Source organism: Geothrix mesophila (genome assembly GCF_022808835.1).
Lineage (GTDB): Bacteria > Acidobacteriota > Holophagae > Holophagales > Holophagaceae > Geothrix > Geothrix paludis.
Map to the genome: position 1 here is coordinate 238,296 of NZ_JAKZLD010000002.1, position 54,775 is coordinate 293,070.

Consider the following 54,775-nt stretch of genomic DNA (forward strand, 5'->3'; position numbering starts at 1 on the left):
TACCCCCACCCCCCCGTGGGTTCCCCGGGGCCGCGTCCCCCCCGGCCGCCCGGCCCCCCCGGGGGGGCCGCGGCGCTGGTGGGGTGCTGGCTCCTGCTGGTGCTGGGGGGTGTGCTGCTGGAACGGCGGGGCGCCCCCTCCGTCGAAACCTGTCTGTTTCACCGGCTGTCCGGCCACCCCTGTCCTACCTGCGGCAGCACCCGGGTGGTGCTGGCTTTCACGCACGGGGACTGGGCCGGGGCCCTGTGCCTGAATCCCCTGGTGGGCCTCGGCCTGGGCCTGGCGGCCCTGTGGCTGCTGACCCGGCTGGCCACGGGGCGGACGCTGCGCCTGACGGCATCCCTGCGGGAACGGGGCGCCCTTCTGGCGGTGGGAGTCACCCTGCTGCTGGCCAACTGGATCTGGGTGCTCCAGACCCAGTCCTGACTACTCCTTCACGAAGTCCTTCCACAGCATCGACGGCTGGATGCCGGAGTTGCGCTGGTACTTGCCGGATTCGTAGCTGTCGTACTCGCCGCTGACCGTGTGGTAGAAGATCTGGCAGATGCCCACGCCGGCGTAGATGCGCACGGGCTGGATGCAACTGATCTCCAGGGTCCAGAAGCCGCAGAAGCCGATGTCGCCGAAGCCGGCGGTGACATGCACGAAGAGGCCCAGGCGCCCCACGCTGCTGCGCCCCTCCAGCATGGGCACCATGCCGTGGGTCTCCGTGTATTCCAGCGTACGCCCCAGGTAGAGCGTGCCGGGCTGGAGCAGCAGGCCCTCCGCGGGGATCTTCAGGAACTCGATGCCGTTGGGCTTGGCCATGTCGAGCTCGCGCTCGGTATAGACGGCGAGGTCATCCCCCAGGCGCAGGTTGTAGCTGTTGGGGTTCAACTGGCGGTCGGACCAGGGATCGATACGGATCTTCCCCTGGTTCCGGGCCTCGAGGATCTGCTTGCCGGTGAGGATCACCGTCAGCGGTCCACTTTCAGCACTTCGGTCTTGGCCAGCATGTCGCTGAGGCTGATGCGCTCGTCGCCCTTCACGGCCAGGACGATCAGGTTGAGCGCGAGGATGTTGCCGATCTGGCGGAGGATGGCGGGACCGAACTCGATGCGGCCCTGGGGCTGACCCTCCGGCACCACCCGCAGCTTCATCATCTTCTTGCCGATGCTGGCGCCGTATTTCGAGACGCACCAGGGGATGAAGAGCCAGTAGTAGGCCAACCAAGCTAGAGTGCTGACGGGCACCAGGAGGCACCCGACGAAGGGCAGGTGGGACAGGAGCATGAAGACGAAGAAGATGAGCACCGCCGGCACGGCGTCGATGAGGACGGCCAGGAGCCGGTTCACCAGGTCGCCGCGCTCGCCCACGGTCACAGCGTCGTCGGGGATGGAGGGCAGGAGGGAGCCGAGGAAGGACTGCTCGGGAGGCCGGGTGGGAGCCGCGGGCCGGGGCGCGGGCGGCGGGGCCACGGGCGGAACGGGGGGCGCCATCTTGGCGGGGGTGGGCACGGGCCCGGTGGAGGGCTGGATGGGCACCGCGGGGTCCTCGGCCGGCGCCTTCCCGGCATGGATGGCGGCCAGCTCATCCGCGGACATCCGCACGGTGCCGAGGGGGGGCTTGACCGCGCTTTCGCGGTTCACCGCCACCGTGGCGCCGACCTCGGACTGGGGATCCTGGAAGGTGAGCTGCACCTGGCCCAGGGTGATGCGGTCGCCGTTCCGCAGGGGCGAGGACTGCACCCGGTTGCCGTTCACGAGCACGCCGTTGCTGCTCTGGAGGTCCTGGATCTCATAGCCCCCGCCCACCTTGCGCAGGACGCAGTGATGGCGGCTGATGCTGGGATCCGGGAGCCGCAGGGTGTTGTCCAGCTCGCGCCCCATGTGGACTTCTTCATCCACGATCTCGAATTCGCGGGTACCCGCGCTTTCGTGCACCAGAAGCTTGGCCATGGAAACCCTCGGGGAAGGTGGGATGGCGGGAAGTTTAGCGCATCCCTCCGCCATCGTGGCTGCTCATTGGGGGTGGAAGCCCCATATCGGTTCTTTCTTGACGGGTTTCGGTGGACCGGCCAATCTTCCCAGAAGATCACGCGAATGAATCGCGAGGGTGCAGCATGGTGCTTTTCAACGCGGCCACGAAGGAGTTGACGGCGAAGATCGTCTACTACGGGCCCGGCCTCTGCGGGAAGACGACCAACCTCCAGCACATCTACGACACGCTGCCCGGCGAGGGGCGCGGCAAGATGCTGTCGCTGGCCACCCAGACGGACCGCACCCTCTTCTTCGACTTCCTGCCCATCGACCTCGGGACCATCCGGGGGATGAAGACCCGCGTCCAGCTCTACACCGTGCCCGGCCAGGTCTTCTACGATGCCACCCGCAAGCTGGTGCTGCGCGGCGCCGACGCGGTGGTGTTCGTGGCGGATTCCCAGGCCCCGGCCCTGGAAAGCAACAAGGAGAGCTTCCAGAACCTCATCGCCAACCTCAAGGAACAGGGCACCGACCTGTCGAAGATTCCCCACGTCATCCAGTGGAACAAGCGGGACACGCCGAACGCACTGCCCATCGGCACCCTGGACAAGGAGATCAACCTCTTCGGTGTGCCCACCTTCGAGGCCTGCGCCATGCGGGGCGAAGGGGTCAAGGAGACCCTCTCGGGAGTGGCCCGCCTCGTGCTGAAGAGCCTCGCCGAGAAATATGGCGGCGGCGTCGTCGAGGAGCCCCAGACCGTGCTCACGGGAGGAGCGCCACCTCCCCCCCCGCCGCCCCCGACTCCCGCCATGGATTCCAAGCCCCTGGAAGTGGAGGAGCTGTCCGCGGGCGAGCTGCTGGAAGAGATCGACGAATTCCCCGTGGACTCCACCTTCTCGCAGGCCCATGCCCCCGCCCCCACGCACATGCCTCACCGCAGCGTCGTGGAGGTGCCCATCGTGCTGGACCGCAGCCTCTTCAGCGGCGATTCCCCGGTGGAGATCAAGCTGAAGTTGTATATTAAATAAGCTGTCGGCCATCAGCTCTCAGCTTTCAGTCGGGCGCCGATGGCGCCCGCTGTTTTGTCTGATAGCTGATCGCTAATCGCCGATAGCTGATAGCCCGGAGTCCTTCACCATGTCTCGCCAGGTCGTCACCCGCTTCGCCCCGTCCCCCACCGGCATGCTCCACATCGGGGGGGTCCGCACGGCGCTGTTCTGCTGGCTCTATGCCCGCCGGCACGGGGGCCGCTTCATCCTGCGCATCGAGGACACGGACCTCTCTCGCAGCACGGACGACAACATCCGGATCATCGAAGAAGGCATGGCCTGGTGCGGCCTGGACTGGGACGAGGGCCCGGTGGTGGGCGATCCCGGCCAGTGGAAGGGACCCCACGGCCCCTACCGGCAGATGCAGCGCATGGACCTGTACAAGACCAAGATCCAGGAGCTGCTGGACAAGGGCCTGGCCTACCGCTGCCGCTGCTCGAAGGAGGCCCTGGACGAGCGCCGCAAGGCCGTGGAGGCTGCCGGCAAGGTCTTCCAGTACAACCGCGGGATGGACGCGGGGAAGGGTTGCGCCGGCGCGAACCACGACGCCAGCCAGCCCGCCGCCATCCGCTTCCGCATGCCCGTGGACGGTGACATCCTCGTGCCCGATCTCATCAAGGGCGACACCCGCTTCCCCGCCGAGAGCCTGGATGACTGGATCATCGCCCGCACGGGCGAGGCCCCCGGCGAGATCGGCGTGCCCACCTACAACTTCTGCGTGGTGGTGGACGACACCCACATGGAGGTCACCCACGTCATCCGGGGCGACGACCACCTGAACAACACGCCCAAGCAGATCCCGCTGTTCGCCGCCTTCGGCTACGACCTGCCCGCCTTCGCCCACGTGCCCATGATCCTGGGGGCCGACGGCGCCAAGCTCAGCAAGCGGCACGGCGCCACCAGCATCACTGAGTACCAGGCCATGGGCCTGCTGCCCTCGGCCGTGCGCCTGGCCCTGGCCCGCCTCTCCTGGACCCCCAAGATCGACGGCAGGGCCGTGGAGAGCGCCGAAGAGGAGCTGCTCACGGACGAGCAGATGATCCAGCTCTTCGACCTGGCGGACTGCCAGAAGAGCGCGGCCCGCTTCGACATGGACAAGCTGCAGTGGCTGAACCAGAAGCTCATCCAGCGGGCGACCTGGCAGGAACTGGAGCCGCACCTCAGGCCCTTCGTGCCTGAGGTGTGGGATCAGAAGCCGGAAGCCTGGAGAGCCCAGGCCATCCAGGCCACGCAGAAGGGGAAATCGCTCACCGACATGGCCGAGGCCCTGCGCTTCGCCTTCGAGCGGCCTGCCGCCTTCGATGAGAAGGCCGCGGAGAAGTTCATGACCGCGGGCGTCAAGCCCGCCCTGAGGGAAGTCGCGGAGCTCGCGGACTACAGCCACGAGGGCCTGGAGGCCGGCTTCGCCGCCATCCTGGAGCGCCATGGCCTCAAGACCAAGGACCTGGCCCAGGCCCTGCGCGTGGCCCTCTGCGGGAAGCCCGTGAGCCCGGGCATCTTCGACACCCTCATGCTGGTGGGCCGGGAGGAAGTGGCCGCGCGGCTGGCGAAGTGGCTCTGATGGACCTCCAGGAGTTCACCCACATCACCCTGGCCGTGCTGGAGGACCAGGGCGCCGAGGCCTACGCCCCCACCATCATCGCCGGCGACGCGGTCCAGGTGATCCAGGGCATTCCCGAGGGCATGGACCAGCGGGAGGCCCTCCAGGAGACGATCCTGCGCCTGGGCCTGGAGCAGGCCGACTTCTACTTCGGCGTCCGCTCGGGGCCCGGCGAGATCACCACGGGCTTCCACACGCCGGTCGGCACGCAGTTCCAGCTCATCTCCGAGATGCGGCAGGGATTCGTGGTCTCGGACCTGGGCGCCTGCCCCTGGTGGACCCTGGATCATGGGCGGGACCAGTAGCGGTTTCCGCCCGCCAGCAAGGCCCGGAAGGTTTATAGTGATCCACATGATCCTCATCCCGGCCATCCACCCGCGCCCTAGCACCTTGCGTGCGGGGGGGAGTCGCATGATCGGCTGACCTGGATCCAGGTCCCGCCATCCACCCCCGCCCCCACCGGCGGGGGTTTTTCGTTCCAAGGAGCGCGCATGAGCCGCCATCCCAAGCTTGCCATCCTCGGCTTCGGCACCATGGGCCAGGCGATCAGCGCCGGCCTGGTGGAGGCCTCGGGCTACCCGGCAGGCCGCATCCATGCGGCCACGCGGCACCCGGGCGCGGGCCGGGCCCGGGCCGAGGCCCTGGGCATCGCGCTCTCGAACGACGCGGACGAGGCCGTCCGCCACGCGGAGCTGGTGCTGCTCTGCGTGAAGCCGAAGGAACTGAAGGGCCTGCTGGCGGGCCTGTCCACGTCGGGGGCGCTGGACCACCACCCTCTGGTGGTCTCCATCGCCGCGGGGACGACCCTGGACTTCCTGGCGGCCCACACGCCCGCGGGCACGCCCCTGGTGCGGGCCATGCCCAACACGCCCTGCTCCATCCGCCGGGGCATGACCGTGCTGGCGGCGGGGCAGGGGGTCAGCGATGCCCAGCTGGCCCAGGCCCGGGGTCTCTTCGAGCCTCTGGGTCGGGTCATGGACCTGGACGAGCGCCACATGGATGCGGTCACGGGCCTCAGCGCCAGCGGCCCGGCCTTCATGTTCGTCATCCTCGAGGCCCTGGCCGAGGGGGGCGTCCAGTGCGGCCTGCCCCGCGCTGTGGCCGTGGAGCTGGCGGCCCAGATGACCCTGGGCGCTGCCGCCATGGTGCTGGAGACGGGCCGCCACCCCGCGGCCCTCAAGGACGACGTGACCACCCCCGCCGGCTGCACCATCGCCGGCCTCCTGGCCCTGGAGGACGGCCGCATCCGCTCCGTCGTGGCCCGCGGCATCGAGCGGGCGACGCAGGTGGCCGCCGGATTGGGATGACCTGGGAGCTGAAACCGCGAAAGACGCGAAAGGACGCCAAAAGAGGAGCGCAGGGTTTCAAGGGCTCCCTTCATTCTTTCGCATGCCCGAAGGGCTTTCGCGCCTTTCGCGGTTCCCAAAGCCTTTTCAACAAGGCCTTGGTATCTTTGAGGTTTGCATCTTGCGAGCCCCGATGTCCTCTGACACCCCCAGCCCTGAAACCCGCAGCCTCCACTTCATCGAGGAGATCGTGGAGGCGGATCGCGCCTCGGGCAAGCACGGGGGGCGGGTGCTCACGCGCTTCCCGCCGGAGCCCAACGGCTACCTGCACATCGGCCATGCCAAGAGCATCTGCCTGAACTTCGGCCTGGCGAAGGCCTACGACGGCGCCACGAACCTGCGCTTCGACGACACCAATCCGGTGAAGGAGGACGTGGAATACGTCGATTCCATCCGGGACGACGTACGCTGGCTCGGCTTCGAGTGGAAGGGCGAGCACTACGCCTCGGACTACTTCCCCTTCCTCTACGAGTACGCGGAATACCTCATCGGGCAGGGCAAGGCCTACGTCTGTGACCTCTCGGAGATGGAGATCCGCGAGTACCGGGGCAACTTCCACGTGCCCGGCCGCCCCAGCCCGTACCGGGACCGCAGTCCCGAGGAGAACCTGGACCTCTTCCGCCGCATGAAGGCGGGCGAGTTCCCGGACGGCTCGAAGGTCCTCCGCGCCAAGATCGACATGGCGAGCGGCAACATGAACTTGCGCGACCCGCTCATGTACCGCATCCGCCGGGCCCACCACCACCGCACGGGCGACGCCTGGTGCCTCTACCCCATGTACGACTACGCCCACGGCGTGTCGGACGCCATCGAGACCATCACCCACTCCATCTGCACCCTGGAGTTCGAGGACCACCGCCCCCTCTACGAGTGGTTCCTCGAGCAGGACGTGGAGGGCAGGTTCTTCCAGCGCCCCCTGCCGCGCCAGATCGAGTTCGCCCGCCTGAACCTCACCTACACGGTGATGAGCAAGCGGCGCCTCCTCCAGCTGGTGCAGGAGGGCATTGTGCGGGGCTGGGACGATCCGCGCATGCCCACCATCTGCGGCCTCCGCCGCCGTGGCTACACGCCCGAGGCCGTGCGGACCTTCGCCGAGAAGGTGGGCGTGGCCAAGCGGGACATGGTGGCCGACGTGGGCCTGCTGGAGTTCTGCATCCGCGAGGACCTGGAGAAGCGGGCCCCCCGCCGCATGGCGGTGCTGCGCCCCCTCAAGGTGGTCCTCACCAACATGACCGAGGCCGAGGCCTTCGAGGTGGAGGTGCCGAACCACCCGGACGACCCCGCCATGGGCACCCGCAGGCTGCCCTTCACCCGGGAGCTCTACATCGACCAGGACGACTTCCGCGAGGAGGCCCCCAAGAAGTGGTTCCGCCTGGCGCCGGGCGCCGAGGTGCGCCTCCGCGGGGCCTGCCTGGTGACCTGCCGCGAGGTGGTGAAGGATACGGCCGGGAACGTGGTGGAGCTGCGCTGCGAGTGGGATCCCGCCAGCAAGGGCGGCAACGCGCCGGACGGCCGCAAGGTGAAGGGCACCCTCCACTGGGTGAGCGCGGCCCATGCCGTGAAGGCGGAGGTGCGGCTCTACGAGGCCCTCTTCACGCAGGAGGACCCCATGGACGTGCCCGAGGGCCGGGACTGGAAAACCCTCCTCAACCCTGGAAGCCTCGAGGTGCTCGCGGAAGCCCGCCTGGAGCCGAGCCTCCGCGAGGCGCAGCCCGGGGAGCGCTTCCAGTTCGAGCGCACGGGCTACTTTGCCGTGGATCCCGATTCCAGGCACGGCAGTCCGGTTTTCAACCGGACGGTGGGGCTGAAGGATTCGTGGGCCAAGATCGAAGCCAAACAGTAGGCGATTCCCTCCTCGCGGGATCCTGGTTCCGCAAAGCCCCCGGACTCTGCTCCGCCATCCGGCGGTCGGGGGGACCAGGATCGAGGCCCAGGCTGTGACCCAGGTCGCATCGCCGCCCCCGGAGTTCTTTCCCTCCATGTCGGGAAGGCCCTCGCTCTGATAGGCTCGATGGGTTGGGCCTCCCCGCGGGTGGCCCTGCCGGGAAGCCGCCCATGGACAAGCTCGCAAGCCTGCTGCACACCTCGCCTGCCACCGCTTGGATGGTGGCGAAACTCGTCATCGTCTTCGGCGGCGTCTTTTCGCTGGCGGCCCTCTGGACCTGGGTGGAGCGCCGCGGCGCGGCCATGATCCAGGACCGCATCGGGCCCAACCGCGCAGCCCTCTTCGGCAAGATCAAGATCATCGGCCTGGCGCAACCCCTGGCGGACGGCATCAAGTTCTTCTTCAAGGAGGACCTGGTTCCCAATGACGCCAACAAGGGCCTGTTCTGGCTGGCGCCCTTCCTGGCCCTGGTGCCGGCCCTCATGGGCTTCGCCGTCATCCCCTTCGGGCGCAGCTTCGTGAGCGGCGGCCACGAGTACCACATGGCGCTGCTGGATCCCGGCAACGGCATGGGCCTGCTCTACCCGCTGGCCATCGGCGGCATGGCGGTCTATGGCGTGCTGGTGGCGGCCTGGTCCAGCAACAACAAGTGGGCGATCCTCGGCGGCATGCGCTCGTCGGCCACCATGGTGAGCTACGAGATCGGCATGAGCCTGGCCGTGGTCACCATCTTCATGACGGCGGGCGGCTACGATCCCTCCGAGGTGATCAAGGCGCAGGGACACCTCCCATGGGCCTGGAACATTGTCCGCCAGCCCCTCGGCTTCATCGTGTTCTTCACGTGCATGTTCGCCGAGACGAACCGCCTCCCCTTCGACTTCGCCGAGGGCGAGAGCGAGATCGTGGCGGGCTTCAACACCGAATACGGCAGCATGAAGTTCAGCCTGCTGGCCCTCTCCGAATACTGCCACCTGATGACGGCCTCGGCGCTCATCGCCACGCTGTATTTCGGCGGCTGGCAGGTGCCCTTCATGCAGAACCCCCCGGTGATGCTCTCGGTGGCCAGCTTCCTGGTGAAGATGCTCTTCTTCGCCTGGGTCTTCGTGTGGATCCGATGGACTCTGCCGCGGTTCCGTTATGACCAGCTCATGCATCTCGGATGGAAGGCGATGCTGCCGATGTCCATGGTCAACCTGGTCTTCCACGCCTGGCGCATGAGCCAGGGCCACTGAGGAGTAGGCGATGGGTGTCGTCGTCAAGAAGGTCGAGCTGAGCTGGCTGGACCGCACCTATGTCTGGCCGGTGATGAAGGGCATGGGCATCACGCTCAGGCACTTCTTCAGGCAGCTCTTCACGCCCACCGCCAAGCGCTACACGATCCAGTACCCTGACATGAAGAAGGAGATGCCCGAGGGCTACCGTGGCCTCCACGAGCTGAAGCGCTTCGAGGACGGGGCCATCAAGTGCGTGGCCTGCTTCATGTGCCAGGAGGCCTGCCCGGCCCGCTGCATCAGCATCGAGGCCGAGGAGTTCAGCGACCTCAACATCACTCAGGGCTTCGAGGAGAAGCGCCCGGCCAAGTTCAGCATCGACATGCTGCGGTGCATCTACTGCGGCATGTGCGAAGAGGCCTGCCCCAAGGACGCCATCTGGCTCCGCAAGGACTACGAAGTGGCCGCCTACGACCGGCTCGCCATGCAGTACGGCAAGTGGGACCTGATGAACACCTACGCCAAGGCCGACGGCAAGGAGAACATCTCCGAGGATCCCACCCCCACCGTGCCGCGCCGCACGATCGCGTTGTAAGGGAGCGGCCATGTTCATCACCTTTGCCCTCATCACCCTTCTGGGCGCCCTGGGGATGCTGCTGCAGAAGAACGTCGTCGTGGCGGGCCTCTGCATGGTGGCCACCTTCTTCGGCGTGGCCGGACTCTTCGTGCTGCTGGCCAACCCGGTCGCCGCGGCGCTCCAGATCATCGTCTACACCGGCGCGATCATGGTGCTGGTGCTCTTCGTGATCATGATGCTGAGCAGCCACCAGGAAGAGGCGGCCGCCGTCTCCCATCCCGTCCAGCGCTGGCTGTCCGTGGCCCTGCTGGCGGTGCTGGCCTTCGGCGCCGTGAAGCTGGTGTTCGCCTCTTCCGGGGTGAAGACCCTGGCGGTGAAGGGGGCGGCGATGCCCCAGGCCATGACCCTGCAGACGGTGGGCACCAATCTCTTCGCCGACCACCTGCTGGGCTTCGAGGTGGCCGGCCTCGTGCTGTTGGCCGCGATGATCGGCGCCGTGGCGCTGACCAAACGGAACCTGTGAGGAGCCAGTGATGACCGGCATGGATGCGATCCATCAGATCCTCAACGGCGGCCTCCAGGGGTACCTGGTGGTGGCCCTTCTGCTCTTCTTCCTGGGGCTGGCGACGGTGCTGTTGCGCCGGACGCTCCTCCTCCAGTTCATGGGCGTGGAGCTGATGCTCAACGCCGCCAACGTGGTCCTGCTGGCCTTCGCCCGCTTCCGCGGGGGGGACGCCCAGGCCATGGTCTTCTACCTCTTCATCATCGCCGTCGCCGCCTGCGAGGCGGCCATCGGCCTGGCGCTGATCATCGGCCTCTACCGCCACCGGGACACCACGGACTCGGACCGGGCCGCCAGCCTGAAGCAGTGAGGATGCGATGAACAAGTACTACTGGCTCATTCCGATCCTCCCCCTGCTGGGCGCGGCCTTCAACGGCCTGCTGGGCAAGCGCGCGGGCAAGGGCGCCGTCACCGTCGTGGGCGTGGGCGTAGTCCTGGCCTCGCTGCTGGTCGCCACCTCGGCCTTCTTCGCCATGAAGGGGATGCCCGACCACCGTCTGGTGCTGAACTACGGCGAGTGGATGCTCACCGGTTCCATGGCCGTCCCCTTCGGCCTGGTGATCGATCCCCTCAGCGGCACCATGATGCTGATCGTTGCCGGAGTCGGTTTCCTCATCCACCTATACTCCGTGGGCTACATGCACGCGGAGGAGGGCTACGCCCGGTTCTTCAGCTACCTGAACCTCTTCGTGTTCTTCATGCTGACCCTGATCCTGGGCTCGAGCCTGCCCCTGATGTTCGTGGGCTGGGAGGGCGTGGGCCTCTGCTCCTACCTGCTTATCGGCTACTACTTCGAGACGGACTTCGCGCCTCAGGCGGGCCTCAAGGCCTTCCTCTTCAACCGCGTGGGCGACCTGGGCGTGTCCATCGGCATGCTGGTGCTCTTCGCCGCCTTCGGCACCCTGACCATCTCCGACATCCTCACCCAGGCCGGTCATCTGGCCCCCGAGGCGGGCTTCGGCATCCTCACCTTCGCCACCCTGATGCTCTTCGTGGGCGCCACGGGCAAGAGCGCCCAGATCCCCCTCTACCTCTGGCTGCCGGACGCCATGGCGGGCCCGACGCCCGTCAGCGCCCTCATCCACGCGGCCACCATGGTGACCAGCGGCATCTACATGATCTGCCGCCTGGCCCCCCTCTACACGCTGACGCCCATCAGCCTCGACGTGGTGGCCTGGGTGGGCGCGGCCACGGCCCTCTTCGCCGCCACCATCGGCCTCTTCCAGCGCGACATCAAGAAGGTGCTGGCCTATTCCACCGTCTCCCAGCTGGGCTACATGTTCCTGGGCCTGGGCGCGGCGGGCTTCGCGGCGGGCTTCTTCCATGTCTTCACCCACGCCTGGTTCAAGGCCCTCCTCTTCCTCGGCGCTGGCAGCGCGATCACCGCGATGCACCACGAGCAGGACCTCTTCAAGATGGGCGGCCTGAAGAACAAGACGAAGATCACCTTCATCACCATGGTGGCCGGCACCGTCGCCATCATGGGCTTCCCCGGCACTTCGGGCTTCTTCAGCAAGGACGAGATCCTCTACCTGGCCTACCTGAAGTCCCCGGCCCTGTGGGCGGTGGGCGTCGTGGCGGCCTGCTGCACCAGCTTCTACATGTGGCGCCTCATGGCCCTGGCCTTCTGGGGCGAGCCCCGCGACCACCATGCCTACGAGCACGCCCACGAGAGCCCGCTGTCCATGACGGTTCCCCTCATGGTGCTGGCGGTGGGGTCGCTGTTCTGGGGCTTCTGGGGCGTGCCCGAGGCCTTCGGCGGCCACTTCGCCATCGGCGAGTGGCTGAAGCCGGCCCTGACCTTCGGGCAGACCCACGCCGCGCACGGCCATCACGAGGGCCCGGCGGTGCTGCTGGCCGCGATCTCCACGACCCTGGGCCTGGTCTTCGGCTTCCTCGGCTGGTCGAAGTACAAGAACGGGCCGGCCTGGGAGCTGGCCTTCGCGGAGAAGTTCCCTACGGTCCACCGGGTGCTGGTGAACAAGTACTACGTGGATGAGGGCGTGGAGCTCTACCTGCTCCGGCCCATCCGCTGGTTCGGCAACCTCATGTGGAAGCTCTTCGACGTCATCATCATCGACGGCGTGGGCGTGAACCTGCCGGGCGCGCTGGCCCGGGTCTCCGGGGATTTCACGGCGCTCTTCCAGACGGGCCGGGTGCGGAACTACGCGCTCAGCATGGCGCTGGGGGCCGCGATCCTCCTCTATGTCTTCCTGAAGTAGGTGGGGCGATGACCTGGCTGAACCTCCATCCCCTCACCTTCCTGGTCTTCGCGCCGACAGTCCTGGGCTTCCTCCTCATGGCCCTGCCGCACGCGCTGGGCAAGCTGGCGCGCCTGCTGGGCTTCCTGGGCGCCCTGGCCATCTTCGTCCTGAGCCTCGCCTGGCTGCTGGGCCACGCGCCTGCCGCGGGCGGCACGGTCATGGCCGAGCGCACCCCCTGGTTCACGCTGGTGGGCCTGCCCGTGGACTACGCCCTGGCGGTGGATGGCCTGAACCTCTGGCTGGTCCTCCTCACGACCTTCCTCGTGCCCCTCACCATGCTGGGCACCTGGAACAGCCTCAAGGACCGCATGGGCACCTTCGCGGCCCTGTTCCTCCTTCTGGAGACCGGCATGCTGGGCGCCCTGGTGGCCCAGGACCTGTTCGTGTTCTACCTCTTCTGGGAGGCCATGCTGATCCCGATGTACTTCATGATCGGGGTCTGGGGCGGCGATGAGCGCCGCTACGCCGCCAACAAGTTCTTCCTCTACACCCTGAGTGGCTCGCTCCTGTGGCTGGTGGCGCTGCTCTACCTGGCCAACAAGGCCGGCGGCTTCAACCCCGCCGTGATGGCCCAGGCGGCCTCGGCGCTGCCCTTCGGCGTCCAGGGCTGGCTGTTCATCGCCTTCGCCGTGGCCTTCGCCATCAAGGTGCCGCTGTTCCCGCTGCACACCTGGCTGCCCGACGCCCACGTGCAGGCGCCCACGGCGGGTTCCGTCATCCTCGCCGGCGTGCTGCTGAAGCTGGGCGGATACGGCTTCATCCGCTTCGCCATCCCCATCTTCCCCCAGGCGGCGATGCACTACGCCAAGCCCATCGCCCTGCTGAGCGTCATCGCCATCGTCTACGGGGCCCTGGTGGCCATGGTTCAGCGCGACATCAAGAAGCTGGTGGCGTACTCCTCCGTGAGCCACATGGGCTTCGTGATGCTCGGCCTGGCCTCCATGACCGTCATCGGCACCCAGGGCGCCATGCTCCAGATGCTGAACCACGGCATCAGCACCGGTGCGCTCTTCCTCCTGGTGGGCATGCTCTACGACCGGGCCCACACCCGCATGATCGCCGACTTCGGCGGCGTGGCCGTGAAGATGCCCATCTTCACCACCTTCTTCATGATCGTGACGCTCAGCTCCATCGGCCTGCCCCTCACCAACGGGTTCGTGGGCGAGTTCTGGATCCTCAACGGCACCTTCCTCTCCGGCTTCCCGTGGGGCCGCCTCTACGCGTGCCTGGCCACGTCCGGCGTGGTGCTCGGCGCGGTCTACATGCTGTGGATGTTCATGCGGGTCTTCTGGGGCCCCGAGAACAAGGACGAGGACAGCGGCACCCACCACCTGCACAGCGACCTCAACGCCCGGGAGATCGCGGTGATGCTGCCCATCGTCGTGCTCATCGTCTGGATGGGCGTCCATCCGAAGACCTTCGTGGCCGCCAGCGAGACGCCCGTGGCCGCCCTCCTCCTGGAGGTGAAGGCCCCGGCACCCCGGACCTTCGTCCTGACCCCTGCCGTGCACGAGGCTTCCGAGGCCCATGAGGCTGCCGGCGCCGCCGGCGCCCATGCCCCCGAAGCTCCCGCCGCCCACGAGGTGCACCCATGAGCCTCACCCCCAGCCAGTGGGCGGCCCTGCTGCCGCTGCTCATCCCCGCCTTTGGCGCCTGCCTGGTCACCCTGATGTCCATCGACAAGGACCAGGCCACCACCAAGTGGATCCGGGGCGCCATGTACGGCACGGCCCTCCTGGCCGTGGGTGCCAGCTTCTGGTACCTGACCGATCTCTGGAGGACCGGCAGCCAGCCGGCCTTCTTCCAGCTCCACATGGACCGCCTGGCCCAGTTCACGGGCATCTTCGTGGCCGTGGCCGCGGCCCTCACGATCCTCCAGAGCTGGGACCACTTCCACCAGGAAGGCTGGGTGAAGGGCGAGACCCTCGCCCTGCTGCTCTTCGCCGTGGTGGGCATGATGCTCTTCGCCTCCACCACCCACTTCGTGGTGCTCTTCCTGGGGCTGGAGCTGTTCAGCCTCCCCCTCTACGCCCTGGTGGGCACCGTGCGGGCCCGCTCCGAGAGCGCCGAAGGCGGCATGAAGTACTTCCTGACCGGCGCCGTGGCCTCCAGCTGCTTCCTCATGGGCGGGGTGCTCATCTACGGCCTGAGCGGGACCTTCGACCTGGCCGCCGCGGCCTCCATCCTCACGGTCCAGGGACTCACCCTCGATCCCCTGGTGATGGTGGGCGCCGCCCTGATGCTGCTGGGCTTCCTCTTCAAGGTCTCCGCCGTGCCCTTCCACCAGTGGACGCCGGACGCCTACGAGGCCTCGCCCCATCCCATCGCCGGCTTCATGTCCGTGGCCACCAAGGGCGTGGCCTTCATCGCCCTCCTGCGCGTCTTCCCCGGGAGCTTCGGCTCCCTGGGCCCCGTGGGCGTCAAGATGCAGGCCGTGCTGGCGGTGCTGGCCGTCGCCACGCTGGTGCTCGGCAACCTCACGGCCCTGGTGCAGTCCAACGTGAAGCGCATGCTGGCCTATTCCAGCATCAGCCACGCGGGCTACCTCATGCTGGGCTTCGTGGCCGGCACCCCGGCCGCCTACACGGGCGTGCTGTTCTACCTGGTCATCTACCTGGCCATGAACATGGGCGCCTTCGGCCTCCTCACCGCCTTCGGCCTGGTGGGCGAGCAGACCACCTTCGAGGACCTGCGGGGTCTGGGCTGGAAGCGCCCGGCCATGGGCTTCTCGGCCGCCGTCTTCATGTTGAGCCTGGCGGGCATTCCGCCCCTGGGCGGCTTCTACGGCAAGTACATGATCTTCCGCGAGCTGGTGGGCACGGGCCATGTGGGCCTGGCCATCCTCGGCGTCATCGCGAGCCTGGTGTCCGCCTACTACTACCTGCGGTTCCTGGTGGCCCTCTTCCTCCAGGCCCCCAGCGCCGAGGCCGAACGCCTCGCCTCGGATCGCCCGGCGGTCCGCGCTCCCCTGGCGGGCGCCGCCGTGCTGGTGTCCGCGGCCATCGTCCTGGCCGGTGGCTTCATCCAGTACGCCCTGGCGGACGGGTTCGCGAAGCGGGCCATCACAGAAGGCCTGGGCCTGCTCCGATAGTTTTTCGGTTTTCCGGCTTCAACCGGGAACCTTCCCTGGTGGTCCATACATCGTTATGCGAAGGTACAGGGCTGGGCCCCTGTTCGGACCCTTGAGAAGCGGAGCGCGGCGTCATGAAACGGAACACCTGGATCGGCCTCGGCATCGGCGTCGTGGTGGTGGCAGGGGGGGCGACCTACCTGCTCACCCGGCCCAAGGAAGAGATCAAGTGGCGCTCTGCCAAGGTGGACCGCGGCAACATCACCCAACGCATCAATGCCACCGGCGCCGTGAGCCCCGTGGTGCAGGTGGCCGTGGGCACCCAGGTGTCAGGCGTGATCTCGGCCCTCTACGTGGACTACAACAGCATCGTGAAGAAGGGGCAGCTCATCGCCCAGATCGATCCGACCGTCTGGGATACCCAGCTCCAGGATGCCCAGGCCAGCCTGCTCCGCGCCCAGGCTGCCTACGATTTCGCCAAGGCCGACCATGACCGCAGCAAGCGACTGGCCGCGGACAAGCTCCTGGCCGACCAGGATCTCGACACCAAGGAGACGGCTCTCAAGAACGCCCGCGGCAACCTGGAGTCCGCCCAGGCCTCCCTGGCCCGGGCCAAGGCCAACCGTGGCTACTGCGACATCACGGCCCCGGTGGACGGCGTGGTGATCTCCCGGCTGGCCGACGTGGGCCAGACCGTGGCGGCCAGCTTCAGCACGCCGAACCTGTTCCAGATCGCCCAGGACCTGTCGAAGATGAAGGTCCAGGTGTCCATCGGCGAATCGGATATCGACGAGGTGCAGGTGGGCCAGCGGGCCATGTTCACCGTGGACAGCCTGCCGGACAAGCAGTTCGCGGCCACCGTGAGTCTGGTGCGGCAGGAGCCCATCACCACCAGCAACGTGGTGAACTACGTGGTGGAGATGGTGGTGCCCAACGAGCCCCTCTCCGGGCCCGGCGGCGATCCCGCCACCTCCGGCGCGCCGGGGGGCGGCGCGCGGGACCCCGAGAAAGCCTGGGAACGCATGAAGGAGCGCATGGAGGCCCAGGGCGTCACCAAGGAGCAGTTCCTCAAGCGGTTCAAGGAGCGCCAGGCCGCGGCCACCGCCCCGACGGCCCGGCCGGCGATGAAGCCCAGCGCGGTCCCGGCGGACCGCATGGCCCTCGCCCGGACTCCCGGCGGCGCCAGCCTGCTGGGCGGCCCCAAGTTCACGGGCGACCTGGCCCTGCGGTCCGGCATGACCGCCAACGTCACCATCATCACCAATCAGAAGCGGGATGTGATGCGGGTGCCGAACGCGGCCCTCCGCTTCAATCCCGCCGCCTTCATCAAGGAGGAGAAGCCGGCCGAAGGCCCGCGGCTGGGCGGGCCCATGATGATGGGGCGCCCGCGCTCCGGCGCCCAGAGCCAGAGTACGTCGGGCAGCAAGGGCGGCGTGGTGGCCAAGCGCGAGGACCGGGTCTGGGTGCTGGAAAACGGGAAACCCAAGGCGCTGGTCGTGAAGGCCGGCATCTCGGACGGCCAGTTCACGGAGATCACGGGGGAAGGCCTGCAGGAGGGGATGATGATCCTCACCGGCGTGGAGAACACCAAGCAGGCCAACGGCACCTCCGGCGGAACGAACGGCGGGCGGCGGTAGCCGGGGGGGTCCATGCGATTCCTGGAATTCCTCAAACTCGCCCTTTTCGCCATCACGCGGAACAAGATGCGGGCCTTCCTCACCATGCTCGGCATCATCGTGGGCGTGGGCGCCGTCATCGCCATGATCGGCATCGGCGAGGGTTCGAAGCGGGCTTCCATCGCCCTCATCCAGAACATGGGCTCCAATATGCTCACCATCTTCCCCGGGGCCGGCGGCAACCGCTTCGGCCCCATGGCCATGGGCAGCGCCGACATCCTCCTGGAGAGCGATCCCCCGCTCATCCAGCAGGAGCTAGCCCAGAGCAGCGTGGTGGCCGCCTCGGCCCAGGTTCAGACCACCCGGCCCATCATCTACCAGAACAGCAACTACGTGACCCAGGTGCAGGGCACCGGCCCCGAGTTCCTGCAGATCCGGGGCTGGGAGGTGGAGAACGGCCGCTTCTTCACCGATACCGAAGTGCGTGGCATGGCCAAGGTCTGCGTCATCGGCCAGACCGTGAGGGACAACCTCTTCCCCAACGGGGAGGACCCCGTGGGTCTCACCATCCGCGTGGGGGCGCTGCCCTTCCAGGTGGTGGGCGTGCTGGAGAAGAAGGGCGCGGGCATGTTCGGCGACCAGGACGACCTCATCGTGGCGCCATACACCACGGTCATGCGCAAGATCATGGGCCGCGACAAGATCCAGCGCATCATGGTGAGCGCCCAGGAAGGCAAGGCCGAGCTGGCCGAGGCGGAGGTCACCGCGCTGCTGCGCCAGCGCATGAAGGTCGCCCCCAAGGACGACAATCCCTTCCAGATCCGCAAGCAGGACGACATCGTGCAGATGCAGACCCAGCAGGCGGGCATCCTCACGGCCCTGCTCGCCGTGGCCGCCAGCATCTCCCTGGTGGTGGGCGGCATCGGCATCTCCAACATCATGCTGGTGAGCGTCACCGAGCGCACCCGGGAGATCGGCATCCGCCGGGCCCTCGGGGCGACGCAGCACAGCATCCTCTGGCAGTTCCTCATCGAGGCCATCGTGCTGTCCGTGCTCGGGGGCCTCATCGGCATCGCCTTCGCCTACAGCGCGGTGTTCGTCCTCCAGAAGTTCGCCGTGCCCGCCGTGACCGAATCCTGGGCCGTGGCCCTGGGCCTGGGCTTCTCCGGCCTGGTGGGCGTGGCGGCGGGGTTCCTGCCGGCCCTCAAGGCCGCCAAGCTGGATGTCATCGATGCATTGAGGTACGAGTGATCCGGCGTGTCTGACGCGGCGACGACGCACGACCCCTATGCGGCCCTGAGGGAGGGGAACTACCGCTGGTTCATCGCGACCATGGGGCTCGTCACGCTCGGCCTGCAGATGCAGGGCGTGGTGGTGGGCTGGCAGGTCTACGACCGCACCGGCGATCCCCTGGCCCTGGGCCTGGTGGGCCTCTCCGAGGCGCTGCCCTTCCTTGCCACGGCCTTGTTCGGCGGCCACGCGGCGGACCGGGCGAACCGCCTGCGCCTCTGCATGGCTGCCACCCTGGGCCTCGCCCTCTGTTCGGGCCTGCTGTGGGCCTTCACCTGGCGGTGCTCCACGGGTCCGCTGGCCCGCGCCGTGTGGCCCATCTACGGCGTCATCTTCCTCACGGGGCTGGTGCGGGCATTCTACCGCCCCGCCAACGTGGCGCTGGGCACGGACCTGCTCCCCAAGGCGCTCTACGCGAACGGCTCCACCTGGCGGGTGTCCGTCTTCCACGCGGGCATGGTGGTGGGACCCGCGCTGGGCGGGCTCGTCTACGCCTGGCGGGGTCCGACCCTGGCCCACTTCCTGGTGATGCTGCTCCTGGCCTGCGGCACGCTGGGCCTGCTCTTCATCCGCTACGCGCCCCGCCCCGTGGCGCCGCGGGCGGGCTCGGTGCTGGCGAGCCTGGGCGAGGGCCTGTGCTTCGTGTTCTCCCAGCGGCTGCTGCTGGGGGCCATCAGCCTCGACCTCTTCGCCGTGCTCTTCGGCGGGGCCGTGGCGGTGCTGCCCGTGTTCGCCAAGGAGGTCCTGAAGGTGGGCCCCCAGGGGCTTGGCGCCCTCCGCGCGGCGCCGGCCGTGGGGTCGGTGCTCATGGGCATCACCCTGGCCCACCTGCCGCCCCTGAGGCGGGCCGGGCGCACGCTGCTGCTCTGCGTCGCGGGCTTCGGCGCGGCCATGATCGCCTTCGCCCTGAGCCGGAGCTTCGCGCTCAGCCTGCTGCTGCTGGCCGCCAGCGGGGCCGTGGACAACGTCAGCGTGGTGCTGCGGGCCACCCTGCTCCAGACCCTCACGCCCGAGCACATGCTGGGCCGGGTGTCCTCGGTGAACCAGGTGTTCATCGGCTCCAGCAACGAGATCGGCGCCTTCGAGAGCGGCCTGGCGGCGCGGTTGCTGGGCCTGGTGCCCTCCGTGGTCTTCGGGGGTTGCATGACCCTGCTGGTGGTGGCGACCACCGCCTGGAAGGTGCCCGGCCTTCGCCGGATGGACCGCATCGGCTGAGGGATTGAAGAAACCGGCCGAGCTGGTGATCTTGATCAAATAACTACCCGCGAGTCCCCTGAAGGAAGCCAAAGCTTCCACACTGGTGGGATCTGCCGCGACCGGCCCCGGGTGATCCATGATCTTCGACCTCCTCCACGTCCGCATCCGCATCAAGCTGCTCGGCCTGGTGCTCCTCCCGGTGGTGGGGGGCGCCCTGCTGTCGGGGCTGGTGGTGGCCAACCAGACCCGGCTGCTGGAGCGGATGCAGCGCCTGCGGGCGGCCTCGAGCCTCTCCGTGGAGGTGGGCAACCTGGTCCACGCCCTCCAGGCGGAGTCCTCGGGAACGGCCCTCTTCCTCGGCAGTGAAGGCGTTCTCCAGGCCCCCATGTCGCGCGGCCGGGATGCGGTGGACCGGGAGCGGGCGGCCCTGAACGGCATCCTCTCCGGGACCGAGCCGGAGTTCAAAGCCCTGTTCCCGGCCCAGGTCCGGGATGGGGCCCGCATCAAGGAGCTCCGTCGCCGCGCGGACCTGCGCGGCGCAAGCCTGGAGATGATCGACGGCTACGCCCGCGAGGTGGACGCGCTGCTCCGGATCCAGAACCAGCTCATGCTGCCGGCCGCCGGAACGCCGCTGGAAAGCCGCTTCCAGGCCTTCGGAACCCTGATCCGGGCCAAGGAGTCCGCGGGCCTCGAAGGCGCCCTCCTCTCCAACGTCTTCTCCCACGGCACCATGGACGTGGCCACCCAGGAGCGCTTCCTGGCGCTGCTGGACGCCCAGAAGGCCCAGGGCGAGGCATTCCTCTCCGCGGCTCCGGAGGCGGCCCGGGAGGACTACCGGAAGGCCCTGGCGGGGCCCTTCGCCCCCGAGCTCCAGCGCATGCGCGACCTGGTCCAGGCCGGGCGGGTGATCGAGGATCCGGAAGCCTGGGCCAAGGTGGCTTCCGAGGAACTGCAGGCCCTCAAGGGTGTCCAGGACCGCATGAGCGGGGACATCCTGGCCGACGCCCAGGGGCTGGAGCGCGGCGCCCGCACCAAGAGCTGGCTGCTGGCGGCGGGGTTCAGCCTCTTCGGACTGGTGGTGCTGCTCTGGACCTGGCGCGCCACGGTGCTGCTCACCGAGCCCATCCACGCGCTGGCGGACGGCATGGCCCGCATGACGAACGGCGATCTGCGTGTCCAGCTGCCGGTGCGAAGCTACGACGAGACGGGCCGGATGACCGAGGCCTTCAACGCCATGAGCGCCCACCTCCGGGAGCTGGCGCGCACCCTTCAGGCCCATGCCTTTCGCGTGTCCACCGGCGCCACGGGGCTTTCCGCCAGCGCGGAGCAGGTCTCCGCGGCCACGCAGCAGCTCGCGAACAGCAGCCGGGTCCAGCGCCAGGCCTCCGAGGATGTGGCCTATGCCGTCGCCCAGCTCCAGACCTCGGTCCTCCAGGTGCGGGCGAGCCTGGACGCCATGGTGGACGATGGGCAGGCCGCGGGTCTGGAAGTGAAGGGCGCCTGCGGCCGCGCCCAGACCCTGGTGGACCTTCTGCACGGGCTGAAGGCGCGCTCGGACGCCTCGCTCCACCCGATGATCAGTGAAGGCGAAGGCCAGGCGGCGGCCATCCTGCAGGTGCTGATGCGCGTGGAGGAGACCCTGGGAGCGGTCGAGGCGGTGGCGGCCGAGATCCATCAGGCTGCGGAGGAGCAGTCCAAGGTCAGCGGCGAGGTGAGCCGGCGGATGCAGGCCAGCCAGGCCTCCGCGGGCGAAGTCCAGCTCGCCGCCGCCCAGCTGGCGAACACCGCGCCGGAGGTGGCCATCACCACCCGGGGCCTGGCCGGCGTCGCCCAGTCCCTCAAGGCCACCGCCGCCACCTTCCAGGTGGAATAGAAAAGCGGCCCCGAAGGGCCGCTCGCGAACAACTGAGGACTGAAGCCCGAGGACGACCTACAGCACCGCCAGCGCGGCGTTGTAGTCGGGCTCCTGCGCGATCTCGGGCACCAGCTCGGTGTGGATCACCTTGCCGGAGCCGTCCACCACCACCACCGCGCGGGCGAGCAGGCCCTTCATGGGTCCGTCCGTCAGGGTCACGCCGTAGGCCTTGCCGAAGTCGGGGGCGCGGAAGACGGAGGCGGGCACCACGTTGTCCAGGCCCTCGGCGCCGCAGAAGCGCTTCTGGGCGAAGGGCAGGTCCGCGCTCACGCAGAGGATGGTCGTGTTGGGCTTCTCGTTGGCCCGGGCGTTGAACTTGCGCACGCTGGCCGCGCAGGTGGGCGTGTCCAGGCTGGGGAAGACGTTCAGCACCACGCGCTGGCCGGCCAGATCCTTGTTCGAGACTTCGGAGAGGTCCGTGCGCACCAGGGTGAAGGCCGGAGCCGCCGAACCCACCTTCGGCAGATCGCCGGCGGTGTTGAATGGATTGCCTTTGAGGGTGACCTTGGCCATGAGAACTCCTCCTAGAGGCCTTCCAGTCTACGCCTCCCCTTCCAGGCCGGGTCAGAGGCCGTGCTTCCCAGCGTCCTGGCTGACCCGCCGGGTGGTGCCCAGGGCACCGCGCAGGGGATCCGTCTTGTCGTAGGGGGGAGCGGCGGGCCGGGCCGCGGGGGCCGGCGGGTGCATCACGAGGTCATCGATGGCGGCGCGCGCCTCCGGTTCCCCCAGGCCGGAGGCCGCCAGCCGCTGGACCAGCTCGGCGCGCGCGGCGCGGAGCGTGGCCGCGTCGCCGCCGACCCGGGCCAGGCGCAGGAGGGCCTCGCGGTTCCCGGGCTGGGCCGCCCAGGCCTGCAGGCGTTGAGCGCGGGCCTCCTCCACGGCCTTGCGCTCGGCGGCATACCGGGACCGGACGGCGGCGACCTCCTGCTCCTCGCGGCGCCGGAGCCCGGCGAGTGAGGTCGCCTGATCAGCTTCCAGGGCGGCCGTCTGGGTCGCGTACCCGGCGAGGTCCGCCAGCACGGCGTCCGGCACGGTGTCCGTGGTGGCCCGCACCGGCGCGGGATCCTCGACCTTCATCCACAGGCCATCGGCCCGCGCGGGGGAGGGCGCCGAGGCGAACAGCGCCGCCGGGGGGGCGGCCACGGTCTGCCAGGACCATCCCGCCACCGGCAGGATCACGCCGTTGCCGGCGGCGTTCCCGGTGGCCTTCAGGGCCGGCCACGCCGTCTCCACCACCGGGATGACCGCCCCGGCGCCCGCCGTGCCGATGGCGGCGCCGGCCACGCCGAGGGGAACCCGGAGGGCGGACTCGAAGGCCGAGGCCACGAAGGCCCAGGGGTAGGACAGGGGCCAGCCGAAGGTCTTCCGCGCGGTGCGCTGGCGGGCCTTCTCGAAGTTGCCCGACCAGGCTTCGCCGGTGCCCTTCAGGCCGAACTCCCAGAAGGAGGTCTTCCAGCCCCACTTGAAGGTGTCCCGCATGTGGTGGCCCATGGTGGTCCATGTGTCCCCCTGGCCGTATTCCGAGAGGTTCCGGCCCGCGTCCCGCCAGCCGTCCCCCGCGACGCGCCAGGGCGCCACGTAGCCGGGCAGGATGCGCACGTTGTACCGGCGGCCCTGGCCGTCCTCCATCTCACCCCGCCAGAGCAGGCCGCCCCGTTGGGTCCAGGTGGCCCAGCCCGCGTCCACCGCGCCCGCGTCGAGGGGCTGTCCGACCACCGTCACGCCCTCGTCCGGAAGGTGCACCACCAGGTAGCCGCCGGCCGCCTGGATGGCCGGCGCCGGCACTGGCACCACCGGCGCGGCCGGGGGAGCGTCGGCGACCAGAGGCCTGGACAGCGCGGCGAGCAGGCAGAAGAAGACAAGGCGAAGCGGGCGGGGCGGCTTCATGGGAGCTCCAGGTCAGGTACCAGCTTCCATGGTGGAGCCAACCGGCCCGGGCCCGGAAGATGGTGTCGATCTGGCCTCGCCCTGGGAGCCTAGCGGGGCGGGAACTTGGCCAGGATGTCGCGCACGGCCCTGGGCACGACCTCGTCGGCATCCTCGGGGTTGTTCAGACCCGTGAGCGCGCCGGCGGCCGCGCCCTGCCAGATCATCTGGTTGGTCTTGAAGTCCACGATCTCGATGACGATGGTGCCTTCCTGGTAGGTGTGGACCTGGCTCATGCTGGTGCCCACGCTCCCGTAGAAGGGCCGATAGCCCCAGCCCCATCCCCAGCCCATGTGGGTGGTGGTGCGGTACCTGCGCTCATGGACGATGGGGTAGTAGGTCACGAGGAAGTCCGGATCCGCCTTGGTCTCCATGGCGAAGCCCTTGGCCTGGAGCTCCTTCTCGACGGCGGCGCGGACCCGCTTGTCCATGAGGCTGGTCGTGCCGCCGGTGCCCTTCTTGGAGGTGTAGTAGTCGAAGGTCTTGTAGCGGGCGAACGAGGCGGTCACATCGTAGTCGTAGTTCACGCTGTAACCCGTGCAGGCACCCAGGGCGAGGAGCGAGAGCAGGGCGGCGGGCAAGGCAAGGCGGCGCATGAAACCTCCGGTTCACCATTATGGACGTCCCGAAAAGGCCATGGTTGAGCCCTGGCGTTAAGCCCTGGGTTGGAGTCCTGGCGACCGGTCTACGGTGGTCTGGGAGAAGGCCCGACCCCCCACCCGCCCGGCGTATGGTCTGTTCTGGGCTGCGAAATCCATCGTTTTCACCCGCAAATTGACCGATCCTGATGGGGATGGTTCTCGATCCCTCCCTCGACCCGGGCGCCTCCAGCCCCTTGTATCTCCAGCTCCAGCGGCGGCTGAGGGGGCTCATCCAGGAAGGCGAGTGGCGGCCGGGCTCGCGCCTGCCCGCGGTCCCGGAGCTGGCCCAGCGGTGGGGCGTCCACCGCCTCACGGTGCTCAAGGCGCTGGCGGGCCTCAAGCGCACGGGCTGGATCCAGACGGTCCAGGGCCGGGGCAGCTTCGTGGCGCCCCGCCTGCCGGAGGCCCCGGGCCTGCGGGCCACCAGCGAGTTCCCCTTCGAGGGCTCGCCCATGCTGGTCCACGACGGCGAGCTGGGCTCCTGGCTGGGCGAGACCCTGGAGCGGGTCCAGGATCGCCACCTGGTGAGCTTCTCCGCCGGCTTCATCCCCTCGGACCTGCTGCCGGGCGAGCACCTGCGCCGGATCACGGCCCAGGTTCTCAAGGAGATGGGCCCCGAAGTCTGGGTCTACGCCGCGCCGGCGGGCCATCCCCCCTACCTGGAGGCGGTCTCCCGCTGGCTGGCCTCCGAAGGCGAGCCCATCGACGAGGGCTGGGGCATCCGGTCGCTTCCGGGGGCGCAGTCCGGCCTGGCCCTGGCGCTGGAATCCTTCACGGTGCCCGGCGACCGCGTGCTGGTGGAGAGCCCCTGCTACGTGGGCATCCTGGCCCTCATCCGCGCCCTGGGCCGGGAGGCCGTGCCGGTGCCCGTGGATCGCCAGGGCCTGGATCCCGACCGCCTGGCCTCGGCCCTCCAGCGCAGCGAGGCCAAGCTGCTCTTCACGGTGCCCAGCTTCCACAACCCCACGGGCATGACCCAGTCCAAGGTGCGCCGTGAGCGGGTGCTGGCCGTGGCCCGGGCCCACGGCGTGATCGTGGTGACGGATTCCGCTTACGGCGACCTGCGCTTCTCGGGCCACTCCCTGCCGCCCTACCGCCGCCTGGAAGGGGCCGACAACGTCATCCACCTGGGGAGCTTCTCCAAGTCCCTGGCGGCGGGCCTGCGCCTGGGCTACCTCATCGCCAAGGACGATCTGCTCCGGCGCATGGCCCTCATCCAGGAGGTGCAGACCATCGGCCAGCCGCCGCTCCTGCAGGCGGTGGTGGCCCGCTTCCTGGACACCGGGGGCTTCCGCCGCCACCTGGCCCGCCTGCGCCGTGCCCTCAAGGAGCGCCGCGACGCCATGGTGGAAGCCCTGGCGGAACACTTCCCCCCGGGCACCCAGGTTTCCGAGCCCAAGGGCGGCATGCACCTGTGGGTGGTCCTGCCCGAGGGCTACTCCGCCCTGGACCTGCACCGGGACGCGCTGCAGCACGGCATCGGCTTCGCGCCGGGCCCGCTCTTCTTCGCCGACGGCCGCGGCACCAACTGCCTCCGCCTGAACTTCTCCACGCACGACCCAGCCACCACCCGGGACGCCATCGCGCGCCTCGGCCACCTGGTCCGCCGGGCCTGACTTCATCCCCAAGGAGCGCCTGTGAATCCCGTGATGTCCACTCCCACCCTCGAGATCCACCCCTCGGACCACGCCGCCAGCCCCGAGCAGCGCGCCAAGCTCATGACCAACCCCCGGTTCGGCCAGGTGTTCACCGACCACATGGTGGTGATCCCCTACAAGGAAGGGCAGGGCTGGGGCAAGGGCGAGCTGAAGGCCTACGGGCCCATCGAGATGTCGCCCGCCTCCTCCGTGCTGCACTACGGCCAGGCCATCTTCGAGGGCTTCAAGGCCTACAAGCAGAAGGACGGCAGCATCGCCTCCTTCCGCCCCGAAGCCAACGCCCGCCGCTTCGCCACCTCCGCCACCCGTCTGGCCATGCCCGAGCTGCCCGAGGAGCGCTTCCTCGAGGCCGCCAGGGCCCTCATCACCCAGGACCAAGCCTGGGTGCCCGGCGCCGTGGGCGAGAGCCTCTACATGCGTCCGCTCATGATCGGCACCGAGCCCGCCCTGGGCGTCCACGCCAGCAACGAGTATCTCTTCATCCTCATGGCCAGCCCCAGCGGCGCCTACTTCTCCGGCGGCGTGAAGCCCGTGACCGTGTGGATCTCCGATGACTACGTCCGCGCCGCGCCCGGCGGAACGGGCTTCGCCAAGTGCGCGGGCAACTACGCCGCCAGCCTCGTGGCCCAGAGCCAGGCCAAGGGCGAGGGCTGCGACCAGGTGGTGTGGCTCGACGCCATCCACCGCGAGTACATCGAGGAGATGGGCGGCATGAACATCTTCTTCGTCTACCAGGAGAAGGGCGAGACCGTGGTGGTGACGCCGGAGCTCACGGGCACCCTGCTGCCCGGCATCACCCGCGACAGCCTGCTGCAGCTGGCCCGCGAGCTGGGCTACCGGTCGGAAGAGCGGAAGATCAGCGTGGCGGAGTGGAAGGCCGCCGTCGCCGAAGGCCGCATGACCGAGACCTTCGCCTGCGGCACCGCCGCCGTCATCACGCCCGTGGGCCGCGTGAAGTCCCGCAGGGGCGAGTGGCTCGTGAACAACGGCGAGACCGGCCCGGTGGCCGCCAAGCTGCGCGAGTCCCTCCTCAACCTCCAGCACGGCCTCGCGCCGGACCCCCATGGCTGGATGAAGAAGATCGTCGGATAATCCGGACAGACATTCCGGAGGGGGCCATGCCCACCGTCCGCAGCGGGAGACCCGCCTGGAGAGTCCGCCTCACCGCGGGTCTCCTTTTCTTACTAGCCTGGAGCTGCGCCACCCCGCATCCCCTGGCCTACACGCCCGCCGTGCCCGAGCCGGTCCGGCGGGGAGTCGTCGCCGTGGCGGTGGTGCCGATGCCGCCGGAGTCCGGTACCCAGGCCCAGCTTGGGGGCGAGATCGGCAAAGGGCGCACGGCGGGGAAGGGGGCCGCCTCGGGGGCCGCCACCGGAGCCACGGCCGGCTTCCTGGCCTCCCTGCAGACCGGCCCATTCTTCGTCATCCTCGCCCCCATCCTCGTGCCCGCGGCGACCGTGATCGGCGGTGCGGGCGGGGCGGCGGTGGGCTACGCCCACGGCATGCCCACGAAGGATGCGACGACGGCGAAAGCGGTCCTGGCGCGCAATCAGACCGACCTGTCGGCCGAGCTGGCGAAGGGGGTGGTCCAGCGTCTGCCCGGGACGGGGAAGGCCCTGGCCGCCCCCGGCGCCGCGCCGGACCTGCGGGTGGAGGTCTCGGCCCTCTCCTGGGGCCTGTACGGCGGAGCGGGCTCCCATCCCGTGGCCGACTTCGAGCTGACGGTCCTCTACCGGGTGCTGGATTCGAAGGGGACCGTCCTGCTGGCCCGGCGGTTCTCCGTCGGCGGGCCCCGGCGTCCCCTCCAGGAATGGGGCGCGGAGGACGGGAAGCGGCTGCAGGAGGCCGTGGGCGCCACGCTGGACTCGGCGGCCGAGGCCATCGCCGATTCCGCCTTCCTGATCCAGGACTTCTTCATCGCGAAGGAGCTGGGCCCCGCGACCTGCGGGCTGCTGCCCCGCCGGCCCAGACCGGTTTCCATGACGTTCCTCCCCTTCGGCGGGACCTCGCCCCAGGTCGAAAGCCTCCGCCCTGTCCTGCAGTGGGAGGCCTTCCCCCGCCGCGAGGACCTCGAACACGATGTCGGCGGCCTGCTCGGGCGCATCACCGACGTCCGATATGACCTCCGGATCTGGACCTCCGTGGGAGGCGGTCCGGGTCCGCTGGTCTACGAGCGGACCGGATTGCTGCTGGAAGCCCGCCGGGATCCGGTGGGGGCCACGCCCCTCTCCGAAGGGGAGCCGCCGCCGGTGGAGAGGGCCTTCGTGGAGCACGGCCTCGAAGCCGCCCTGGCTCCGGCCACGGAGTACCTGTGGTCCGTGCGGGCCCGCTTCCGCCTCGACGGGGAGGAGCGCGCCTCCCGCTGGTCCATGAACCAGGTCCAGGACCCCCGGACCCGCCCCGCCACCGAGCGCTGGTTCTCCCCGCCGATGTCGGCCCGCGGTCTGTGCCTGCACGACGGCATCCCGCCGTTGCGGCATCACCGCTTCCGCACGCCCTGAGCGGGGTTTCGAAACTGGACCTGTGGGTTGGATGAAGTGTCCGCCGCAGGCGCGTAGCGTGGAGATCTCTTCCAAGGAGGAAGCCATGGTGCTGATCCGTCCTGTGGTGGTGGCTCTCATCGCATGCGCGATCTCGAGCGCGGCTCCGACCCGCATTGGTGCCGCGGCCTGCAAGATGTGCCACAAGGTCCAGTTCGAGTCCTGGAGCGCCTCGGCGCACGCCAAGACGAAGCCCGTGCTGGATTGCGAAGGCTGCCACGGCCCGGGCAGCGAGTACAAGGGCATCCGGGTCATGAAGGATCCCGCCGCCGCGAAGAAGGCCGGCCTGATCATGCCGGACAAGGCCCAGTGCGCCACGTGCCACGGCAAGAAGAAGGTCTCCCCCATGACCGACGCCATGTTCGCGAAGGTCCACGCCCACAAGAAGGCCTGAGGCGCCCGGAAAGCTGTCGCAGCGCCCCCTCCGGGGGTCAGCCCATCCGCGCGTGCTTGACAAGCCACGTGGGCAGGGAGCGCAGGTTGTAGTAGGTGCCCAGGTTGTAGAAGCAGGTGGAGGAGCAGTGGGGCAGGCAGGCCTCCTTCGCGGCCCGCAGCGCCTCGGGGTTGAAGTCGGGCTTCCAGATGCGCCCCCAGTCGTAGGGGTGGGTGATGAGGTCGAAGCAGGGCGCGATGGAACCGTCCGGCTTGATCAGCGCGCCGTTGTGCCCGGCGCGGCAATCCCAGGGCTCGATCCGGCCCCGCAGGCGGTCCTTCATGGCCCGGAGGTGCTCGGGCGCGTTGACCATGCACCAGCCTTCATCCTGCTTCTCGATGAGCCAGTCCAGGAGCGCGTCCACCTCCTCGTACTGCTCGGGCCGGATGTGGAGGCTGTTGTCCGCGTGGGCGTAGTGCTCCGTGTCCACCGTGGCCTGCGGGTCCTCCAGCAGGTGGTAGTCGGTGCCGATGCCGTTCTGGTGCGCGATCTCCGTGAGCATCCGCACGTCCCGCAGGTTCGGGCCGCAGATGTTGATGTTGAAGAAGAGGATGTAGCCGTGCTTCTTCTGCTGGGCCACGAGGTAGCGGAACTGCGGCTCGATGGCCAGGAGCGCTTTCGGCAGGCCCTTCCGCGGCGCCACGCAGTCCACGGCCAGGTTGATGGCGGTGACGCCGGCCCGGCCCGCCGCATCGATGAAGGCCGGGTCCATGAGGTAGCCATTGGTGGGCAGGTAGACGAAGAACCCGTTCTCGCTGCCGTAGCGGATCACGTCCAGGATGAAGTCCTTCCGCACCAGGGGCTCGCCGCCCATGATGGCGAGGACCCGGCAACCCACCGTCTTCAGCCAGTCGATGGCGGAGCGTGCCGTCTCGAGGGACATGCCCGGCCGGTGGTTGTCGTACTGGAAGCAGTAGTGGCAATCCACGTTGCACTTCCAGTCGGTGAAGAGGTAGCAGAGCAGGGGCCGGAACTCGTCCGGCCGCAGCCGCGATCCGACGTAGGGAACGGCCCAGCGCCGGATGGCGCGGGCCCCGTTGAGGCCCCGGTACCGAAGCGTGTCCAGCATCGCTTCCTCCTTTCTCGCCCCAGTCGGAGGAGGCCGGCAGGGGAACCAGGAAGGCGCCTTGAGCAAGATCCGTCCACCTGCCGACGCCGACCTCGGAGGGCCGACCGGCGGATGCGCCCCATGCTAGGCCCATCTCCGGGGATGGGGGCGGTTTTCTTCGGCCTTCTGGCCCGGGGCCAAGAGTCGGCGATTCAGTGACTTCGAATCCCCCTCTCTCCGCCACGGCTTCGATGATCATCCGGGCAGGCCGGTCAGGGGGATTCCTTCCGGGGTCGCCGCTGCGCGGCGCCCCCTCCGGCCGCACGAATCGCACGTCTCTCTGCCTCGGGTCCGACAACCCACTGGGCTGTCTCCCCGAGCCAAGACGAGGGACGGCGATTCAGTGATTTCGAATCCCCCTCTCTCCGCCACAAAGAAGCCGCCTTTCGGCGGCTTCAGTGGCGGAGAGAGGGGGATTCGAACCCCCGGTACTGGTTTACCCAATACACTCGCTTAGCAGGCGAGCCCGATCGGCCACTCCGGCATCTCTCCAAGGCCTTCCAGATTACCGTTGGGGGCGGTTCGGCACAAGGCTTCTTGCCCAGGGCCGCGCCCAGCCTTCAAGATGGAGGCACGGAGGGATGGCCGAGCGGTTTAAGGCAACGGTCTTGAAAACCGTCGTGGGTGTGAGCTCACCGCGGGTTCGAATCCCGCTCCCTCCGCCACATCAGCGCCCCGCGTCGCGGGGCGCCTTCATGTAAGTGCGGTGGGAGTGGGATTCGAAGTCACTGAATCGCTGGCAGGTAGCCGCAGGTCCCAACAGCCTGGGAGGCCGTTGGGGCCGTCAAGCGGCGTGCCAGCGATTCGTGCGGCCGGAGGGGACGCCGCGCAGCGGTGGCCCCGGAGGGAATCCCGCTCCCTCCGCCACATCAGCGCCCCGCGTCGCGGGGCGCCTTCATGTAAGTGCGGTGGGAGTGGGATTCGAAGTCACTGAATCGCCGGCCTTCGTCTCGGCTCGGCGAGGTGGAACCTGTCATTCCGTCAATCCTGGCCGGAATTTCTGTCTGCACACGTATAGTCGGGGATCAGTGGTGCGGAGGTTGTGGTGCGGATGCTGCTTTCCTTGATGATCTCTTCTCTCCTGTGGGCGGCCCAGCCGGCTCAACCGACACGGTCGATCCACGACCGCTACGACCGCCGCCTGGCGTCCCACATGGTGCCCCTGCTGTCCGAGGTGATCCGCTTCCCCACGGTCGCCGGGAACGCGAAGGCCTGGGCGGACCAGAAGGCCTGGATCCAGAAGCTCGCCAAGGACCTCGGCTTCGAGGTGCGGGACGCGGGGAAGGTGATGGAGGTGGACCTGCCGGCCACGGGCGGGCCGGCCGGGGCGCCGGTGCTCGGTCTCCTCGTCCATGGCGATGTGCAGCCCGTGGACGATCACTGGAGCATCCCGCCCTTCTCGGGGACCGTGAAGGATGGGCGGGTCCTCGGCCGCGGGGCCGCGGACGACAAGGGTCCGATGATCCAGGCCCTCCTGGCCATGAAGGCCCTGAGGGAGGCTGGTCCCGCCCGGACCAGCACCATCCGGCTCCTGGTGGGAAGCGACGAGGAGAGCACCAATACCGACATCACGGACTACCTGAAGGCGAACCGGCCACCGGACTTCAGCCTCGTGCTCGACTCCGCCTTCCCCGTGGTCGTGGGGGAGAAGGCCTGGAACGCGCTCACCCTCGCGACGCAGCGGCCGACCGCTCCCACGGCGGACCGCCCCTGGACCGTGCCGGCCCTGGAGGCGGGCCTGGCCACGAGCATCGTGCCTGATCGGGCGGTGATCCTTCTGACCTCCGCGGCCGGGAAGGATCCTCTGGTCGCCCTCCGGAAGCGCCTGGAGCGCCGGCCGCTGGACCCCGGATGCCGGGCGGCCTTCAGCCTCACGCCGGAGGGGGCCGGTGCCTCCCTGACCATCACCGTCCAGGGCAAGGCCGCCCACGGTGGCGTCAACCTGGAAGGGGGCCGCAATGCGCTCGTGGCCCTGGCGCGGCTGCTGGACGGCGAGCTGCCGCCGGGCGGGGCGGACGACCTCCTGGCCTTCGCCCGGCAGGCGGGCGGGGACCTGTACGGGACCGGGCTGGGGCTCACGGAACCCGACCCGCTTTGGGGCAGGTGCGCCGTGAACGTGGCCACCCTCAAGCCCGAGGCCGACGGCGGTCTGAAGCTCACCCTCAACATCCGCGCGACGCCGAAGCGCTACGGGCCCGCGCTGGAGGCGCACCTCCGGCGGGTGGTCGCCGAGTTCGCGGCCGCCCGGCAGGCGACCTTCACCTTCGGAGGCTTCTTCGGGGACACGCCGCTGGCCTTCGACCCGCAGTCCCGGCTGGTGAAGCGCCTCATGGCCGACTATGGGCGCGCCACCGGGAGGAACGACCGACCGGCCATCTCCGGGGGCGGCACCTACGCCAAGCGCATGCCCCACGCCATCGCCTTCGGCATGTGGTTTCCCGGCCGGCCCTACCCGGGGCACGACGTGGACGAGCAGGTGCCCATCGAGGACCTGCACCGCGGCGCCCACGTGCTCATCGAGACCCTGGCCGACCTCGCTTGCGGCGAGCCGCTGAAGGAGCCGTTCAAGCCCTGAGCCCTACCCTCGCTGGTCCCAGCCTTCGGCCGCGCGGAAGCTGTGGTAGCGCTCGCGGCCGAGGATGAGGTGATCGGCCAGGGGCACGCCCAGGGACTCGCCCGCGGCCTGGAGACGCCGGGTGAGCTGGATGTCCTCGCGGCTGGGGGCGGGGTCGCCGCTGGGGTGGTTGTGGAAGGCCAGGGCGGTGCTGGCGCCGTATCTCAGCGCCTCCCGGAAGAACTCGCGGGGGCTGATGAGCGTGGCCGTGGCCGTACCCTGGCTAAGGATGCGCTCCGCCAGGAGGTCGCCCTTGGCGTTGAGGGCGAGGAGGCCGAAGCGCTCCTCGGTCCAGCCCTGGCAGCGGGGCAGCAGGTAGCTGCCGGCGGCGCGGGGGCTGGTGATGCGGGGGCGATCGGAGCCGCGCTGGGCGCGCCGGGAGAGCTCCAGGGCAGCCCAGAGCTGGCCCGCCTTGGCGGGGCCGAGGCCCGGCTGGCCCAGCCAGTCGTTCAGCCCCAGGGCCAGGAGACCCGCCAGGCCGCCGGTGCGGCCGAGCACCGCCTGGGCCAGCTCCACGGCGCTATGGCCCCGGAGACCCGTGCCCCAGATGAGGGCCAGGAGGTCCGCGTCCGAGAGGGCTTCGCCGTGGCCCGCCAGGAGACGCTCCCGGGGGCGCTGCTCGGGAGAGAGGTCGAGGATGCGCATCAGACCCTCACCCACTTCTGGCGGTCGCGCCGCCATCGGAGCACCTGGAGCCGGCCCTGGCCGGAGAGCCGCATGCACAACGCTTCCTGGCCGTCGTTCAGGAACCAGGTGCTGGCCAGGGCCGTGTGGCGGGGGGTGACCGTGAGGATGGGGTGGGCCTCGCCCGTGCGGGTCGCCACCGCGGGCGCGTCCATGCCCGGCGGCAGGGGGATCTGGGCGGGCTTGCCCCACTTGATCCGACGACTGAGCTGCACCGGAAGGTGTTCCCCGGCGCCGGTGGCCTGGCCCAGGGCCACGGTGACGTTGCTGCCCCGGGCCCGCGCCAGGCTGAAGGCCTGCTCCAGGCTGCCGCGGATCTCCTGGTGGGCCACCGAGAGCTCGGCACTGCCGGGATCCCACTGGGCCAGGCAGATCATGGTCATGACGGCGGCCACGGCCATGGAGACGGTGAGGTCGAGCAGGGAGGCCCCTCGCTGGGAGAGGCGGCAGCTCTGGAGCATGGCCACCCCCCTACTTCGCCGCAGCCGCGGAACGCGGCGAGGCCGTGAGGGCCAGGTAGGGCTTCAGCTTGGCGTAGGACTTCTCGCCGATGCCCTTGACGTTCATGAGTTCTTCGGGGCGCTGGAAGCCGCCATGCTGCTTGCGGAAGCTCACGATGCGCTCGGCGGTCTTCTGGCCGATGCGGGGCAGCTGCATGAGCTCGGTGACCGAAGCCGTGTTGAGGTTCACCGGCCGCTGGGGCGCCCGGGGAGAACGGCCGGCCGCGGCCGAGAGGGGAAGGGCCAGGGCGAGCGCCAGGGCCAGAGAGGTGAAGGGGTTGGACATGGTTGCCTCCTTTCAGGCAGCCATGTCTCATCGAGGGTTGTGCCAGTTTGCAAGTCGTGTGTTTACAGGTGAAAAAATTTCTTCTACGAAGAAATTTTGTTAGATAAAAATGACAAAAAATTATTAAAAATAAATAATTCAAATTATTTCATATTTTATTTTTTGTATTAAAATTTCGAAAAATTTTTGCAAGGCGACACAATATGAATGAAAACCAAACCAATCCACCATCCCCCTGTCGTCACCGCTATCCTGGAGAGGTCCGAGGAGCGCTGCAGGACCCGGCAGATCGGCTGTGCGGGATCTCAGGCTCGGACCCATCCTTCCAGGAACGGCGCTCACCTCAACCCTGAACCGGGGCGATGGGGTGGACGCACCCTCCTGTCGATCCGGCCCTTCGTGGAGGTCCCATGACCGTCGCCACCACCGACTTCATCGTCGCCGATCTCGCCCTTGCCGCCTGGGGCCGCAAGGAGATCGCCATCGCCGAGGGCGAGATGCCCGCCCTCATGGCCATCCGCCGCCAGTACGCCGCGCAGCAGCCCCTCAAGGGCGCGCGCATCGCGGGCTCGCTGCACATGACCATCCAGACCGCCGTGCTCATCGAGACACTGAAGGCGCTCGGCGCCGAGGTGCGCTGGGCGAGCTGCAACATCTTCAGCACCCAGGACCACGCCGCCGCCGCCATCGCCGCGGGCGGCACGCCGGTCTTCGCCGTCAAGGGCGAGACCCTGCCGGACTACTGGGAGTACACGCACCGCATCTTCGATTTCGAAAGCGGCGCGAACATGATCCTCGATGACGGCGGCGACGCCACCCTGCTGCTGCACCTGGGCGCTCGCGCCGAGCAGGACATCCACGTGCTCGATCATCCCGACAGCGAGGAGGCCACCGTGCTCTTCGCCGCCATCAAGAAGCGCCTGGCCACGCAGCCGAACTGGTACTCCACCCAGCTGGCCAAGATCCAGGGCGTGACGGAGGAGACCACCACGGGCGTTCACCGCCTCTACGAGATGGCCAAGAAGGGCGAGCTGAAGTTCCCCGCCATCAACGTCAACGACAGCGTCACCAAGAGCAAGTTCGACAACCTCTACGGCTGCCGCGAATCCCTGGTGGACGCCATCAAGCGCGCCACCGACGTGATGGTCGCCGGCAAGATCGCCGTGGTCTGCGGCTATGGTGATGTGGGCAAGGGCAGCGCCCAAGCGCTCCGTGCACTCAGCGCCCAGGTGTGGGTGACCGAGATCGACCCCATCTGTGCCCTGCAGGCCGCCATGGAGGGCTACCGCGTGGTGACCATGGACGAGGCCTGCGAGCAGGCTGACATCTTCGTCACCTGCACCGGCAACTTCCACGTGATCACCCACGACCACATGAAGCGGATGAAGCACAACGCCATCGTGTGCAACATCGGCCACTTCGACAGCGAGATCGATGTCGCCAGCCTCGAGAAGTACGCCTGGGAGGAGATCAAGCCCCAGGTGGACCATGTGATCTTCCCGGACAACAAGCGCATCATCCTGCTGGCCAAGGGCCGCCTGGTGAACCTGGGCTGCGGCACCGGCCACCCCAGCTACGTGATGAGCTCCTCCTTCGCCAATCAGACCCTGGCCCAGATCGAGCTGTGGACGAAGAAGGGCGAGTACCAGGTCGGCGTCTACACCCTGCCCAAGCACCTGGACGAGCAAGTGGCGCGGCTCCAGCTGGTGACCCTGAATGCGAAGCTCACGGCCCTGCGCCCCGACCAGGCCAAGTACATCGGCGTGCCGGTGGAAGGGCCCTACAAGGCCGACCACTACCGCTACTAGGCTGAGACGCTTCGCGTTTCAAGAAACAGGGCGCCTTGCGGCGCCCTGTTCATTTCGGGCCAAAACCCCGTCAGGTCGGCATCTCGGTCGGCAGCGGCGCCAGGTTCGGGGGAACCTCCACCGCCTTCATCACGGCATGGCGGGTGACGGCCTCGCAGTCCAGCTGGGGCGTCTGCGTGAAGTGGGCGGCGCTGAGGTCGGAGCGGATCTTCGCCAGCACCTTGGCCCGGGTGAGGTGGTTGCCACTGGCCCTCGCCTCGCGGCAGAAGTGCCAGCTGAAGGCGCCGTGCCAGTCGCCCTGCATGAAGGCGTCCGCGGCGGTCTGGCTCTCCTTGCAGGCGGTCCAGAGGATGTGGTGCGACAGGCCCTTCTCCAGCAGCTTGAGGTGCCCGGGGCGGGCCCGGCGGTACTCGATATCGCGGAAGGCCTCGATCGAGGGCGGCGGCAGGTAGCGGGGCTTGCGGTCCATGAGCAGGTCCGCCGCCCGGAGGCCCGCGCCGCTGTGGCAGGTGTCGAGGAGGATTTCCAGGATCACGCTCTGCGGAAGCTGCACGAACAGATCGTGGAGCTCGTCGTCCACGATGAGGTGGTCGCGGTCCCACTGGGGGCCGCTCTGGGCCAGGTCATGGGGGCAGAAGGCCTCGTCGGCCCGGTCGAACTCATCGAGGTTCAGGTCCGGCACCTGGGTGCCATGCCCCGAGAACGTGAAGACCAGGTGGTTGTAGCGGCCGGCCAAGGCGCCTTCCACCATGCGTCGCAGCTCGCGCATGATGTTGGCCTTGGTGGCGGCTTGGTCCGTCAACTGGGTGATATCGGAATCCTCGAAGCCCAGCAGATCCTTCAGCAGCGAAGCCATGTCGTGGGCGTCGTTCACGCACCCGTTCAGGTTGGCCGCGGGGAAGTTCTGGTACTGGTTGATCCCGATGCAAAGCGCGGTGCGGTGCAGCATGGGAGCCTCCTAGGCTTTGCTTGGGAACGTGGGGACGGACGCGCCGAGCCCGCCCCCGGTGAAGGGCGGCGGATCCTGGTCGGATCGGAGGAGGACTGCGACATTCGGCGCACATCCCGGAGGACTCCAATCCTTCACGATAGGCCCAAGTGCCGCCGGTTCAAGCAACGGGGCCTTTTTCCGTAGAATGGACAGAGCCAATTGCGGCGGAGACCCATGAGCGACGACAAGAAAGAACCCTGGCTGAATCTGCTGGCCCTGACGACCGTGATCCTCGCGGTCTGCGCCACCTTGGCGACCTTCAAGGGCGGCGGCCACTCCACGCGGGCCGTGCTGAGCCAGAGCCAGGCCTCGGACCAGTGGGCCTACTACCAGGCCAAGGGCATCAAGGGGAACCTCTACGAGGTGGAGGCCATGCGCCTGCGCCGGGAGCTGGAGCTGGCGCCGAAGACGGCCCTGCCCACCCTGCAGAAGAGCCTCGCGGACGTGGAGAAGAAGGTGGCCAAGTACGACGGGGAGAAGGCCGAGATCCAGAAGGAGGCCCGCCGCTTCGAGGACGTCAAGACCGAGGCCCAGCGGCATGGCGCGGCCTTCGGCTTGGCGGTGATCTTCCTGCAGATCGGCATCCTGCTCTCCTCCATCGCCGCCCTGCTCAAGCAGAAGCCTGTCTACTACCTGGGCCTGCTGGTGGGCGTGGTGGGGATCGTCTACTTCATCAACGGCTTCTACCTCTTCCTGGGCGCGTGATGTGGGAGCTCACGGTCGCCGCCGTCATCGAGCGGGAAGGCCGCTACCTCGTCGTAGAGGAGACCGACGGCGGCTCGCCTGAGCCCGTCTTCAACCAGCCCGCGGGCCACGTGGAGCCCGGCGAGGGCCTTCTCGACGCCGTGCGCCGTGAGGTGCGCGAGGAGACGGGCCTGGCCTTCACGCCGGAGGCATTCGTGGGCATCTACCAGCTCCTGGCGCGGAACGGGAAGGACTACTGCCGCATCTGCTTCCGGGGCAGCGTGCCCGAAGACGCGGAGGCGGCCCCGGAGGATCCGGACATCCTGGGCTGCCGCTGGCTCACCCGCGACGAGCTGGCTGCCGCGCCCCTGCGCTCGGGTCTGGTCCTGCGCTGCGTGGACGACGTCATCGCGGGCGGGGCCTACCCACTCTCCCTCGCCCCAGCCCTGAGGCAGGAGCGCTGAAGAAGGAACACCGACAGGCCCTACGCGCCTGTCTCACCCTCATGCGGATGGTCGACACCCGCAGGCGCCGTGGCCGCCAGCGGCCTGCGCCGGTGGTACTTCACCGCGGCCGCCAGGGAGGTGACCAGGCCCGTGATCCAGGTGCCCAGGGCCCAGGAGAAGGCCCGGCCCAGGGAGGTCTGCATGGGACCCTTGGCCTTCATCACGGCCTCGATCTGATCGGGGGTGAAGCCCTGCTGGACCATCTTCAGGCGGCCCAGGGCCTCCATCTCGGCGAAGTAGCTGGGGAACACCACCAGGGTGAAGAGCAGGCTGCCCACGAAGATGACGGCGGAGGCGATGAGGGTGGCCCCCACGCCATCCTGCACCTGGCGCAGGTAGCCCTGGCTCGAGGCGGTGCCGCGGAGGGCCAGGATCAGGAGGCCGATCTGCAGGGGGATGGCCAGCCAGAGGAGGAAGAAGAGGCTGGGATGGCGGTACCAGCCTGTGAAGCCCATGACGAAGGTCCAGAGCACCACCAGGATGCCGAGGACGAGACCTGTGCGAACCGCCGCCATGAAAGCTCCTAGAAGGTGTGCCCGCCGCCGTTCACGGGGAGGGTGGCGCCGGTGACGAAGCCGGCCCGCAGGAGGCCGACCACGGCCTCGGCCACATCCTCCGCCTGGCCGTTGCGCCGCAGGGGGGTGTGCTCCGCCGCCGCCTGCTTGTGCTTCTCCGGCAGGTCCGCCGTGGCGTCCGTGAGCGTGAGGCCAGGCGCCACGGCGTTCACGCGGATGCCCATGGGGCCCAGCTCGAAGGCCAGCGCCCGCACGAAGCCCTCCAGGCCGGCCTTGGCCGCGCTATGTGCGGAGAATCCCCAGCCGGGGTTGCGGGCGAGGCCGCTGGTGATGGCGATGATGGCGCCCTTCTTCTGCGCCAGCATCTGGGGCACCACGGCCCGGCAGCCGTGGAAGGCCGCCCCCATCTCGCCCAGCACCTTGGCCTCGAAGGCCTCCCAGGGGTACTCGAGGATCCCCTTCATGGGGAAGCCGATGGCGGCGTTCAGCACCAGGATCCCGATGGGCCCCAGCTCCGCCTTCACTGCCGCGGCCATGGCCTCCACCTGGGCCCGGTCGCGGGCATCCGCCTTCACGGCCATGGCCTGGCCGCCCGCGGCCTGGATGTCGTCCACCACGGCCTTCGCGGCGGCCTCCGAGCCGAAGTAGTTCACGGCCACCGCGGCGCCCTCGGCGGCCAGGGCCTTGGCCACGGCGGCCCCGATGCCACGGCTGGCGCCGGTGACGAGCGCGACGGAACCATTCAGGGACATGAGCCCTCCTTCAGGCATGATGCTCGATTCTCCGCTGGCCTCGCCGGTGGCTCAACCCTCGGCCAGGTCCTGGATGGCCATGCCGCCGGCGCTGGCGGCATCCCCTGTGAGCACGCGGCGCAGGTATCCGACCTGGCCCAGGTGGAAGGCGAGGTGGGCCTCCAGATGCAGGAGGAAGCGCCGGGTGGACATCCGGTGCCCGCCGATGGAGGTGGGGAAGGGCGCCTGGAGGGAGGCGTCCGTCTGGGCCGCCAGGCCCGCCTCCACGGCGGCGATGCCGGCCTCCAGCTCCGCGGCGACCTCGGCCCGCGTGCCTTCCCGCTGGGCGAACTCCCGTTCCCGCTGGCGCACGTAGCCCGTGCCGCCCAGCACGGCGCCGACGAAATGCCGGAGGTTGCCCGCCACGTGCAGGGCCACGTTTCCGGCGCTGTTGGCGATGCCCGGCACGGTACGCCACAGCGTGGCGTCATCCGGGAAAAGCTCCACCTCGCGGGCGAGGCAGCGCAGGTCCCGGCGGAACAGCAGGAGGAGGTCGGCGGCGAGGGGCGTCATGGCGACCATCCTATACCCACGGCTCCTGTGGGATTCTGGAAGCATGGACCTCCAAGCCCTCCTCGATGATCTGGCGGCGGAAGCCGCGCCCCTGGCGGCGCAGGGGAAGGTCGCGGACTACATCCCGGCCCTGGCCTCCGTGCCCGCCGCGCGTTTCGGCCTGGCCCTCGCCACCACGGACGGCCAGCTCCTCGGAACCGGCGACTGGCGCACGCCCTTCTCCATCCAGAGCGTGTCCAAGGCCTTCTCCCTGGCCCTGGTGCTGGCGCGGGACGGCGAGGCCCTGTGGAAGCGTGTGGGCCGCGAGCCCTCGGGCAACCCCTTCAACTCGCTGGTGCAGCTCGAATACGAGAAGGGCATCCCGCGGAATCCGTTCATCAACGCCGGGGCCCTGGTCCTCATCGACCGCCTGCTCACGCTCACCGGCGATTCCCTGGGCACCCTGCGGGACTTCCTCCGCGCCGAGAGCGGCAACCCGGTGGTGGAGGTGGATCCGGAGGTGGCCGCCTCGGAGGCCTCGCACGGCCACCGCAACGCGGCGCTGGCCCACTTCATGGCCAGCTGCGGCAACCTGGAGAACCCCGTGGACCGGGTGCTGGACCACTACTTCCGCCAGTGCAGCCTCGCCATGAGCTGCGCGGATCTGGCCAAGGCCGGCCTCTTCCTGGCCAACCACGGCCTGCGGGCGGACGGCTCGCGCCTGCTCTCCCGCAGCGAGTCCAAGCGCATCAACTCGATCATGCTCACCTGCGGCACCTACGACGCCGCCGGTGACTTCGCCTACCGCGTGGGCCTGCCGGGCAAGAGCGGCGTGGGCGGCGGCATCCTGGCCGTGCTGCCCGAGCGCGGCGTCCTCTGCGTCTGGAGTCCCGCCCTCGATCCCCACGGCAACAGCATCGCCGGCGTCGAGGCCCTGGACCGCTTCACCACCCGGACGGGGTGGTCGGTGTTTTGAGGAAAAGTGCTGACCGGATGAACAGGATTCAAAAACTTGAACCTTGTTATCGGCCTGATTCAGCCAGAAAAGCAAGGAACCGCGAATGGCGGGAAAGGGTGCGAAACGCGGCGGAGGCAGGATCGTTCGCCATTTGCGCGCCCGCAGGGCGATTCGCGTCTTTCGCGGTTCGATCATTCCAGGCGGAGGCAAGCCGACTGTCAGCGCTTTTCCTCGGTTTTCCCGGGTTGAAGCAGCCACGCCGCCCACCCGGTAAACAGGGCCACGGCGCCCAAGATGAATGCCAGGCGCAGCCAGGGCTCGCCGAAGGCCAGGCGCTGGCGGACCCCCTGGACCAGGGTCCACAGCCACACCAGGGCGCCGAGGGCCAGGGCCCAGCGCACCGTGGCCTGGGCGGCGGGCCGCGGCACGAAGAGCGGCACCAGGAGCGCCAGGCAGAGCAGCACCAGGAGCATCTCGCCGGAGCGGAGGAAGTGGGCCCCCAGCATCAGCAGGGCGAACAGGGCGGGGAGGCGGCGGACGGCAAACATGGGGACTCCGGCGACGGATAAATCATACCTGTTTGTCCGAAACATTGGATCACAACCCATCCCACCGGCGCCGCCAGGCCTCCCGGGCTCCGGAATCCAGGAAGGTCCAGGCCACAAAACGGCTCTGCTTCTGGCCCTGAGCCATGGGCACGGTGCGGACCTCGCTCGCGCCGGCTTGGGCCAGGGCCCGCCGCACGGCCGGCAGGTTGGCGGAGGCCGAGACGAGGGTGGTGAACCACAGGACCTGGGTGGGGATTCGGGCGCTCTCCTCCGCCATGCGCCGGATGAAACCCGCCTCGCCGCCCTCGCACCAGAGTTCCGCGCCTTGGCCGCCGAAGTTCCGGGCCGTCCCGGCGGATCCCCGCCCCAGCTTCCGCCACTTTGCCTGGGCGGCCTCCCGGGCCTCCCGCGCCGAGGCATGGAAGGGCGGGTTGCAGAGGGTCAGGTCAAAGCGCTCGTCCGGCTCCACGACGTTCCGGAAGACGGCCTTGGGATCGGGCTGGCGGCGCAGGGCGATGGCCGCCTCCAGGCCAGGATTGGCGGCCAGGATGCGGGCGGCGGAGGCCAGGGCCGTCCCGTCGATGTCGGAACCCACGAAGGACCAGCCGTACTCCCGGTGGCCCAGCAACGGGTAGATGAGGCTGGCGCCGGTGCCGATGTCGAGCGCACGCACCGCGGGGCCCCGCGGGATGGCCCCGCCCTCCGCCAGCAGGTCCGCCAGGTGGTGCAGGAAGTCCGCGCGGCCGGGGATGGGCGGGCAGAGGGCACCGGGTGGCAGGTCCCAGCCGCGGACGCCGTAGGCCTCCAGCAGGAGGGCCCGGTTCAGGGCCTTCACCGCCGCGGGATCCGCGAAGTCGATGGTGGGCCCGCCGTGGGGGGCGCGCCGCACGAAGGGCCCCAGCTCGGGACTGGCGGCGACCAGGCGCGGGAAGTCGTAGCCGCCGCTGTGGCGGTTGCGGGGGTGCAGGCCCGGCTTGGCGGGACGCACGGCTCGGGCCGGTGGCTTCGGGGCCCGGGCCAGGGGCTTCGGCGCCATGTCAGCGGCCCTCCCCGTCCGGGGCCAATCGGGTGGCCACGAACCAGAAACCCAGGGCGAGGAGAAGCGTCAGGACGGCCACCGTGGCGGCCAGGGACCGGCCCTGCCAGAGCCCCTCGAACCAGCGCCGGAACTCCGTGACCAGGACGTTCAGCTTCCCCCCGTAGACCTCCAGCTCCCGCAGGTATTTCTTGGTGTCCTCGGGCTCGTAGCCCAGGGGGTTGGCCATCCGGGGCGCGGCCCGCAGGTAGATCAGGGCCGCGCCGCCGAGGCCCGCCGTCAGGATGCCCGCGGTGACGCGGCGGACGCGCTGCTTCCGGACGTGCGGGTCCGTCCCCAGCAGGCGGCCGGCCTGGGCCGCGTGTCGCGTCTCCCGGGACCGGAGCGCCTCCCGCATCCGCGCCAGGTCGGCCTCGGGAATCGCCGCCCCCCGCCGCCGCAGCTCCGCCAGGGCCGCCTCCACAGCCTCGGTCTTGTAGCCATGGGGATGCTCCAGGTAGCGGCGCAGCTCGGCGTCGGCCAGGGTGGGGAGGCGCTCGAGGAACGAATCGGTCATGTCCCCAGCATAGTTAGAACCAGCGTCGGACGGTCCGGAGGTAGGCCTCGTACTCCGTCCCGAAGCGGGCCGCCAGGTGACGCTCCTCCCGGGCGATGACGTGGAAGTGGATGACGAGCAGGACGGGCAGCAGCATGAGCGCGGGCCAGAGGGCGTCCGCCAGCAGGGCCACGCCGGCGTGGAGCAGCGAGAGGCTGAGGTACAGGGGGTTCCGGGTGAAGTGGAAGGGCCCCGCGGTGAGGAGCGCTGAGGCGGGGCGGTCGGGCCGCACCGTGGTGCGGGCCCGGCGGAAGGTGAGAAAGCCCCAGAACGCCAGGGCTCCCGAGCCGAGGACGAACACGGTGCCCAGCAGCCGCGGAAGGAGGTTCCCTGGCGCGGCGAAGGGCAGCGGGAAGCGGCGCTGGAGCAGGAAGCCGAGGCCCAGCCCCGCGAGGAACACGAGGGGCGGTGGCAGGCGGACCCCGGGACCGGCGCGGTCCGCGTCCATGTCAGGCCCGGCCGAGGCCGATGCAGGCCTCCGCCCTCATGACCGGCATCCCGCGGCGGGACTGGGCGCGGAGGGCTTCGATGTACTCGCGCCCCACGGCTTCGGTGGCCTCGGGTCCGAGCTGGCTGAACAGGTGGGCCAGGGGCGGCGCCGATCGCGTGAAGCCCGACCAGTAGGCCTCCGGCTCGTCGATCTCCTGCACAGCCGTGGAGGTCACGACCTCCACCGCGCGGAAACCAGCCCCTTCCATGCGGGCCTTCAGCGTCTCGGCGCCGCTGAGCCTCGCCCACACGGGCGGCGCGGCGGGAGGCTGGAGCCCGGGGACCACCTTCTGGACCGCCTGCCGCACCAGCGTCATCAGCTGCAGGTTGGCGGGGTCGCGCCAGCAGACGATCGCGGCGCGTCCACCTCCTCGCAGGGCGCGCCGGAGCTCGGCCAGGCCCCGGTCGATGTCCGGGAAGAAGATCAGGCCCAGCACCGAGGCGCCGGCGTCAAAAGCTCCGTCGGGAACGTCCAGGGCCTGCCCGTCCATCACCTCGGCGGAGATGCTCGAGAGCTGTTCCTCGGCGATGCGTTCGCGGAGCCGGTCCACCATGCCTGGCGCGAAGTCCGTCGCGAGGACCTTCGCCCCGGCCCGCGCGGCCATCAGCCCGAAGATCCCCGTGCCCGCGGCCACGTCGAGCACGCGTTCGCCCCGCCGCAGGCCCAGCAGCCGCAGCGCATGCGCCGCGAACTGGCCGCTCAGGCCCTCGAAGGCCCGCTCATAGTCCGGAGCGATGGCGCCCCAGTTCCCGGCCACCTGGTCTGGACTCAGCTCGGCCATGGGGGCTCCCTGGAGGGACTCGGCGGCGATCAGGCCGGATCCGCGATATGAGATAGAGACTGCATCTTTATGAACGCTATGGGAATGAAGATAGCCCGGTTCTTCCAGGGCGCCAGGGCCGGTCGCTCGGCAAACCGTTGGCGTTTGCCTTGGTTGGAGGTCGGCGGGCGGAGGGTCAGGGCGCCGGCAGCCCCCATGGCATGGCTTCGTGATGGATGCCGTCCGTGGTCGATCTGCGATCCATCTGCGATCCATCTGCGGTCAATCCGCGCGGCTCTCCCGGTAGAGCATGGTCGCCAGGGCTCCGCAGAACAGGAACGCCGCCAGGCTCATCCAGGAAGGGATGAGGGCCCGGCCGATCTGGACCTCCAGTCCGAGAATCACCCGCACCAGGTGGGCCAGGGCGACGATCCCGAGAAAGGCCGTGGCGAGGAAGGAAGCAGGTTTCATGGGCACCTCCGCATGATTCCGGCGCCAGGTCCAGGATCAGGTTCCGGGGACGGGCCCGCCACCTTCCAACCCTCCTCTCCAGGCGGGGCGGAAGCGGGAATTCGGCGGTCATGAATGCCGCGAGCTCTTCCTGGCCGGCCGCGGGCCGACGTCAACCGGATCCCGCCTCGGGGGCCGCCCGGTCGGCCACGGTGGCCCGGACGGCCCAGGCCCGGGCCGGCAGCGCGATGGCGCCGTGTGCGTCCAGGGGGAGGCGCGCCCGCAGGCCCTGGCGCAGGCGCTCCCGTGCAGGGGGCTCCAACGAGAGGACATAGGCCGGAGCCGGCCCTTGGCCCCCCAGGAAGGGCTGCCAGCAATCGTCGAAGCTCGTGAAGGGCGTGATGATGTCGAGCGGGCTCACGGCGATGTCCTCCAGCCCGGCCGTGGCGAAGAGGCGTTCCAGGGCCTCCGGACGACACAGCGGAAACCGTGTCCCCTCGTCCAGTGCGGCGGCGCCTGGATCCAGCTCGACCGCCACATCCCAGAAGCGTCGCAGGAATTCCATCTTCCCGGCGTAGTCCCACACGTAGCCGCCGAGGGTGCCCCCGGGACCTGCCACCCGCGCCATCTCGCCGAGGGCGGCCGTCGAGTCCGGCACGAAATTCAGGACGAGCCCGGAAACCACCACGTCCACCGAAGCGTCGCCAAGGGGGATGGCCCCGGCCGAGCCGTGGTGGAGGGTGGCTCGGCCTGCGAGGCGCCCCCTCGCCGCCTCCAAGAAGCCCTCCGAGGGTTCGACGCCTGCGACAGAGGCGGGCGAGCAGCAGTCGAGGATCGCCGAGCACAGGGCCCCGGTTCCGCAGCCCACATCCAGCCACCTGCGGCCTGGGGGGAGGTCCATCCAGGCGAGAAACAGCGGGGCCACCCGGCGGCTCCATCGCCCCACGTACCGTTCGTAGGCGTCGCCTCGTTCCCAGGGATCGGAGCCTGGCTCCTGCGTCATCGTCTGAGTCTCCCCTGCAGGATGGGCGTCATGACTGATGAAGATAGGCCCGTTCGCGGTTCGCGCAGGTCGGAAACCTCGGCATCTGGCTCTTTGCGTCCGGAGTATGATCGTCCTTCTTCTCCGTCACGGGACAGACCGAGGAGGGTGGTCATGCTGCGCACCAGGGTGATCAGGGATCTGGACGAGATGCGCGGCCAGGCCTTCCCGCCGCCGTATACGCTCACGGAAACCCTCGAGACCACCGAGGCCCGCGGCGAGGCCTGGTGGGTCCTCGTCGCCTACGAGCGGCACGGCACCCAGGCAAGGTGGGTCGCCGTGTTTCCCGAGGCCGGGGAGGCCAGGTTCTTCACGGATGGCGATGAGCTGCGCGGGCGCTGGGACGCGGACCACGAGATCTTCATCCCGGACGATGGTTCGCCCCTGGATCTTCGGGGCAACCCCGTGTCCCTGGCGGCCATCGAGGAGGATGAAGAGGAAGAGGACGCCGAGGCCGAGGAAAGGCGGCGATAGGGGGCTCGAATTCCCTGGCGCCTCCCGCGGTCATGTCTCGTGGCCGTCGGGGCGTGGCTGGGCCCGCCCAGGCCAGCCGGGGCCCGCTAAGGCCGTGTCATCGGTCCGGCGTGACGACCATGACGATCTTGAGCACCCCGTGGCTTCCACCCTGGAAGAGGCTGTCGAACTCGTCCTTGGACATCACCAGGGTGGAGCTGTCGGACCTGTATTTCTTCTCCTTGGCCGAGATCTCCTGCTCCGTGAAGGCCGCCAGGGCCTGGCCGGAGCGGAGGACCGAATAGCGGAGGACCACCTTCCGGTCGAAGGAGGGGCGCACGTAGGCCGTGGACTGGATCCTCAGCTCCACCCGCTTGGCCTTGTCATTCACGGTTTTCCTCACCACGACCAGGGGAAGGGACACGTCGTCGCAGACGAATGTCCCCTGGTCCGTGAACGAGTACATGTCCCCGGGTTCCGCGACATGGAGCCTGTCCATCGGCAGCTCGAGCACCATCGGGGACGAGAACTCGCTCTGCCGCACATCAGCCACAGTTCCCTGCCGGGCGGCCACCTGCCCCATCAAGGGCAGGGCCAGCAGCATCACGCAGGCGCACTTGGTTTCCAGGCTCATGACGGCTCCATGTAGGGCGGAAGAAAAGACGCGCAGGAGCCCCGGGAGTGGAAAAGGGCAGCCACGGATATGCGGATCGCTGCTTCATTCTGCCCAGGCGGGAACGGATGCGGAAGGCTGTGCCGGGCCCTGGTTGGCCAGGGTCAGGCCCGCAGGCTCTTGTGGTAGACGTGCTGGCTCTTCTTGCGGAGGTAGCCGAGCGACTCGTAAAACCCATGAGACTCGGGACGCAGGACATTCGACCTGACACCGAGGCCCGTTCCCGACTGGTCCAGGACCCACTGTTCCGCGGCTTCGACCAGCGCCTTGCCGATCCCGGACCGCCGGGCCGTCCCGTCCACGACCAGGCCCACGATCTCGAACTTGGTTCCAGATTCAAGGGTGACGCGCCGCTCCGCGGCAAGCCAGCCGAGGAGGCCGCGGCCTTCGGGCGGTTCTGCCACGAGCACCAGATGAGACGGATTGGGCAGCAGCAAGGTCAACCGCCGGGCGATCTCCTCCCGCCCCGCGGGGTATCCGAGCGCGTCGGAGAGGCGCGCGATGTCAGCGGCATCGGACAGGTTGGCCGATCGGATCCGGTGGCTCATGGGCTGCCTGCCGAAAGAAGGGAGCGGGGGGTCGGATTGGCGCCGAGCTCAACGAAAGGAGCTGGCGGCCCGTTCATGTGTGCGGCTTCGTGAGGCCAGCACCGCACAGGTGCCGTTGAGGATGAACAGATACGCGACAAAGGTCGTATTTTCAAAGGTGTGGGTCTGGATCGACAGGAAGCTGATTCCGAAGCCGAACGCGCTGACTGCGTAGGCGACCCAACTCTCAGAATGGGGATGGCGATACGACTTGATGAGGGTCGGTATGCCCGCCAGCATGTCGGCCAACAGCGAGAACAGGATGGCCAGGTTCGGCTTGTCGGTCATGGCCCAGAGGGCGATGCCGATGATGGCCGCCGCCATCAGGTAGTAGTCGCGCGGTTCGGTTTTCCAATAGGCCTTCTTGTTGAAGAAAGAGGCAGCAACGATCAGCAGGGGCGTGAACCCGGCGGCAAACGACGCCCACGACAACCCCTTCACGCCCTGCGCCCTTTGCGCCACAAAAATGATCATCGGGAAGATTCCCCAAAGCAGCCACGTGATGCGGTTGGGCTGGGTTCTGCCGACGATGGTTTCGTACAAGTAATAGAAGCCGCCGAGCGAGCCGATGATGGCACCGATCATGGCGAAGGATCCGGGAAGCATGGGTGGCCTAACCATTGGCACCACTCGGGCCCGCCTGCGCCGAAGCGACAAGCGGAGCCGAGGAGGCGAGGGGCTGGGAGCGCGCGGAAGACAAGGTCGGAGAGGTCCGGATAGAGCGAGAGGCAGGCGTGCCGCTGCCTTATCCTACTCAACATCCTCGAAGGTGCCTGGGTGAGCTGGCTCGAAGGCGCGGCCAATACGCCGCCCGTATGTCGCAGGTTCGTCGCCCCGGCGGCAGCTCGAACGGCTGCGCGAAAAGCGCCATCACGGCTTGGCGAGCGGCCTCGTCCGTGCAGAGTGCCTGTTAGCCGCCGAGGCGGAACCCGTCGCTGGAGTCTTCGTCAGGGCCGCCGGGGGCCCGAGCTGCACGAGAGGGCAGATGCTGGAACTAAGCCTGGGGCTGGGCGTTTCTTCGAAGGCCCCACAGGACAAGAACCGAGCAGGTGACGATGGCCAGCGCCACGCTTCCGAAGCCCAGCGTGACAAGGCCTCTTGCCAGAGCCCGCTGCGGTGGCCCATGGCCGCGATGGGGGTCATGGCCGCCGTGCCGAAGATCGCTGCCAGGGTGGTGACTGCCCAATTGGCATAGGTGCCATACAGCGCGGCCCAGTACGCCGCGGCTGCGAGCCCAGGGGAAAGCCTGACCTCATGCCAGATCGCACCCAGGACGACGAGGAAGGTTCCATTCATCACCCCTTCCAGGTGCGCAGCAAGCCCCATGCGCGGGTTGGTGAACTTCTGATCCACAAACCCGGTGAGAAGGCCAAGCAAGAACAAGAACATTCCGTTCCATGGAAATCGACGCTTGGCATCCACCATTCCTTCCTCCTTTGTGAAAGTTGAAACGGAACATGATGGGCGGTCAGCGGTGAAAGCCAACCGGCTCCGCCCCGCACCGGGACGGTGAGCGGAGGCGCAGAGCCAAGGAAGCGGGACGTTGAGAAAGGGCGGAAGGCCATGCGGGCGAGGCCGAGTTGAGCTGCGGGTTGGGCAGTCGCCTGGACCGAGCTGATGGCAACGCCATCACAGTACGGGTGTTTATGGACGCTGGTTGCTGTGTCCGGTGAGCCGCGTGTGGAGCCAACGAGCGTCATTGGTACGACCTCGGCAGGCCGCGTGGCGAGTTCGGCTCGAATAAGTGGTTGGGTGCATCCGAGCGCGGGCAAAGGAAGGAGGATGGGCCGGCGGCGCTCACTTGGCTGTCGGCGCGTCGAGAAACCCGCCGATCATGGACGCCAGCCACCTGGTGCGCGACGTCACTTGCATGTGATCGGTGCCAGGGAGCACGGCCAGTTGTGCGTGCGGAAGGAGCCGAAACGTCTCCACGGCATGTTCCGGGCGGATGACGTCAGCATCGCCGACCACCACGAGCGTCGGCGCGATGATGCTGCGGATGGCATCGGCCGGGATGTCCTTGAAATCGCGCATGCGTTGAACAGCCTTGTCATGCATCATCCGCAGGTTCTCGGGCTGAGGCGCGACCTTGAGGTAATCCCTCTGCAGGTCTTGCGGCATGTTCTCTAATGTGGCATTGGACATCGCATCCCAGAGCCATGGGTAGGCCCCATCGCGTTTGACGAGGGCCGATGCCACCACCAGCTTGCGTACGGCTCTCGGATGCCTGATCGCCACCTGCAGCGCGATGGTGCCGCCGTTGCTGTATCCGAACAGGTCCGCTTTCTCGATGTGCAGGTACTCCAGCAATGCCGCCGTGTCGTCCGCGGACTGCTCGAAGCTGAACGGCCGGCCGGCGGTGTCCGCCGTGTGTCCATAGCCCTGCTGCTCGAAGGCGATGATCTGTCGCTCGCCCGCCAGAGCAGGCAGAATCTGGCCAAACGATGTCTGGATGGTGTCGCCTCCGCCATGCAGAAGCACGAGCGGTGGTCGCGTGGGGTTCGGGACGCCGTGGATCTCGAAATAGATTTGCAGGCCGTTGACGGGAGCGAAACCTTTGCGGACGGTTTGTTTGTTCTGATTCTTTCCAGGTTGCTCCGAGTGTTGCGCTGCCGCTTGCGTGATGGTGCCCAAGGTGAGGAAGGAGGCCGCTGCGGCCAGAGGCAAGAGAACTGTGGCAATGCGCTTGTTCGTGATTCGAGTGAAGTTTCCCATCAGACTCTCCGGTTAGCGGATGGACGCCTCCGGGTGATCTTGCCCGGCTAGCTCCCCGCCTCGCCTAGGTAGTCGAACGAGGAGGCGTCAATTCGACATTGCCTGGGGCTGATGGGCCTGACGATTGGATCCGAGTCGAGCGCAAGGCGCGGCCGATCATCGGAACAGAGTGGTTTTGATGATGTAGAGCACGAAACCGGCAAATCCAACAACAAGCCAGAAACGAGCGGAGAAGAGAAACGAGCCCTGACCGTGCTGGAAGGTCGTATAGCGGCTGCTTGGTTGGCCCAGTGCCGGACCGCCGAGAATGCTCATCCAAGAGGGAGTGCCGATCGTTGGTGGAGGCTGAGTTGAATCGTCCCTCAGGGTGACGAGTTTCTCCTCTTGAACCATGGTGCTCTTGCGTTTCATCCCCTCAGGGTCGAGTTGATACGGGTCGGTCATCGGGTGGCCCAAGGAAAAAAGCTGGCCCGCCCCCGATTGCGCCGAGGCGCTGAACGGAGCCGGGGAAGCGGGACGTCGGGAGGGAGCGGAAGGCCATGCAGGCGGGTCCGAGTTGAGCTGAGGGTCAGATGGCGTCGTTGGAGCGAGTGCCCTCGGCTGATGCGAAGGCTTCATTCACCTGCCTGGCCAGCGATGCGACGTCCACCGGCCCCGAGGTGTCGACGCGGATAACCACGCCATGTCCGACCGGGCAGTCGTATTCCATGAGCAGGTCCTCTGACAATTCGCGAAGCGGGTGCGCCGCGTGCGCGCCGGCCGCGCGAATGGCGAATCGCCGCGCGGTCTCCACCGCCCCGCAGTCGCAGAACACCTCGACGACCTCTGCCGTGAGGGCACGGAGCCGATTCCTCTCATAGGAACTGTGCGGCCGGAAGTTGGCCTCGAGCACCGCGGCAGGCGCGAACTCGGCGAGCTTCCAGAGCAATTCCATCGCCGCCCCACCCATTTGTCGGGAGAAGGCGAGATCATCGCTTGGGCCTTCGAGCACATCAACAAGCGTCTCCTTGATGAAGTCCTTCGAGAAGAGCGGCAAGCCCAAGGCCGCCGCCAGCGGCACGGCGAGGGTTGTCTTGCCGGCGCCCGGCGCGCCGGAAACGATCACAAGCCGCCGACGCGAGGGTCTGGCGAAGTTCTTGATCGGCATAGGGTGTGTGTGATCCATGAGGGTGCGAGGGGCACCTAGCGAATGAAGCTAAGCGGCCCCGCCTGCACCGAGGCGTTAGACGGAGCCGAGGATGCGGGATGCTGAGAGAGAGCGGAAGGCAATGCAGGCGGGGTCCGAGTTGAGCTGAGGGTTAGGCTGCGAGATGGAATCTAGGTGGATATCTGGACCAAGTGGTTTGAGGTACGGGACTTCTCTTATGGCTTTGGTTGCTTGGCGTCGAGAAAGTCATTCACCATCGGGACGATGACGGACATGCGCTGCATCAGCGTCACGTGCGTCGTGGCGGGCAAGATGGCCAATCGTGAGGCGGGGAGCGGCTTGATGTCGCCGTGGATCCCGCCGCCTTTCATGCGAAACATTTCTGCGACGTGCTCGAGCCGTACACCATCCGAGTCGCCGTGGATGAAGAACATCGGCGCTGTGGTGGCCTTCAGCTGATTGTCGCCAATGTCGCGCCCTTTCGAATCCATGGCGAGGACCCGCTTGACGAACTTCGGGAAATCGTCCGGATTCGGGTTCAGCCTCTTGTACTCGACTTCAATGGGCGAGCCTTTAAAGACATCCGCTGTGAGTGTCGCGAGGGCGTCCTGCCCTTCCTTGACCGCGCCGTCCCGGCGGAGCATCGACGAAATGACGACAACCTTTCGCACTTTGTCCGGATGGCGAATCGCACACTGCATGGCCACGCCGCCGCCCATGCTGTACCCGAGGAGGTCCGCGCGTGGGATTTTCAGGTAATCGAGCAGCGCCGCCACATCGTCGGCGAGGTTCTCGGAGGTGATGTCGCGTGGGATGTCCGCCGTGCGCCCATGGCCTTGCATCTCAACGGCGATCACTTTCCGGGTTTTGGAGAGCTCGTCGATCCACCCGGGCCAGTTGTTGGTGATCGTCATGAACGCGCCGTGGAGCAGGACCACCGGATCGCCGCTCCCGTGGATCACGTAGTACATCTTGAGTCCGTTCACCGGGGCGTAACCCGTCGCGGGTTGATGCTGCGCGACTAAGGCAGCTGGCAGAAGCATCGTCAGGAGAAAAGCCGTCGTCTTCATGTCGGACCTTTCCTTTTGGTGAGGTTGAACACGCCGCGCAGCCTAACGGAAGGAGCTAACCGGACCCGCCTGCACCGAGGCGCTGAGCGGAGCCGAGGTAGCGAGACGAAGAGAAAGAGCGGAAGGCAATGCAGGCGGGGTCCGAGTTGAGCTGAGGGTTAGGGCGATCAACCCTGATTCTCGGGCCACCAACGAAGTTCGGTGATGCCTTGGGACTTGGCGAGAACCCGTTCAAGCGCCGCCGCAAGTTTTTCGACTGCTGCGGTGGTATCTATCTTTCGAAAGAGTCTCCGCACGAACGGTTTCGAAGGCTCGATGAAGCAAAGAAACCCATTTTCAAACTCCTCGTAGTTGCCACAACCGATCCACAGAGGAAACGCATCATTATGGATAGGAATCGCCCAACCCCAGTCTTCGGAGTAGATTTCACCAACGGCAAAACCTTCATTGGCCAAAGAAGAGTGGAGAAACTCGGCTAGGCGCTTGCCATACCGACCAGGATTGATGTCCTCTTCCTCGCCCGGGTATGCGGGGAAGTCCGGCGACTTGAACTCAATGTGGGTACGCACTGGAGGGAGCCCTAACGAATGAAGCTAACCGGCCCCGCCTGCACCGAGGCGCTGAACGGAGGCGCCACAACGGAGCGGTGCCTGGGCGTTTGGGCGTTGCACCAGGACCTTCTTCGATGATTGGAACCGATTCTTTGAGAACGGAATCGCTTGATGGATCCCGAACGATCGAGAATTGGGACATTCCAGGAAGAGCAGCCAGCCAACGGCCGAACTCACCCTCAGGGATCGAAACAGATACGCGAACGAATTCCGGATCTGAATTAGGCTCCAATGATGCCTGAAGCAAAATATCGGTGGAACAAACTCCATTCATAGGGACCTGGAACCAATGAATGGCGACGGCCTTTCCCTTGATAGTTGTAGCTTCCGGTTCTCCACAGAAGCCTGCCAAACAAGTAAGGGCAGCGAGGCTGAAGAACAGACGTTTCATGGGCGCCTAACGAATGAAGCTAACCGGCCACGCCTGCACCGAGGCGCTGAGCGGAGCCGAGGAAGCAGGGGGTTGAGAGAGAGCGAAAGGCAATGCAGGCGGGGTCCGAGTTGAGCGGAAGGTTAGGCACCGCCGCGAATGATCTCAAATTCGGGAGTTCCATATGAGCCGAAGAGAATGTCTTCATCAATATCCTCTTCGGGACCAATAACATTGTAGGTATTGAATCCAAGATCTTTTGATAGTTCGGCGATTCTCTGAACTAGCACGGGATCAAGACGCTGCGCTATTGCGACATTTCGCCCTGGAGGGGGGTCATCGGAACCAAAAATTGAAACACCGACTACTCCGAGTTCAGCAAGACGGGATTGGATTTCAGCCTTATCTGGAAGGTGCAAATTAATGCCTATTCGGAGCATGTTGATAGGAAGGTTGGAACCATCGATGCGTTTTAGTTGAAGGGTGCCTTTACTTTCCAATGAGGCCAGATGTTGTCTTAATTCTGCGACTGATAAATCTGTTTTTGGGAGTTTCATCATCTGGTTCGTTTTACTGTTGAGATAAGTTGCGTAGTAAGAGTCTTCCTGTAGCTCTGGTCGAAAGCGGGTCTGAAGCAAAAACACCGCAACTAGGAATAATGGGACATTTGCGATGGCCGCTATTACTAAGGCACCGGAATGCCAGGAATCGATTGGTAGGCTGACAGCAGCAAATAGAAAACAACTATCGATTGCTAATAAGCCAGCAAGCCAAGCGCCAAGGAGCTGAATCGGCTTTGTTATTTTCTCCGGTTTAACTGGCTGCTCATTCATAAAATCTCCTGAGGCGCCTAACGAATGAAGCTAACCGGACCCGCCTGCACCGAAGCGCTGAACGGAGCCGAGGAAGCGAGAAATTGAGAGAGAGCGGAAGACAATGCAGGCGGGGTCCGAGTTGAGCTAAGGGTTAGGCGGATCACTAGAACAAGAATGAGCCAGGCAATGCCAATAAAACGGATTACGAGTGGTTTTGGGACCCGAAGCTCATCCCCGTGAAACGACCTGTAGAACCGGATCACGCTGTTTGGAAGCAGCACCCACCAAAGGCCGAAAAGCCCCGCAAACGCGAACCCCAAATAGTCTGAAGGTTTCATGGGAGGCCTAACGAATGAAGCTAACCGGACCCGCCTGCGCCGAGGCGACGAGCGGAGCCGAGGAAGCAGGAAGTTGAGAGAGAGCGAAAGGCAATGCAGGCGGGGTCCGAGTTGAGCGGAGGGTTAGGCGCGTGCCAAATGGCGAAGTGTCTGAATGGCCTTTGACGAAAGATTGTTTTCGGAATCTAACAAACCGAATTCTCGCATTTCAGCGATAAACGATTGATGAAATGTGGGAATTGATTTCTTAAATTTATTTCGAATAATTACTGAAGGAGCTCCAGCGGTTAATTCATGTTCAAGAACTTTCATAACACGCGTTTTCATGTAGGTGATTACGCGTCTAGGTACATCTGGAAGGAGAGCATGGGCATTCGCCATCTCGGCATCATTTCGGATT

At 67.7% G+C, this 54,775-nt stretch carries 57 protein-coding genes, 2 tRNA genes, 1 pseudogene and 1 riboswitch (1 of these 61 running past the window's edge); of the genes and pseudogenes, 28 read left to right on the top strand and 32 right to left on the bottom strand.

Annotated features, from left to right (window positions below; translation table 11 throughout):
• Nucleotides 1–426, top strand: a 426-nt coding sequence (locus tag MLG87_RS08470) for a DUF2752 domain-containing protein (RefSeq protein WP_243294759.1), incomplete at its 5' end; no start/stop codon positions are given.
• Here the strand turns inward: MLG87_RS08470 and dcd are convergent.
• Complete coding sequence (gene dcd, locus MLG87_RS08475; RefSeq protein WP_243294760.1) at nt 427–954, bottom strand: dCTP deaminase; 528 nt, start codon at nt 952–954, stop codon at nt 427–429. It abuts the gene before it with no gap.
• Nucleotides 955–956: 2 nt separating this feature from the next.
• Entirely contained in the window at nt 957–1,937 is a 981-nt protein-coding gene (locus MLG87_RS08480; RefSeq protein WP_243294761.1) for an FHA domain-containing protein, read from the bottom strand.
• Nucleotides 1,938–2,101: 164 nt separating this feature from the next.
• On the opposite strand from MLG87_RS08480, the pseudogene MLG87_RS16360 reads away from it, so the two are divergent.
• The 16 genes and pseudogenes from MLG87_RS16360 to MLG87_RS08560 form a co-directional block, all read left to right on the top strand.
• Nucleotides 2,102–2,674 (top strand): annotated as a pseudogene (locus MLG87_RS16360) (GTP-binding protein); the annotation flags it as partial.
• A 421-nt stretch (nt 2,675–3,095) separates the two neighbouring features.
• Nucleotides 3,096–4,568 carry a glutamate--tRNA ligase gene (gltX, locus tag MLG87_RS08490; RefSeq protein WP_243294762.1) on the top strand — a complete coding sequence of 491 codons (1,473 nt, stop codon included), beginning with the start codon at nt 3,096–3,098 and terminating at the stop codon, nt 4,566–4,568.
• Nucleotides 4,568–4,912, top strand: coding sequence for a hypothetical protein (locus tag MLG87_RS08495; protein ID WP_243294763.1), 345 nt, complete (start codon nt 4,568–4,570; stop codon nt 4,910–4,912). Before gltX ends, MLG87_RS08495 begins: the two co-directional genes overlap by 1 nt.
• Nucleotides 4,913–5,098: 186 nt before the next feature.
• Entirely contained in the window at nt 5,099–5,914 is an 816-nt protein-coding gene (gene proC / locus MLG87_RS08500; protein WP_243294764.1) for a pyrroline-5-carboxylate reductase, read from the top strand.
• 172 nt (nt 5,915–6,086) lie between these two features.
• A complete protein-coding gene (locus tag MLG87_RS08505) occupies nt 6,087–7,796 on the top strand; it encodes a glutamine--tRNA ligase/YqeY domain fusion protein (protein WP_243294765.1) in 1,710 nt (569 codons plus the stop codon).
• Nucleotides 7,797–8,008: 212 nt separating this feature from the next.
• Complete coding sequence (nuoH, locus tag MLG87_RS08510; RefSeq protein WP_243294766.1) at nt 8,009–9,070, top strand: NADH-quinone oxidoreductase subunit NuoH; 1,062 nt, start codon at nt 8,009–8,011, stop codon at nt 9,068–9,070.
• A 10-nt stretch (nt 9,071–9,080) separates the two neighbouring features.
• Nucleotides 9,081–9,644: a NuoI/complex I 23 kDa subunit family protein gene (locus tag MLG87_RS08515; protein WP_243294767.1), complete on the top strand. Its 564-nt coding sequence runs from the start codon at nt 9,081–9,083 to the stop codon at nt 9,642–9,644.
• Between the two features lie 10 nt (nt 9,645–9,654).
• Nucleotides 9,655–10,149: an NADH-quinone oxidoreductase subunit J gene (locus MLG87_RS08520; protein WP_243294768.1), complete on the top strand. Its 495-nt coding sequence runs from the start codon at nt 9,655–9,657 to the stop codon at nt 10,147–10,149.
• A 19-nt stretch (nt 10,150–10,168) separates the two neighbouring features.
• Nucleotides 10,169–10,498: an NADH-quinone oxidoreductase subunit NuoK gene (nuoK, locus tag MLG87_RS08525; protein WP_347710760.1), complete on the top strand. Its 330-nt coding sequence runs from the start codon at nt 10,169–10,171 to the stop codon at nt 10,496–10,498.
• 7 nt (nt 10,499–10,505) lie between these two features.
• Nucleotides 10,506–12,410, top strand: coding sequence for an NADH-quinone oxidoreductase subunit L (nuoL, locus tag MLG87_RS08530; RefSeq protein WP_243294770.1), 1,905 nt, complete (start codon nt 10,506–10,508; stop codon nt 12,408–12,410).
• A gap of 8 nt (nt 12,411–12,418) precedes the next feature.
• Nucleotides 12,419–14,047, top strand: coding sequence for a complex I subunit 4 family protein (locus tag MLG87_RS08535; protein ID WP_243294771.1), 1,629 nt, complete (start codon nt 12,419–12,421; stop codon nt 14,045–14,047).
• Nucleotides 14,044–15,543, top strand: a complete 1,500-nt coding sequence (locus tag MLG87_RS08540) for an NADH-quinone oxidoreductase subunit N (RefSeq protein ID WP_243294772.1) — start codon at nt 14,044–14,046, stop codon at nt 15,541–15,543. Before MLG87_RS08535 ends, MLG87_RS08540 begins: the two co-directional genes overlap by 4 nt.
• 113 nt (nt 15,544–15,656) lie before the next feature.
• Nucleotides 15,657–17,159 (top strand): efflux RND transporter periplasmic adaptor subunit, encoded by a 1,503-nt coding sequence (locus MLG87_RS08545; protein ID WP_243294773.1) that lies wholly within the window; start codon nt 15,657–15,659, stop codon nt 17,157–17,159.
• A 12-nt stretch (nt 17,160–17,171) separates the two neighbouring features.
• Entirely contained in the window at nt 17,172–18,389 is a 1,218-nt protein-coding gene (locus MLG87_RS08550) for an ABC transporter permease (RefSeq protein ID WP_243294774.1), read from the top strand.
• 6 nt (nt 18,390–18,395) lie between these two features.
• Nucleotides 18,396–19,643 (top strand): MFS transporter, encoded by a 1,248-nt coding sequence (locus MLG87_RS08555; RefSeq protein WP_243294775.1) that lies wholly within the window; start codon nt 18,396–18,398, stop codon nt 19,641–19,643.
• Nucleotides 19,644–19,761: 118 nt separating this feature from the next.
• Nucleotides 19,762–21,498: a nitrate- and nitrite sensing domain-containing protein gene (locus MLG87_RS08560; protein ID WP_243294776.1), complete on the top strand. Its 1,737-nt coding sequence runs from the start codon at nt 19,762–19,764 to the stop codon at nt 21,496–21,498.
• 57 nt (nt 21,499–21,555) lie between these two features.
• Here the strand turns inward: MLG87_RS08560 and tpx are convergent, their stop codons facing one another.
• The 3 genes from tpx to MLG87_RS08575 all read right to left on the bottom strand — a co-directional run bounded on the left by tpx (nt 21,556) and on the right by MLG87_RS08575 (nt 24,062).
• Complete coding sequence (tpx, locus tag MLG87_RS08565) at nt 21,556–22,053, bottom strand: thiol peroxidase (protein ID WP_243287009.1); 498 nt, start codon at nt 22,051–22,053, stop codon at nt 21,556–21,558.
• Nucleotides 22,054–22,104: 51 nt separating this feature from the next.
• Nucleotides 22,105–23,427 carry a hypothetical protein gene (locus MLG87_RS08570; protein WP_243294777.1) on the bottom strand — a complete coding sequence of 441 codons (1,323 nt, stop codon included), beginning with the start codon at nt 23,425–23,427 and terminating at the stop codon, nt 22,105–22,107.
• An 89-nt stretch (nt 23,428–23,516) separates the two neighbouring features.
• Nucleotides 23,517–24,062 (bottom strand): DUF4136 domain-containing protein, encoded by a 546-nt coding sequence (locus MLG87_RS08575; RefSeq protein WP_243294778.1) that lies wholly within the window; start codon nt 24,060–24,062, stop codon nt 23,517–23,519.
• 197 nt (nt 24,063–24,259) lie between these two features.
• Between MLG87_RS08575 and MLG87_RS08580 the strand changes: the two genes are divergently transcribed.
• The 4 genes from MLG87_RS08580 (at nt 24,260) to MLG87_RS08595 (ending at nt 28,699) form a co-directional block, all read left to right on the top strand.
• Entirely contained in the window at nt 24,260–25,723 is a 1,464-nt protein-coding gene (locus MLG87_RS08580; protein WP_243287006.1) for an aminotransferase-like domain-containing protein, read from the top strand.
• A 33-nt stretch (nt 25,724–25,756) separates the two neighbouring features.
• Entirely contained in the window at nt 25,757–26,857 is a 1,101-nt protein-coding gene (locus MLG87_RS08585) for a branched-chain amino acid aminotransferase (protein ID WP_243294779.1), read from the top strand.
• Between the two features lie 26 nt (nt 26,858–26,883).
• Complete coding sequence (locus MLG87_RS08590; RefSeq protein ID WP_243294780.1) at nt 26,884–28,266, top strand: hypothetical protein; 1,383 nt, start codon at nt 26,884–26,886, stop codon at nt 28,264–28,266.
• Nucleotides 28,267–28,351: 85 nt separating this feature from the next.
• The gene (locus MLG87_RS08595) at nt 28,352–28,699 is read left to right on the top strand and encodes a multiheme c-type cytochrome (protein ID WP_243294781.1); all 348 of its coding nucleotides are present in this window, start codon (nt 28,352–28,354) and stop codon (nt 28,697–28,699) included.
• A 37-nt stretch (nt 28,700–28,736) separates the two neighbouring features.
• Here the strand turns inward: MLG87_RS08595 and MLG87_RS08600 are convergent, their stop codons facing one another.
• Together MLG87_RS08600 and MLG87_RS08605 are read right to left on the bottom strand one after the other, a co-directional pair.
• Nucleotides 28,737–29,807 (bottom strand): radical SAM protein, encoded by a 1,071-nt coding sequence (locus MLG87_RS08600; protein ID WP_243294782.1) that lies wholly within the window; start codon nt 29,805–29,807, stop codon nt 28,737–28,739.
• A gap of 438 nt (nt 29,808–30,245) precedes the next feature.
• Nucleotides 30,246–30,338 (bottom strand) — tRNA-Ser (locus tag MLG87_RS08605).
• Nucleotides 30,339–30,421: 83 nt separating this feature from the next.
• On the opposite strand from MLG87_RS08605, the gene MLG87_RS08610 reads away from it, so the two are divergent.
• Both MLG87_RS08610 and MLG87_RS08615 read left to right on the top strand, forming a co-directional pair.
• Nucleotides 30,422–30,511, top strand: a tRNA-Ser gene (locus MLG87_RS08610).
• Nucleotides 30,512–30,912: 401 nt separating this feature from the next.
• Complete coding sequence (locus MLG87_RS08615; RefSeq protein WP_243294783.1) at nt 30,913–32,421, top strand: Sapep family Mn(2+)-dependent dipeptidase; 1,509 nt, start codon at nt 30,913–30,915, stop codon at nt 32,419–32,421.
• Between the two features lie 3 nt (nt 32,422–32,424).
• Here MLG87_RS08615 and radC read toward each other — a convergent pair whose 3' ends face one another.
• The 3 genes from radC to MLG87_RS08630 are packed head-to-tail and all read right to left on the bottom strand — an operon-like array spanning nt 32,425 to nt 33,930.
• Nucleotides 32,425–33,105, bottom strand: a complete 681-nt coding sequence (gene radC / locus MLG87_RS08620) for a RadC family protein (RefSeq protein ID WP_243294784.1) — start codon at nt 33,103–33,105, stop codon at nt 32,425–32,427.
• On the bottom strand, nt 33,105–33,605 hold the full coding sequence (locus MLG87_RS08625) for a pilus assembly FimT family protein (RefSeq protein WP_243294785.1): 501 nt from the start codon (nt 33,603–33,605) through the stop codon (nt 33,105–33,107). The genes radC and MLG87_RS08625 overlap by 1 nt, the downstream gene beginning before the upstream one ends.
• A 10-nt stretch (nt 33,606–33,615) precedes the next feature.
• Nucleotides 33,616–33,930 carry a ComEA family DNA-binding protein gene (locus MLG87_RS08630; RefSeq protein WP_243294786.1) on the bottom strand — a complete coding sequence of 105 codons (315 nt, stop codon included), beginning with the start codon at nt 33,928–33,930 and terminating at the stop codon, nt 33,616–33,618.
• Nucleotides 33,931–34,188: 258 nt separating this feature from the next.
• Nucleotides 34,189–34,277, top strand: a riboswitch (S-adenosyl-L-homocysteine riboswitch).
• Between the two features lie 63 nt (nt 34,278–34,340).
• Here MLG87_RS08630 and ahcY point away from each other — a divergent pair.
• Complete coding sequence (gene ahcY / locus MLG87_RS08635) at nt 34,341–35,738, top strand: adenosylhomocysteinase (RefSeq protein WP_243294787.1); 1,398 nt, start codon at nt 34,341–34,343, stop codon at nt 35,736–35,738.
• A gap of 70 nt (nt 35,739–35,808) precedes the next feature.
• Here the strand turns inward: ahcY and MLG87_RS08640 are convergent, their stop codons facing one another.
• Entirely contained in the window at nt 35,809–36,687 is an 879-nt protein-coding gene (locus tag MLG87_RS08640; RefSeq protein ID WP_243286996.1) for a caspase family protein, read from the bottom strand.
• Between the two features lie 216 nt (nt 36,688–36,903).
• Here MLG87_RS08640 and MLG87_RS08645 point away from each other — a divergent pair, with 216 nt between their 5' ends.
• Both MLG87_RS08645 and MLG87_RS08650 read left to right on the top strand, forming a co-directional pair.
• Nucleotides 36,904–37,434, top strand: coding sequence for a DUF4337 domain-containing protein (locus MLG87_RS08645; protein WP_243294788.1), 531 nt, complete (start codon nt 36,904–36,906; stop codon nt 37,432–37,434).
• Nucleotides 37,434–37,877 (top strand): NUDIX hydrolase, encoded by a 444-nt coding sequence (locus tag MLG87_RS08650; protein ID WP_243294789.1) that lies wholly within the window; start codon nt 37,434–37,436, stop codon nt 37,875–37,877. The genes MLG87_RS08645 and MLG87_RS08650 overlap by 1 nt, the downstream gene beginning before the upstream one ends.
• A gap of 20 nt (nt 37,878–37,897) precedes the next feature.
• On the opposite strand, the gene MLG87_RS08655 is transcribed toward MLG87_RS08650, so the two are convergent.
• The 3 genes from MLG87_RS08655 to MLG87_RS08665 are packed head-to-tail and all read right to left on the bottom strand — an operon-like array spanning nt 37,898 to nt 39,738.
• Complete coding sequence (locus tag MLG87_RS08655) at nt 37,898–38,434, bottom strand: DUF4199 domain-containing protein (protein ID WP_243294790.1); 537 nt, start codon at nt 38,432–38,434, stop codon at nt 37,898–37,900.
• Between the two features lie 8 nt (nt 38,435–38,442).
• Entirely contained in the window at nt 38,443–39,186 is a 744-nt protein-coding gene (locus MLG87_RS08660; RefSeq protein WP_243294791.1) for an SDR family oxidoreductase, read from the bottom strand.
• A 51-nt stretch (nt 39,187–39,237) separates the two neighbouring features.
• Nucleotides 39,238–39,738, bottom strand: coding sequence for a DinB family protein (locus tag MLG87_RS08665; protein ID WP_243294792.1), 501 nt, complete (start codon nt 39,736–39,738; stop codon nt 39,238–39,240).
• Nucleotides 39,739–39,781: 43 nt separating this feature from the next.
• On the opposite strand from MLG87_RS08665, the gene MLG87_RS08670 reads away from it, so the two are divergent.
• Nucleotides 39,782–40,693, top strand: coding sequence for a glutaminase (locus MLG87_RS08670; protein WP_243294793.1), 912 nt, complete (start codon nt 39,782–39,784; stop codon nt 40,691–40,693).
• 200 nt (nt 40,694–40,893) lie between these two features.
• On the opposite strand, the gene MLG87_RS08675 is transcribed toward MLG87_RS08670, so the two are convergent.
• The 7 genes from MLG87_RS08675 to MLG87_RS08705 all read right to left on the bottom strand — a co-directional run bounded on the left by MLG87_RS08675 (nt 40,894) and on the right by MLG87_RS08705 (nt 45,557).
• Complete coding sequence (locus tag MLG87_RS08675) at nt 40,894–41,223, bottom strand: hypothetical protein (protein ID WP_243294794.1); 330 nt, start codon at nt 41,221–41,223, stop codon at nt 40,894–40,896.
• 49 nt (nt 41,224–41,272) lie between these two features.
• On the bottom strand, nt 41,273–42,244 hold the full coding sequence (rlmF, locus tag MLG87_RS08680; protein WP_425250887.1) for a 23S rRNA (adenine(1618)-N(6))-methyltransferase RlmF: 972 nt from the start codon (nt 42,242–42,244) through the stop codon (nt 41,273–41,275).
• Between the two features lie 16 nt (nt 42,245–42,260).
• Nucleotides 42,261–42,815 carry a hypothetical protein gene (locus MLG87_RS08685; protein ID WP_243294796.1) on the bottom strand — a complete coding sequence of 185 codons (555 nt, stop codon included), beginning with the start codon at nt 42,813–42,815 and terminating at the stop codon, nt 42,261–42,263.
• A 13-nt stretch (nt 42,816–42,828) separates the two neighbouring features.
• Nucleotides 42,829–43,302: a methyltransferase family protein gene (locus MLG87_RS08690; protein WP_243294797.1), complete on the bottom strand. Its 474-nt coding sequence runs from the start codon at nt 43,300–43,302 to the stop codon at nt 42,829–42,831.
• Between the two features lies 1 nt (nt 43,303).
• The gene (locus tag MLG87_RS08695) at nt 43,304–44,125 is read right to left on the bottom strand and encodes a class I SAM-dependent methyltransferase (RefSeq protein ID WP_243294798.1); all 822 of its coding nucleotides are present in this window, start codon (nt 44,123–44,125) and stop codon (nt 43,304–43,306) included.
• A 261-nt stretch (nt 44,126–44,386) separates the two neighbouring features.
• Nucleotides 44,387–44,575 (bottom strand): hypothetical protein, encoded by a 189-nt coding sequence (locus tag MLG87_RS08700; protein WP_243286983.1) that lies wholly within the window; start codon nt 44,573–44,575, stop codon nt 44,387–44,389.
• 151 nt (nt 44,576–44,726) lie between these two features.
• Complete coding sequence (locus tag MLG87_RS08705; protein ID WP_243294799.1) at nt 44,727–45,557, bottom strand: class I SAM-dependent methyltransferase; 831 nt, start codon at nt 45,555–45,557, stop codon at nt 44,727–44,729.
• 153 nt (nt 45,558–45,710) lie between these two features.
• On the opposite strand from MLG87_RS08705, the gene MLG87_RS08710 reads away from it, so the two are divergent.
• Entirely contained in the window at nt 45,711–46,070 is a 360-nt protein-coding gene (locus tag MLG87_RS08710; RefSeq protein ID WP_243294800.1) for a hypothetical protein, read from the top strand.
• Between the two features lie 97 nt (nt 46,071–46,167).
• Here MLG87_RS08710 and MLG87_RS08715 read toward each other — a convergent pair whose 3' ends face one another.
• The 11 genes from MLG87_RS08715 to MLG87_RS08765 all read right to left on the bottom strand — a co-directional run.
• Nucleotides 46,168–46,683, bottom strand: coding sequence for a hypothetical protein (locus MLG87_RS08715; protein WP_243294801.1), 516 nt, complete (start codon nt 46,681–46,683; stop codon nt 46,168–46,170).
• A 143-nt stretch (nt 46,684–46,826) separates the two neighbouring features.
• Nucleotides 46,827–47,270 carry a GNAT family N-acetyltransferase gene (locus tag MLG87_RS08720; RefSeq protein ID WP_243294802.1) on the bottom strand — a complete coding sequence of 148 codons (444 nt, stop codon included), beginning with the start codon at nt 47,268–47,270 and terminating at the stop codon, nt 46,827–46,829.
• A gap of 48 nt (nt 47,271–47,318) precedes the next feature.
• Entirely contained in the window at nt 47,319–47,894 is a 576-nt protein-coding gene (locus MLG87_RS08725) for a hypothetical protein (protein WP_243294803.1), read from the bottom strand.
• A gap of 285 nt (nt 47,895–48,179) precedes the next feature.
• The gene (locus tag MLG87_RS08730; protein WP_243294804.1) at nt 48,180–48,734 is read right to left on the bottom strand and encodes a styrene oxide isomerase; all 555 of its coding nucleotides are present in this window, start codon (nt 48,732–48,734) and stop codon (nt 48,180–48,182) included.
• A gap of 372 nt (nt 48,735–49,106) precedes the next feature.
• Entirely contained in the window at nt 49,107–50,024 is a 918-nt protein-coding gene (locus MLG87_RS08735) for an alpha/beta fold hydrolase (RefSeq protein WP_243294805.1), read from the bottom strand.
• Nucleotides 50,025–50,180: 156 nt separating this feature from the next.
• A complete protein-coding gene (locus MLG87_RS08740; RefSeq protein WP_243294806.1) occupies nt 50,181–50,435 on the bottom strand; it encodes a hypothetical protein in 255 nt (84 codons plus the stop codon).
• Nucleotides 50,436–50,592: 157 nt separating this feature from the next.
• Entirely contained in the window at nt 50,593–51,171 is a 579-nt protein-coding gene (locus MLG87_RS08745) for a P-loop nucleotide/nucleoside kinase family protein (RefSeq protein ID WP_243294807.1), read from the bottom strand.
• A 215-nt stretch (nt 51,172–51,386) separates the two neighbouring features.
• Nucleotides 51,387–52,241, bottom strand: coding sequence for an alpha/beta fold hydrolase (locus MLG87_RS08750; RefSeq protein ID WP_243294808.1), 855 nt, complete (start codon nt 52,239–52,241; stop codon nt 51,387–51,389).
• Between the two features lie 167 nt (nt 52,242–52,408).
• Complete coding sequence (locus MLG87_RS08755) at nt 52,409–52,810, bottom strand: hypothetical protein (protein ID WP_243294809.1); 402 nt, start codon at nt 52,808–52,810, stop codon at nt 52,409–52,411.
• 555 nt (nt 52,811–53,365) lie between these two features.
• Nucleotides 53,366–54,055: a hypothetical protein gene (locus tag MLG87_RS08760; protein WP_243294810.1), complete on the bottom strand. Its 690-nt coding sequence runs from the start codon at nt 54,053–54,055 to the stop codon at nt 53,366–53,368.
• 443 nt (nt 54,056–54,498) lie between these two features.
• Nucleotides 54,499–54,775: the end of a hypothetical protein gene (locus MLG87_RS08765; RefSeq protein ID WP_243294811.1), read on the bottom strand. 590 nt of this gene lie beyond the right edge of the window; only the last 277 of its 867 coding nucleotides appear in the window; its start codon lies beyond the right edge, outside the window — the gene reads right to left on this strand; the stop codon is at nt 54,499–54,501.

Bases quoted from the DNA above. Each gene is read 5' to 3' on its own strand.
- MLG87_RS08480 (WP_243294761.1), bottom strand. From the start codon at position 1,937: ATGGCCAAGCTTCTGGTGCACGAAAGCGCGGGTACCCGCGAATTCGAG.
- gltX (WP_243294762.1), top strand. From the start codon at position 3,096: ATGTCTCGCCAGGTCGTCACCCGCTTCGCCCCGTCCCCCACCGGCATG.
- MLG87_RS08495 (WP_243294763.1), top strand. From the start codon at position 4,568: ATGGACCTCCAGGAGTTCACCCACATCACCCTGGCCGTGCTGGAGGAC.
- proC (WP_243294764.1), top strand. From the start codon at position 5,099: ATGAGCCGCCATCCCAAGCTTGCCATCCTCGGCTTCGGCACCATGGGC.
- MLG87_RS08505 (WP_243294765.1), top strand. From the start codon at position 6,087: ATGTCCTCTGACACCCCCAGCCCTGAAACCCGCAGCCTCCACTTCATC.
- nuoH (WP_243294766.1), top strand. From the start codon at position 8,009: ATGGACAAGCTCGCAAGCCTGCTGCACACCTCGCCTGCCACCGCTTGG.
- MLG87_RS08515 (WP_243294767.1), top strand. From the start codon at position 9,081: ATGGGTGTCGTCGTCAAGAAGGTCGAGCTGAGCTGGCTGGACCGCACC.
- MLG87_RS08520 (WP_243294768.1), top strand. From the start codon at position 9,655: ATGTTCATCACCTTTGCCCTCATCACCCTTCTGGGCGCCCTGGGGATG.
- nuoK (WP_347710760.1), top strand. From the start codon at position 10,169: ATGGATGCGATCCATCAGATCCTCAACGGCGGCCTCCAGGGGTACCTG.
- nuoL (WP_243294770.1), top strand. From the start codon at position 10,506: ATGAACAAGTACTACTGGCTCATTCCGATCCTCCCCCTGCTGGGCGCG.
- MLG87_RS08535 (WP_243294771.1), top strand. From the start codon at position 12,419: ATGACCTGGCTGAACCTCCATCCCCTCACCTTCCTGGTCTTCGCGCCG.
- MLG87_RS08540 (WP_243294772.1), top strand. From the start codon at position 14,044: ATGAGCCTCACCCCCAGCCAGTGGGCGGCCCTGCTGCCGCTGCTCATC.
- MLG87_RS08545 (WP_243294773.1), top strand. From the start codon at position 15,657: ATGAAACGGAACACCTGGATCGGCCTCGGCATCGGCGTCGTGGTGGTG.
- MLG87_RS08550 (WP_243294774.1), top strand. From the start codon at position 17,172: ATGCGATTCCTGGAATTCCTCAAACTCGCCCTTTTCGCCATCACGCGG.
- MLG87_RS08560 (WP_243294776.1), top strand. From the start codon at position 19,762: ATGATCTTCGACCTCCTCCACGTCCGCATCCGCATCAAGCTGCTCGGC.
- tpx (WP_243287009.1), bottom strand. From the start codon at position 22,053: ATGGCCAAGGTCACCCTCAAAGGCAATCCATTCAACACCGCCGGCGAT.
- MLG87_RS08570 (WP_243294777.1), bottom strand. From the start codon at position 23,427: ATGAAGCCGCCCCGCCCGCTTCGCCTTGTCTTCTTCTGCCTGCTCGCC.
- MLG87_RS08575 (WP_243294778.1), bottom strand. From the start codon at position 24,062: ATGCGCCGCCTTGCCTTGCCCGCCGCCCTGCTCTCGCTCCTCGCCCTG.
- MLG87_RS08580 (WP_243287006.1), top strand. From the start codon at position 24,260: ATGGTTCTCGATCCCTCCCTCGACCCGGGCGCCTCCAGCCCCTTGTAT.
- MLG87_RS08585 (WP_243294779.1), top strand. From the start codon at position 25,757: ATGTCCACTCCCACCCTCGAGATCCACCCCTCGGACCACGCCGCCAGC.
- MLG87_RS08590 (WP_243294780.1), top strand. From the start codon at position 26,884: ATGCCCACCGTCCGCAGCGGGAGACCCGCCTGGAGAGTCCGCCTCACC.
- MLG87_RS08595 (WP_243294781.1), top strand. From the start codon at position 28,352: ATGGTGCTGATCCGTCCTGTGGTGGTGGCTCTCATCGCATGCGCGATC.
- MLG87_RS08600 (WP_243294782.1), bottom strand. From the start codon at position 29,807: ATGCTGGACACGCTTCGGTACCGGGGCCTCAACGGGGCCCGCGCCATC.
- MLG87_RS08615 (WP_243294783.1), top strand. From the start codon at position 30,913: ATGATCTCTTCTCTCCTGTGGGCGGCCCAGCCGGCTCAACCGACACGG.
- radC (WP_243294784.1), bottom strand. From the start codon at position 33,105: ATGCGCATCCTCGACCTCTCTCCCGAGCAGCGCCCCCGGGAGCGTCTC.
- MLG87_RS08625 (WP_243294785.1), bottom strand. From the start codon at position 33,605: ATGCTCCAGAGCTGCCGCCTCTCCCAGCGAGGGGCCTCCCTGCTCGAC.
- MLG87_RS08630 (WP_243294786.1), bottom strand. From the start codon at position 33,930: ATGTCCAACCCCTTCACCTCTCTGGCCCTGGCGCTCGCCCTGGCCCTT.
- ahcY (WP_243294787.1), top strand. From the start codon at position 34,341: ATGACCGTCGCCACCACCGACTTCATCGTCGCCGATCTCGCCCTTGCC.
- MLG87_RS08640 (WP_243286996.1), bottom strand. From the start codon at position 36,687: ATGCTGCACCGCACCGCGCTTTGCATCGGGATCAACCAGTACCAGAAC.
- MLG87_RS08645 (WP_243294788.1), top strand. From the start codon at position 36,904: ATGAGCGACGACAAGAAAGAACCCTGGCTGAATCTGCTGGCCCTGACG.
- MLG87_RS08650 (WP_243294789.1), top strand. From the start codon at position 37,434: ATGTGGGAGCTCACGGTCGCCGCCGTCATCGAGCGGGAAGGCCGCTAC.
- MLG87_RS08655 (WP_243294790.1), bottom strand. From the start codon at position 38,434: ATGGCGGCGGTTCGCACAGGTCTCGTCCTCGGCATCCTGGTGGTGCTC.
- MLG87_RS08660 (WP_243294791.1), bottom strand. From the start codon at position 39,186: ATGTCCCTGAATGGTTCCGTCGCGCTCGTCACCGGCGCCAGCCGTGGC.
- MLG87_RS08665 (WP_243294792.1), bottom strand. From the start codon at position 39,738: ATGACGCCCCTCGCCGCCGACCTCCTCCTGCTGTTCCGCCGGGACCTG.
- MLG87_RS08670 (WP_243294793.1), top strand. From the start codon at position 39,782: ATGGACCTCCAAGCCCTCCTCGATGATCTGGCGGCGGAAGCCGCGCCC.
- MLG87_RS08675 (WP_243294794.1), bottom strand. From the start codon at position 41,223: ATGTTTGCCGTCCGCCGCCTCCCCGCCCTGTTCGCCCTGCTGATGCTG.
- MLG87_RS08685 (WP_243294796.1), bottom strand. From the start codon at position 42,815: ATGACCGATTCGTTCCTCGAGCGCCTCCCCACCCTGGCCGACGCCGAG.
- MLG87_RS08690 (WP_243294797.1), bottom strand. From the start codon at position 43,302: ATGGACGCGGACCGCGCCGGTCCCGGGGTCCGCCTGCCACCGCCCCTC.
- MLG87_RS08695 (WP_243294798.1), bottom strand. From the start codon at position 44,125: ATGGCCGAGCTGAGTCCAGACCAGGTGGCCGGGAACTGGGGCGCCATC.
- MLG87_RS08700 (WP_243286983.1), bottom strand. From the start codon at position 44,575: ATGAAACCTGCTTCCTTCCTCGCCACGGCCTTTCTCGGGATCGTCGCC.
- MLG87_RS08705 (WP_243294799.1), bottom strand. From the start codon at position 45,557: ATGACGCAGGAGCCAGGCTCCGATCCCTGGGAACGAGGCGACGCCTAC.
- MLG87_RS08710 (WP_243294800.1), top strand. From the start codon at position 45,711: ATGCTGCGCACCAGGGTGATCAGGGATCTGGACGAGATGCGCGGCCAG.
- MLG87_RS08715 (WP_243294801.1), bottom strand. From the start codon at position 46,683: ATGAGCCTGGAAACCAAGTGCGCCTGCGTGATGCTGCTGGCCCTGCCC.
- MLG87_RS08720 (WP_243294802.1), bottom strand. From the start codon at position 47,270: ATGAGCCACCGGATCCGATCGGCCAACCTGTCCGATGCCGCTGACATC.
- MLG87_RS08725 (WP_243294803.1), bottom strand. From the start codon at position 47,894: ATGATCGGTGCCATCATCGGCTCGCTCGGCGGCTTCTATTACTTGTAC.
- MLG87_RS08730 (WP_243294804.1), bottom strand. From the start codon at position 48,734: ATGGTGGATGCCAAGCGTCGATTTCCATGGAACGGAATGTTCTTGTTC.
- MLG87_RS08735 (WP_243294805.1), bottom strand. From the start codon at position 50,024: ATGGGAAACTTCACTCGAATCACGAACAAGCGCATTGCCACAGTTCTC.
- MLG87_RS08740 (WP_243294806.1), bottom strand. From the start codon at position 50,435: ATGAAACGCAAGAGCACCATGGTTCAAGAGGAGAAACTCGTCACCCTG.
- MLG87_RS08745 (WP_243294807.1), bottom strand. From the start codon at position 51,171: ATGCCGATCAAGAACTTCGCCAGACCCTCGCGTCGGCGGCTTGTGATC.
- MLG87_RS08750 (WP_243294808.1), bottom strand. From the start codon at position 52,241: ATGAAGACGACGGCTTTTCTCCTGACGATGCTTCTGCCAGCTGCCTTA.
- MLG87_RS08760 (WP_243294810.1), bottom strand. From the start codon at position 54,055: ATGAATGAGCAGCCAGTTAAACCGGAGAAAATAACAAAGCCGATTCAG.